This is a genomic window from Metabacillus lacus, assembly GCF_009674805.1.
GTDB lineage: Bacteria > Bacillota > Bacilli > Bacillales > Bacillaceae > Metabacillus_C > Metabacillus_C lacus.
This window is the reverse complement of record NZ_WKKI01000005.1, coordinates 1-57,671: the sequence shown is the minus strand read 5'-3', so window position 1 is coordinate 57,671 and position 57,671 is coordinate 1. Positions and strand designations below refer to the sequence as shown.

The following is a 57,671-nucleotide window of genomic DNA, read 5'->3' as shown; positions in this document are numbered from 1 at the left end:
GGAAACCAGCTCTGAAAAAAAGTGCTTCTTGTTAAGCTGAAGTGGTTCAATAAAGGCATAGACGGGAAGAGCCTCATAAAATGTCAGCAGCCTTTTTTGCTGAAGAACAGGCACGGTTTTTCTGAAAATCTCTGTCTCGCTTTTCACTTTAAAGTGCAGCGAGGGATCATACTTATGCAGCTGTCCCGCCTGGATAGCCGGTTCTATGTAAAAATCAGAGGTAATGGTTTCAATTAGCTGAATCAATGTGCTGTGGTCAAAAACCGGCTCTGGGTGCTCTTCAATGATGATGGCAGAGCAAGGATTTTTCCAGATGATCAGGGCATGCAGGAGGGTGGCTTTAATAGCTTCTTCCACCAGGTAGATATCCTCTGCCGGCTGCTTTGTCTGATAATAATAAAACCGCACAGTATCTGAATTGAAAGACGGAAGTTCTCCTCCTTCCAATAAATAGCTGTGCCACTCCTGTTCTCTTGTTCCCATCGTAATCAGCGGCTCGCTGCTCCATGTCTGTTCCTCGAACAGTGAGGTCAGCAAGTTCAGCTCTGCAGAAGAAAGTCTGGTTCTTCTAATTCCGAAAACCTCTCCTGCATCACTTGTAAAATAGATGAACGCATCATGGGGAGCAGCAATATTTGTTGTAAAATCATCTTTATAATTCTTTCTGAGTTTTTCAATCATGAGTGTGTACTCCTTTAGCATTCTTGAATAAGAGGAAATAAAAGTTTGAGACAAGCTGCCATATCCCCATTATACAGAAAGAAACTGCCCCTATGAAAGTCACAGGTAATAGGCTGAGCAGACACTGTCACTTAGAGTTTATTAGATGTGACTGAAAACAATCAAAAAAAGATGCCGGAAATAAATCTAACTCCAGGATTCGAGTTTGTCTGAGATCTATTTTGTTCAAAAATATAGATAGAATTTCCCGGCCGGGGTAGAGCCGCTTCTCTGGCTGCGCTCAGTCCAGGTCTCGACTATCCTGCTTTTCCTGCAGAAGTCGCCACCCTCCGTTGCAGTCAACTTCATACACTAAAACAATCTTATGTATCTAGTGGTAACCTGACCAACCATGATGACAATAAATCAGTTTGAACGCTAACAAATTGAAGTGGTAGCGGTTGATCAATAAGTACCACAAGATCATTCCTTTTTCGTGTCATAAATTTAAAGAAATTGGCAACTTGGACTCTGCAAGGTGCTTGATCTTAACTTTAAGTCAATTTGAGTCAAAGTACTAAGCATATAACTGCTGATTGGAGCGGAGCGTGTTTGACTCCTGGGGGATTAGGGGGAGGGGTCAGACCCAACAGGAGCATCAGCGGCGAGGTGCTCGCCGCCCGCACCTCAGTAAGCAAGCACCCGGAGCGGAAATCAGCTTTTTCCCCACCTTTCCTAAAAAAATAAAGGCAGCGAGAAGGATTCTCACTACCTTTTGTCTGAAGCCGGAAATAAATACAGGCTTCTATCAGTCATATACATGAAAAAGCATCAATTCGTGGATCTGGGATGCAATCACATCTTCCTGTTCTGACGGGGGCATAACGGTACCCCATTCAATCTGGCCGTTTTTGTGATAAATTCCCTCATAGCGGGAACCGTTGAAATGAAAGGAAATTCTCCATCCCGGCAGTGTTGACTGCTTAAACAGCGGCCTCCATTGGAAATGAGTGATCATATGCTCACGCCCTTTCTCAAAATCTCTTCCTGTTATGTAATTAATACACCATAAAAAGAAAAAGTCCTTTGAGAAATTTCTGGATTTATTATAGAGGTGAGGCGAAGTGTTTAAACAACTTGGCGAGAAGCCTGTTTCTTCTGTTCTGAATATGGGCTTCGTCAAACTTCATAGGCTTGGAGTTTACCTCCAGCAGATGCAGGGTTCCCTCAGGACTGCGGCAGACATCCATTGAAAATTCTGCAAGCTGTCCATAAGCATCACTGAGGGTGCTGCCAGCTTCATCAGCCAGCCAGTTTAAAATGGTGTCTTCCTGCTTGATATTGGCTTCAGAAAGCGGCGCGGCTTCTCCCCCTCTTGGCACATGTGTTGTGATGCCTTCAGCTGAAGCTTTGCGCACCCCTATTCCAGCTATTGTATAGATGTTTGTATGGGGATCAAATACGGCAGAAATCCGGAAATCAAATTTTACATTTCCAATGGTGTCCGATTGAATTTCCTCCTGCATGATATAGGGCTGCTCTTCTGTCACAATTTTCATTTTCCCCCATAGGGCTTCAGGAGAGGGAACAGTGGCATCTTCTTCAATCGTTGAAAGCCGGAATACGCCCTCAGGCTTTACGGAGACTTTCATAATTCCTTCCCCCTGGCTTCCGGCAGTTCTCTTAATATATAAGCTGCGTTTTTCATTTAAAAATGCTAAAAAGCTGCCAAAGTCATCAAGTGCCTTGGTTTCCGGAAGAAAAGGACTCAGCTCGTTATTTTGTGACAGCAGCTGATACACATCCCATTTATCAAAAAAGGAGGGATTCAATAAGAGTGTGGATTTTTCCTCCAATAGCTGCAAACTTCTCTTAATTTCCGGAGATTGTTCTTCCAGGACAGTGGGAACACGGTTGAATACGACAGAAGGGTAGGGCATTTTCTTTTTAATCCACTCTTTGGCAGAAAAAGAATAAATGTAACCGGCGATATACTGTTCTGACATATCCTTCGCTGTGAAAACAAAGGGAATCACTCCTTCGCGTGAAATGGCAGACATCAGCCCTTTTAAAAACGAAGAATCTGCTCTGAAAGAAGCAGATTTTCTAGCTGTGCCAACTAATATCCCGACTGTACAGAAATCCTCCTTTGTCTTCATAGAGGAAGGTCCTCAGGGTTTTTAATCGCTCTTTCAGCAAGGTAAAGCGCGTAATCGACTGTGTGTCTGCGCGCATTTATATCAGCAGTTTTCAGCTTCGGATGATCAAAAATTGATCTGCCGGGCTTGGAGTTTGCTTCAAACATCCATACCCTGCCATTGTTATCAATGCCGAGATCAAAGCCGATCTCACCGATCATTCCGTCTATAGATCCATCAATCGATCGGCTGAGACAGATGGCGGCAGATGTTAATTCATCCAGGGCAAGCAGCCTGTCTTTTGGTTCGCTGTAGAGCTCTTCTAAGGTTTTTACGATGCCTCCATTATTCAGGTGGGTCGTTGCACTGCCCCTTCCTGAGATTTTTGCGGCAATTGCTGTCACCTTCCACTCATTGGTTCTGTCTTTATTCGTATGCACTCTAAAATCAATCGGGCATTGCTGAAACTTTTCCAGTTTGATTCCCTGCTGTGCAAGATAATTTTCAAGATGCTTTCCCTGAAAGGAGTGCTTGAAAAAATGCTCCAGAGCAGGATATTTGCGAAGCTTGTTTTCCCCGCTGTCAGGATCTCTGTGCCGCGAATAATACATAGCATCTTCTCTGGAATACATAAGCTGAAAAATGCCGTTGCCCAATGATCCGTTTACAGGCTTCAGATACACACTTCTATAATCACTCAACAGCTGTTCCAGCTGCGAAAGGGAAGGGTGCAAAATTGTTTCCGGGAGGTATCTGCGTGCGGTGCTGTCTTTTATCAGCAGCTGATGTATTTCCCATTTATTAAAAAAGCCGGGATTGTACCAGGGGATGGCATATTCCTTTGTTAACCGTGCTTTGACCAGCTTGAGGGCCCGATGGTTTTCAAGTCTGCGGTTTGGCAGCCTGTCGTAAACAACGCTTGGCAGCGGCAGGTGTCTTTGTTCCCAGCCATCCTTGCCATAAATAAAGCCGTTGACAATGCCCTTTTCCCAGTTGATATGATGTGCCCCAAATAAAAAGGACGGCATGCCTGCAGCGGAATCAATTGACAGGAGCTTCGCAAAAAACAAGGAACGTTCACCTGCCGGCCTTAAAATGGAATCAGTAAAACCTGCAGTAAAGATGCCGAACAGGGGTCCAAGATGGATGGTCCCTTCGTGCAGCAGGATGTTTGTTTTCTGCACAGGAAAAAAGTGAAGCAGCTCTGCAAGCCCTTTTGACATTTTCATTGCATCCTGCGGCTGATCATGAAAGGCTACTGTGCAGGGAGCCTCAATTGTTCCAAAAGCCGCCTTGCCTGCTCCCTCCATTGAAGCTTCCAGCGGCAGTGATAAATGGGGGGAAGGATTATCTGTCAGAATCACTTTGTATAAGAAGTGTTTCATTATTATCTTCAGCTCCTTGCTTTGTCGAAAAGAGATACTTGCAATAGATAGCTGGTGCATGGTAAAGATCCTCTGCCATATCGGGAAGTGTTTCAAGGATTGCTTTTCTTCCCGGTTTGGAATTAATGTCCAGTATCCACATGGATTGATTGGCAGCAATGCCTATATCAATCCCTGCTTCAAACAATGGGGAATGTTTTTCATCCAGTGTCTTTGTTAAAGACTGAAGAATCGTCTTCAAATCATCTTCAATCAAATAACGCTGGTTGGCAGAGTAGGAGGAGATCCACTCTTGATAGGAGACAGGTTCTCCTCCCGCATAAAGATTGGAAAGATATGAATGCTGATAGCCTCTTCTTACGCTGATTCCGCGCTGTACCCACCCGCCTGTTCCGTCTTTTTGAAGAAGAATTCTTACGTCAAAAGGATATCCTCTCCTGTCACTGAGGTTCAGCAGGGGCTGGAGAAGATAGGGGGAGCTGGAGGAAGAAAGAATGGCGGACAGCCACTTTTCAAATTCCTCAAGGCTTCTGAATGATTTCACCTTTTTTTCTTTGCCGGCATGATACGAAACAGAAATACTTTTTCGGTCCAGCGATACAGCCATCACGCCTTGTCCCCGGGAACCATGCTGGGGTTTGAGGAGGCAGCTTCGTTCTTTTAATAAAAAAGGAGTCACGTCGCTGCTTCTTTTTACCTCTGCAGTGTAAGGAAGATAGGGAGCAAGATCTCTATCCTGCTTCAAACTGCTGTATACTTCAAATTTATTGGGCAGCCCCTTACCAAGAAAAGTGATACCCGGCTTATTTTTCAGCCATTCCACAATGGGCTTTGCTTTTTTCGAGCAGCTATCCCGCTTGTAGAAACACCGGTCATAAATATAAGGCGGAATGGGGAAAGAGGAAGAAGTCCAAACCGCCTCCTCTGCATTATATTCTTCTCCATTTACAAGGTGGCTGTCGGGCTGGATGCCCTCAGGACAGAATCGTACCAGTTTTACTCCATGACTGTTTGCTCTTTTTGCAATCTCAGCCGCATGAATTCTTTCATGGTCAGGATGAACCGTCATAAAACCCAGCACTATCTTCATTCTTTTCACTCCTCATAGTCAAAAAAACGGCTTAAATATAAACAAAAGTCAATAATGCCCGCTGCAGATGGCCTTGCTTTAAGCGGGTTGAGGCCGGGGTCGCTTTTGGAAGGTTTGGTATTCACTTCAATGATCCATGGATTTCCCAAACAGTCCAGAGCAAGATCAATTCCAAATTCGCCAAAAATTCCTCCCGCTTCAGCGCTGACCACTTCGGAAACTTCAATAGAGAGCTCGTTTAAAAGCTTTCTGAGATGATAAGCCTTGTTACGGTCATACAGTTGTGACAGTATTTCCCGGGGCTGAAACAGCTCTCCGCCCTGGGCGATATTGGAAACAAACTGATTGCTGCCTGATACCCTGGCAACTGCTGAGGAAACTTTCCAGGTATAGTCGCTCTTTTGATGGCAGAGTATACGAAAATCCATTGCCGAACCCCTGTATGATAAAAGGTCAATGCCTTTCTGAATAAGATAAGAAGACTGTTTCAAGTGTGGATATAAATGGGAATATAAATCCTTGAAGGTTGAATGTTCTCTGATAAATTCGCCAGAAAAAGTGGTATGATCGGCTAGATAGCCGCTTTCACTGCGGATGATTCTAAGAATCCTCCTTCCCTGGCTGCCGTGAACAGGTTTGATAAAAGTTGTATCTTCTGCGGTGATAAAGTCCTGCAGCCCTGCTTTGGTACTCAGCAGTTCAGTTCTCGGAAGGTAGGGCCTTAAATAGTCATTTGCATACAGAATTTGATGCGTTTCCCACTTGTCTAAAAATCTGTCGTTAAAGTAAGGAACCATATGCAGATTCAAGTCAGCGGAGAGTTCTGTAAAAGCAGCTGATTTCTCACTTCTTCTGGAATGAAGCCTGTTATGGACCACATCCGGATAGGGCATGTCTGCCTTCAGCCATTTTCCGTCAGAGTAATAATAGCCGGACATACTTCCATTCTTGTAATCATGAAGAGAGAAAACGTAGAAAAAACATCCCCTGATCGTACAAATGGATTGCAGTTCTTCGCAATACTCATGAATGCTGCCGAAATGAACATCTCCCCCGGCGCTTTTTGCTTCAGTTAATACTGCAGCAACCGGACCGAGAATCAATTCGCCATTTTGGTATTTCGCATGAAGCATGTGTTCAGCAGCAGGAATGCGGAGTTCACTGAAAGCTGATTGGGGCGCTCTGATAACAAAGCTTTCTTCATCTATAATTACGAAGGGGAGGCAGGTCCTATTCCTTCCCAGGGAAAGATTCGCGATGGTGCTTTGATCATGCAGCCCGAAAACGTCTGTAAGGGCCTTGCTGATGAATAAGCAATCTTCTTCGGCACCGGCCGGCGTCAGCATGATAAGTCTGTGAGTCATAATACAAACCCCTCATTTGCTCCCATTCAATACAAACACTATAATGTGTGTATTGGGCATTTATCATGACATATGTTATTCAGCATCATTGAAATCGGTGAGACAGATCAGAAAGGCAGATGGAGATGAACGGAATTATTTTGTTTTCATTCATGGTCATAATTGGTGCAGCCATTGGGGGTGTCACAAACTCCCTGGCAATTAAAATGCTGTTCCGACCTTATAAACCGCTGTATGTATTTGGGAAAAGAGTTCCTTTCACACCTGGGCTGATTCCGAAAAGACGGCCTGAGCTTGCTGAACAGCTTGGCAAAATGGTTGTGAACCACCTTTTGACAGCAGAAGGCATGAAAAAGAAAATTGCCGGAGAAGCTTTTCAGCGCCAGGCAGGAGCCTGGGTGTCAGATGAGGTCAGCAAGCTTTTCAGGGAAAGAAAGACGCTGAATGAGCTGGCTGAGAATTTTGGAATAGAGTCGCTGGATGAAAAAATAAAAGCAGGTCTTCATGGGCTGGCAGAAGACAAATTCACGGCATTTTTTCAGAAAAATGCCAGCAGTGATCTGGATGAGGTTATACCCCAAGCTCTACTTCAATCAGCAGATAAAAAAATTCCCGAACTGTCAGGGTATATCGTACAAGGCGGTATTCAGTACTTTGACAGCCTGGAAGGAAAGCAAAGATTGAGCAAAATGATCGACGATTTTCTTGCAACCAGAGGGATGCTCGGCAATATGGTCCAAATGTTTCTGGGTAATGCAAGCCTCTCAGATAAGGTTCAGCCGGAAGTGATAAAATTCCTGAGAAATCCGGAAACAGAGCTGCTCATCAGATCTCTGATTGAAAAAGAGTGGAACAAGCTGAAGGAGAAAAGTGTTGCGGAAATCGAGATCATGCTAGACAAAGAGAAACTCCTGCATTTAATAAAAGAGGGAATATCAAAGCATTCCGGCATTACCGAGATGTTGAATGAGCCTGTTTCTTCAAGTGTGATCCGGAAGCTGGAAGAGCCTGTGTTAACACAGGTTGTGCCTGCTGCAATACGAAAAACAAGCCAGTATCTACAAAAAAATCTGGATGTCCTGATGGCTAGGATGAATCTTGATGAAATTGTCAAGGAGCAGGTGGATTCTTTTGCAGTAGAACGGCTGGAAGATATGGTTCTGTCTATTTCCCGAAAAGAATTTAAGATGATTACGTACCTTGGCGCCCTGCTTGGAGGCCTGATAGGAGGAGTCCAGGCGCTTGTTGTATTTATGCTGTAGGGGCCAGGTCCATGCAAAAGGAAGAATTGTTTGTTATAGTTGGTAGGTAGGATTGCATAGTGTAATTTGAAAGGAGTGTTTCACATGGCAGTCAATATTTATGATGCTGCATACGATCTTGAAAAAGCCCTCCGGAACAGTGAGGAATATAAAGGTCTTAGAGCGCTGTATGATGAAGTAAATGCAGACGAGTCTGCAAAGAGAATGTTTGACAATTTCAGGGATATTCAGCTGAGACTTCAGCAAAAGCAAATGGCAGGCGAGGATATTTCCCAGGAGGAAATTGAACAGGCTCAAAAGACCGTTGCCCTTGTACAGCAGCACGATAAGATTTCAAAGCTGATGCAGGCTGAACAGCGAATGAGCATGGTTATTGCTGATTTGAATAAATTAATCATGAAGCCTTTGGAAGAGCTTTACGGCAGTGCAGCAGAATAATAAAACAGAAGCCCCTTATGCAGTGTAGGTGAAAAGGGGCTTTTTTTATTTTCAATATACAGGTAAAGGTTAAAATACCAAAGGAAGAAGAATGCTTTTGGAAGTAGAACTTGCCAAACTGTCTCTTCGCTGTAATAATAGTGTAAGTGCTTACAAAATTAAATTAATTAATGTTCTAAAAAATCATTTATAACTCTGTTGATTTATTGATAGATCATTAAAGGTTCTGGCAAATTCTATTAAAAAATGAGCAGAATTTATAAAATGCTAGTATGATGAACAGGGAAATCAAAGCATAAAGGACAGGCAGGTGAATGAAAAGTGGCAAATGGACATGTAATAGGGAGCTTTCAATTAATGAAGTCTCTAAACCGCTCATTAATTCTTAATTTGATTCGTTCTAAAGGTACCATTTCTAGAGCGGAAATAGCGAAACAAACAAAGCTTACTCCTCCAACAGTCACAAATATTGTCAATGAACTGCTGGTTGAGGGTTTGGTAGAGGAGGGACATGCAGGGCCTTCAAACGGCGGCAGAAAACCTATTATGCTAAGAATTAATACAGCAAACTTTTTTGTCATTGGAATTGATGTAGGAGAAAAAAAAATCCGCTTTGCTGTAACAGATTTAAATGCGAATATCATCGGCAGGCAGACAGTTCGGCTGGCAGAAGCAGTTACAAAAGATCAGTTAGTGCAAACAATAATGAAACAGATTTATATGTTAGTTGATGAAAGTGCAATTTCTTTTGCAAAGATTCTCGGTATTGGTATTGGTATGCATGGAATTGTTGATCATGAGAAAGGAATAGCAGTGTTTGCACCCAACCTAAATATGAAAAATATACCTCTGAAAGAACTGCTGGAGAAAGAGTTTCATATCCCGGTAAAAGTTGAGAATGATGTAAGGGCGATGGCGCTTGGAGAATCCTGGTTCGGGAATGGAGCCGATTACGAAGATATCGTCTGTATTAATGTGGGTTATGGAATCGGAGCGGGAATCATTATGAAAAACCGTCTATTTAGAGGTCAGCATGGGGTTGCCGGAGAAATTGGCCACACCGTAATTGATTTGAACGGTCCTGCATGCAGCTGCGGCAATTACGGATGCCTTCAAGCGATTGCAGCAAACGACGGAATGAAAGCGTATGTGATCAAGCAGATGGCATTGGGAAGAAATACGATTATTTCAAGTTTAGTAAACGGAAATTTAGAAAAAGTTAGCGGAAAGGTCATTCATCAGGCTGCATTAGCAGGTGACGCACTTGCCATGGAGGTACTGGAAAACAGCGGCAGATATTTGGGTGCCAGCATCGCAAATCTTATTAATGTATTAAACCCGGAAAGAATTATTATTGGCGGAGGCATATCCAGGGCAGGCGCTTATATATTAGATCCAATCATAAAAGTAGTGGAACAAAGAGCTTTGAACGCAGAAGCGAAAAAGACTAGTATTGTTCAATCTAAATTAAAGGATAAAGCCACCCTTATTGGTGCTGTTACACTTGTTCTTGCAGATTTATTTTCTATTAACTATGAAAGTCCAAAACAAGTAATTTAATAATCTCTAAAAGAAAACCCTTTCATTTTTTAAAATAATATGATAATTTACTAGTAGTTAGTTATTTTAATTAAGTAATGAAGGTTTCCGCTTTTATTTTTAGAAAAAATGTAAGCGGATACAAAAACAAGGGGGAAATATTATGAAGAAATTCCTTGCCATTTTTCTTACCTTAGTTCTTGCGATAGGTGTGCTTGCAGGTTGTTCTGGAAGCGGTGCATCTAGCGGAGCTGACGGGGAAGTAACTGGGGAGATAACAGTATGGGGCTGGAACGTAGCTGCAGAAGCCATGGAGCTTGCAGTTCCGGAATTCAAAAAGAAATATCCTGATGTTGAGGTAAAGCTTGTTGATATAGGAAGACTTGATCTTTATGACAAACTTACCGTAGGCCTGGCGGCAAACGGGGCAGGGCTTCCGGATGTTATCTTAGTAGAAAGTGACCGCTTGGACAACTATAAAAAAGAATTTCCAAATGGGTTTTTAAACTTGTCGGAGATGGGCTATGACGCATACGATGATAAGTTTGGCCCTTCAAAAATGTCGGCAGTAAAGAACGAGGATGGGGAATTTGTGGCTATGCCATGGGACATTGGACCAACAGGGGTTTTTTATAGAGTAGATCTTTTTGAACAAGCAGGGGTAGACCCAGCTTCCATTGAAACGTGGGATGATTTTATTGAGGCAGGGAAAAAAATTAAGGACACAACGGGTGCTCAAATGGTTCCGGTTGATGTTGCAAAGGATGACGCACTGTTCAGAATGATGCTGAACCAGCAAGGTGCATTTTACTATGACGAAGAAGGGAACATTGATTTTACATCTCAAGAGGCTGTAAACGCTATGACAAAAATCCAAGAGCTTCACCAAAATGGACTTGTAGCAAATGTTGATGGCTGGGATGGCACTGTAACTGCTACTGTTAACGGAACGGTTGCAACTGTACCTTTTGGAGTTTGGTATTCAGGAACTATTATGGATCAAGCAAAAGAACTGGAAGGAAAGTGGGATGTTATTGAGCTTCCTGCATTTGAAGAAGGTGGAAACCGTGCGGCTAACTTGGGTGGCTCAGATATAGCAATTCCTTCTGCTTCTAAGAATAAAGAGGCGGCTTATGCATTTGCTGAATTTTTTACAACTGATAAAAATATTCAGGTAGCTGCTTTAAAAGAAAAGGGAATCTTTCCTTCATTGCTTGAAACTTATGAAGATCCCTATTTTGATGAAGAAGTACCATTCTTTAACAACAAACCCGTTTACCGGAAATTTGCAGATCAAGTAAAAGATATCCCTCCTGCCAACTATACAAATGATTATCCGAGGGGATTAAAATATGCAGCAGACGCACAGGCATCTGCCCTGCTGGACAAGCAAGAGCCTGCAGCAGCATTGGAGACTGCAGCAAAGCAACTAGCAAATGAAACAAAACGTGAGATTAATAACTGAACAGTTTGTCTGAGCAGCTTGGCCATGGGCCAAGCTCTTTCTTGCAACACTTACTAAAGTAATTTAACAAACACGTAGCCATGAGAGGAGGAGAATACATGTCGCAGCATTATACAAGGAGAAACTGGATTACACCTAAGACAGTGCCATATATCTTTATTGCGCCTGCCGTCATCTTGTTCTCAATTTTCACTTTATATCCTGTTATTTCTTCATTTATCCTCAGCTTTCAAACGAGGGAAGCAGGAGAGTATGTATTTGCCGGGCTTGATAACTATATCCGTTTGTTTAATGATCCCCTATTTTTTACAGCGCTTAAGAATACCTTTATCATTCTAATTGTACAAGTTCCAATTCAGCTTTTTTTGGCCCTGGTACTCGCTTCTGCCCTAAATTCAAAGCTTGTCAAAATGAAAGCATTTTTTCGTATATCTTACTTTATGCCAGCCATTACAGCACTGGTGGCCTATTCCATAGTATTCATGATTATGCTTGATGAAAACTACGGGATTGTTAACTACTTTCTCTCTTTCCTCGGAGTTGATCATATAGGCTGGCTCACGAGCACCACTTGGTCTAAGATAGCCCTGATGATTGCAATTACTTGGAGATGGACTGGATACAATATGGTTATTTACCTGGCCGGACTGCAGAATGTGCCGGACTCACTATACGAGGCTGCAAGTATAGATGGGGCTGGTAAGATTCGTCAGTTTTTTTATATCACTATTCCTCAGTTGAGGCCAATTATTCTGTTTACATTTGTATTATCAACAATTGGGACACTACAGTTGTTTGATGAGCCGTACATCCTTACGGAAGGCGGACCAAACAATTCTACTCTCACTATATCGCTCTACTTATATATGAATGGCTTTAGGTATTTTGACTTTGGATATGCTTCAGCTATTGCATACGTTTTAGTTATCATGATTGCACTGCTGTCATGGGTGCAAATGAAAGTTGTAGGTGATCGTGACTGATGGATGCACAAAAGAAACTCATGAAAATAATACTCTATACCACTTTAATAGTCGGCGTTATGCTATCAATTGGTCCGTTTTACTGGATGGTAATTGGAGCTTCCAATACAAGCGGAGAAATATTCAGAGTTCCGCCAAACTTTCTGCCGGGTGATAACTTTGTTCAAAATTTTAAGAATTTGAACGAGTCAATTGGTATATTGAAGGTTCTTTCTAACTCCCTGATCATTACGTTGATTTATACGGGCCTTGCTTTAATAATTTGTACCTTTGCAGGCTATGCATTTGCTAAGTTCCGCTTTAAAGGCCGGGATACCATCTTTTTTATGCTGCTGCTTGCTATTATGATTCCATATCATGTTACTTTGATACCGCTATTTAATTTGATGGCAAGACTTGAATGGATTAACACGTATCAGGCGGTCATTCTCCCTCATTTAGCCTACCCTTTTGCTATTTTTCTAATGAGACAAAATATGAAGGCACTGCCAGATTCTCTTTTAGAAGCTGCAAGAGTAGACGGAGCAGGAGAATTTAAAATTTTCTTCCGTATTGTACTGCCGACAATGAAGCCATCGCTGGCAGCCGTGGCGATCTTCCTGTTTATGTTCCAATGGAATAACTTCCTTTGGCCATTGGTTATTTTGAATACACAAGACATGTATACCCTTCCTGTCGCTTTATCCAGTTTAGTCGGTTTATCCAGGGTGGATTATGGACAATTGATGATGGGAACAGTCATATCCACCTTCCCGATCATAATTTTTTTCCTAATTCTTCAGCGTCAGTTTATTTCAGGTATGCTTGGCAGTTCAGTAAAAGAATAGAAAAGATCTCCGGTGCAAGTCTGCCAGGGATCTTTATTGAAAAGGCAGGGATAGCACTTCTATAGTTCATATGTTGTGTGCAGATCAAAAGGTTAAAATAAATGGAAGTTGATGAATGTTTATTCTAAGGAAAGAATCAATGCTAGCTTATTTCATGAAAACCTTCAGCAGTAAAGATGTGACGTTATGTATGATGAATAATATGCAGGGTTCTAATCATTCCTTCAAGGACATAACGTACTATTAAGGAATGACATCTCAGAAAAAGGGGGAGCCCTGCATGAACTACAGGTTATTGGCATTAAATATAGATGGAACTTTGCTGCATTCCAATGGACGCCTGCACCAGTCAGCGAGGGATGCTATTTATTTTGTTCAGCAAAAGGGAGTTTATATTACGCTCATTACAAACCGCCACTTTCAATCTGCAAAAAAACTGGCAAAGTCATTAAAGCTGGAGTCTTTTTTAATCACTTCCGGAGGGGCGTTCATTGCAAATAAACAGGATGAGCCGATATTTGATCATAAGATTTCAGAAGACAAAACCTTCAACTTAATTCAGGTACTTGAGAACTTTGACTGCAGCATAAAAATTGTGAATGAAAAACTTACAATAGGCAATAAGAAGAAGGTTTCTTCCAATCTTCTTGGTAAAGCAGTCGTACAGCCTCAGGAACCATTGTTTTATCCAGTTCAATTTGTCGACTCGCTTGCAGATACATTGATGGATGATCCTGTGAGTGCTTCAAAAATAGATGTTGTCTTTTCAAATGAGCAGGCCTTAACAGAGGTGTATGAGATAATCAAGAATGCTTTTGAAGGAATTGATCTTCACTCGCATGAGAGAGGCACACTGAGAATCTCCTCTAAAGGTGTTAACAAAGCTGCGGGGTTAAGAATTCTTGCCGGTAAGCTGGGCATTCCGCTGAGCCAGACAGTCGCAATAGGTGATTCTCTTGATGATCTTGAAATGATATCTATTGCAGGTCTTGGGGTTGCCATGGGCCAGGCGCCGTTTGAAGTGAAGCATGCTGCAGACTGGCTGACCAGATCTAATGATGATAATGGCCTGGCATATATGATTAAAGAGCATTTCAGAATGCAGCAGCGGAGCGAATTTTTAAATAAACTGAAAATCAAACGCTGACACAGGGACGGGATTCCGTCCTTTTTCATTGGGAAAAACAGATAAACGTCATAAACTGTTCCTGTCTGAAGGCCGGCTGCTCAACCTGGCTGTTAAACCGGCTTATTGACCTTACAGCTTTGCTTTTGTAAACTTAGGATGGCTTTGAAACTATTTGAAATAAAGGTGAATATATGCATATTACAATAAAAGGAATTGAAGATGAACGATACTATCGGAATTTGGAAAACATCTCAAACCTCTTTTTTGAAGAAACACAGATTGTCTTTGAAGATCAAAAGCAGGAAACTGGAGCAGCCGTCACACTGCATATTACCGAAACAGAAGAGAGTGTACTTGTTACCGGCGATATAGATATGGAGGGGAAAAGAGCCCAGGCTTCGCGAACAGGGACGTTTTCTCAAGAAATGACACCAAAAGAGCGGCTGAAGCAAGTGAAAACTTCTCTTTCATACGTCTATCTGATGCTGCTGCAGGAAGTGACAGGCATTCAGCAAAAGTGGGGTATCTTGACAGGTGTGCGCCCTACCAAGCTGCTTCATAAGATGCTGAGAAGCGGTACAGCTAAGGAAGAAGCACATCGGCAGTTGAAGGAGCAGTATTGTATTACAGATGAGAAAATTAATCTTATGCAGGAGATTGTCGACCGTCAGCTTCAGGCGGTGCCGGATTTATATGACTTGTCAAAAGAGGTTAGCATATATATAGGCATTCCTTTTTGTCCAACAAAATGTGCTTACTGTACATTCCCCGCATATGCGATAAACGGACGGCAGGGCTCTGTTCATTCTTTTCTCGGAGGCCTTCATTATGAAATGAAGAAGATGGGAGAGTGGCTGAGAGAACAGGGCATCAAAATTACAACTGTCTATTATGGCGGCGGTACGCCAACGAGCATTACTGCAGAAGAAATGGACATGCTCTATGAAGAAATGTATCAATCTTTTCCTGATGCAGAAAACATCCGGGAAATTACGGTGGAAGCAGGCCGACCTGATACCATTCAACCTGACAAACTGAATGTCCTAAAAAAGTGGAACATCGACCGCATCAGCATTAACCCGCAGTCTTACATTGGAGCTACATTAAAAGCGATCGGCAGACATCATACCGTTGAAGAAACGATTGAAAAATTCCATATGGCCAGAAGCATGGGAATGAACAATATCAATATGGATTTAATCATCGGACTTCCAGGGGAAGCACTTCCTGAGTTTCAGTACACGCTTGCCGAAACAGAAAAGCTGATGCCTGAATCTTTGACTGTTCATACACTTTCCTTTAAAAGAGCATCAGAAATGACAAGAAACAAAAATAGATACAAAGTCTCTCCTCGTGAAGAAATCAGCAGAATGATGGATGCGGCGGTGAAGTGGACGAGAGAGCATCAATATACTCCTTACTATCTTTACCGGCAGAAAAACATCCTGGGCAACCTTGAAAATGTTGGCTATGCACGTGAAGGCCAGGACAGCATTTACAACATCATGATTATGGAAGAACAGCAAACCATTATAGGACTGGGGTGCGGTGCTGCAAGTAAATTTATTCACCCTGAAACAGGGGTAATTACTCACTTTGCAAACCCTAAAGACCCTAAGTCTTATAATGATGGTTTTCAGCACTACACGCATGAAAAAATCAGGATCTTGGGGGAACTGTTCTCCTGAGTTGAATTCCCCTTCTCCTCGTCTAAGGAGAGGGGTTTTTTCATGAATAGACCTCTTAAATTAATGAATAAGACAAGTGACTTACACGGCAGCCGGGACACTTATATCTTTCACATTGAAGTTATTGTTCCATCTGCCTATCTTTCTGTAGGAGTAAGTATTCAATTTCAGATTACTCTGACATTTCATTTGCTGTCTCAAAGCTCTTTCTCTATTCTAGTAGATGTAAGAATATAGAAAAGGAGAGGATGAAATGAAGCAGAGCTTTACCAGAGCAATTGCAGTACTATTTAGTTTGATTCTCATTCTTGGTACTTTCCCTCTAGTTGGGGAAGCAAAAAAACCGTCTGTTGATTATAGCAAGTACAAGCAGGTAGATGTGGGCAGAGACGGCATGGTTGCTACAGCACATCCGCTGGCTTCAGAAATTGGTGCAGAGGTCCTGCGCAATGGCGGAAACGCAGTTGATGCTGCTGTAGCCATTCAGTTTGCTTTAAACGTGACAGAGCCAATGATGTCAGGTATTGGCGGCGGCGGCTTTATGATGATGTATGATGGTAAAACGAAAGACACTACTATTATTAACAGCAGGGAAAGGGCGCCTCAGGGGGCAGCACCTGATATGTTTCTTGATGCAAACGGCACTCCCATCCCTTTTGATGAAAGGCATACAAACGGGGTTGCTGTTGGAGTTCCGGGAACCTTAAAAGGGCTTGAGGCTGCTTTGGATACGTGGGGCACGAAGTCTATGAAAGAACTGATCAATCCATCTATTAGTCTTGCGCAAAAAGGATTTCCGATAGATTCAGTGTTGGCGGATGCTATTAAAGACAATCAATGGAAGCTGGAGAAATCAGCAGCTAAGAATGTATTCCTGCCTAAAGGAAAGCCGTTAAAAGAAGGTGACATTCTTGTTCAAAAAGATTTGGCTAAAACGCTGAAGCTGATCAGGGCGCAAGGAACAGATGTGTTTTACAGCGGAAAAATCGGTGATGAAATTGCAAAAGTTGTTCAGCAGTATGGAGGCTCCATGACGAAGAATGACTTGAAAAAATATGATGTAACTGTGGACAAGCCAATCTGGGGAGAGTATCAGGGCTACGACATTGCGAGCATGCCGCCGCCAAGTTCCGGAGGAGTTTTTCTGCTGCAAATGCTCAAACTATTAGATGATTACAATCTATCTCAATATGATGTTCGTTCGTGGGAGAAATATCATCTCCTGGCTGAGGCCATGCACCTTGCCTATGCAGACAGGGCCGCTTATGCGGGAGACCCTGAATTTGTGGAAGTTCCGCTAAAGGGCCTTTTGCATCCGGATTATATAAAAGAACGCCAAAAGGAAATCAGCCTGGAGAGAGTAAACAACAATGTGAAAGCAGGAGATCCTTGGAAGTATGAAGTGGGTACTGCAGGATACGACTCAGTCAAACAGCCTCAGCAGAATCAGTATGGAGAAACCACACACTTTACTGTAGCAGACCGTTTCGGTAATGTTGTCTCTTACACGACGACAATTGAAATGCTGTTTGGCTCCGGTATTATGGTGCCTGGATATGGGATTGTCCTGAACAATGAACTGACAGACTTTGATGCAGTGCCTGGCGGAGCCAATGAAGTTCAGCCGAATAAACGCCCGTTAAGCAGCATGACGCCGACGATTGTTTTTAAAGACGGTAAGCCTGTGTTAACTGTAGGCTCGCCAGGGGGACCGACCATTATTACGTCAGTTCTTCAAACGATCATTCATACCATTGAATATGATATGGAGCTGAAGGCTGCGATTGAAGAACCGAGAATATATACAAACAATCTCACTTCTTACAGATGGGAACAAGGAATTTCTTCTTCAGTAATCCAAAAATTGAACAGTATGGGCCACAAATTTGGTGCTGCTCCTGTCACAATTGGAAATGTCCAGAGTATCCTGATTGACCATAAAAAGGGAGAATTCAAAGGAGTAGCAGATTCGAGCAGAAACGGGGCAGCTATAGGAGTTACTTTAGCTAAGAAACCGAAAAAAGGAAAAAATAAATAGTGAGGTAATCAAAATGCCTGCTGCTGCAGGCATTTTTTTACATGAAGAAAGGGCAGATGGTGATGGTAAATAAAAAAGCTTTCACAGTCTTCCTTCCGTCAAAGAAATACAGGAAGGGTTTTTAGAACTTTTGCGGAACATAGATAGATGTACAGAAAAAACAAAGGGGAGAAGTGGGTTAGGTGGGGAGACATGTAGTAATTGTACAAGGTGTAAGAACAGCAGTTGGAAAAAGGAACGGCGTTTTCCGGGAAGTGCATCCTGTCCATCTGGGAGCGGCAGTGTTGAACGAAGTGGTTCAGCGTGCGGGAATCACGAAAAATTCCGTTGAGGATATCGTGATGGGATGTGTGTCGCCCGTAGCTGAGCAAGGGCTGAATATTGGAAGACTGTCTGCTTTGCAAGCTGACTTTCCTCCTGAGGTGCCTGCGGTGCAGATTAACAGGATGTGCGGTTCAGGACAGCAGGCCATTCATTTTGCCTGTCAGGCAATACGTTCCGGGGATATTGACATCGCAATTGCTGCAGGAACAGAGAGTATGACAAAAGTTCCTATTCTGAGTGATGGCAATGAGAGAACGATACCGGAGTCTCTTCATCAAAAGTATGAATTTATTCACCAGGGGCATGCAGCAGAAAGAATTGCTGCAAAATACGGGCTGTCGAGAAGGCAGCTTGACGAGTATGCGCTTTCAAGCCATCAGCGGGCATTGAAAGCACAGGAGCAAGGCATTTTTAATGAGGAAATTCTGCCGCTGCAAGGGCTTGATAAAGATGGGAACAGCATTTTGGTTTCTCAGGATGAAGGACCTCGGGTCTCTAGTTCTATTGAATCCCTTAGTGCACTGAAGCCGGTCTTTCAGGAGGAAGGCATGATTACGGCCGGAAGCTCCAGCCAAATGAGCGACGGTGCTGCTGCCATGCTGTTGATGGAAGAGGGAGTTGCCATGGAGCTTGAAGTGAAGCCGAAAGCAAGGATACTTCATCAAGTGGCAGTGGGTTCTGATCCTGTTTTCATGCTTGACGGCGTGATTCCGGCTACAAAAAAAGTGCTGAAAAAAGCAGGATTATCCATCGATGAGATAGATGTATTTGAGATCAACGAGGCATTTGCACCTGTTGTTCTCGCGTGGCAGAAGGAAACAGGGGCTAGTCTTCAGAAAACAAATGTGAACGGAGGGGCCATTGCTTTGGGGCATCCGCTTGGTGCGACAGGGGTAAAGCTGATGACGTCTCTTGTGAACGAACTGCACCGCCGCCAGGGAAGGTACGGGCTGCTTACAATCTGTATCGGCCATGGCATGGCTACAGCAGCCATTATTGAGAGAGTATGATAAGGGGGAGAAAAAAATGGGAACGGTAAACTTAACAATACAAGAAAGAACAGCCCGCCTGGAATTAAACAGGCCTGAGGTACTGAATGCAATGGACGAAAATATGCTCAGGGAACTGAAAAAAGCACTGGATGAAATTAACGGAAGCTCTGCTGAAGTTGTTATCATTTCAGGAAGCGGAAGGGGATTTAGTGCAGGCGGAGATATTAAAACGATGCTTTCATCCGCAGATGAAGGTGCTTTCTTTGAAATCATGGATGTAATTTCAGATATAATTCTTACACTATATACAATGCCTAAGCTGGTCATTAGCGCTATTCATGGTCCGGCAGCCGGTCTTGGACTAAGCTTTGCGCTAGCTGCTGATTATATTGCAGCTCATGAACAGTCAGTGCTTGCGATGAATTTTATTGGAATCGGCCTGATCCCTGACGGAGGAGGACATTATTTCCTGGAAAAAAGAGCGGGAGAAGCCAGAGCAAAGCAGCTGATCTGGAGTGGTGAAAAGCTTGATGCGGCAGGTGCGAAGCATGCCGGGCTGATAGACGAGATAGTGCAGGGTGACATGGTTTCAGCCATTGAAGACCTTGCAGGGAGCTGGCTGAAGAAACCCGTAAAAGCAATGATAGAAACAAAGTCCATCTACACGGCTGCAAATAAAGAAAGACTGCTGGATATGTTGGCCAGAGAAAAGGAAGGTCAGTACAAGATGAGACAAACCCTTGATCATCAAGAAGGAATTTCATCTTTTATAGAAAAAAGGCAGCCGGTATTTACAGGAAAATGATATCCAAAAAATAGCGAACAATGTATAGAGGCACCCGCCTTTCCAGCGGGTGCCTCAGACTGTAGACAAACCGAAATTTAAAATGGAGCTTGTTTACAGTTTCTTTAGTTTTGCGTTTGGCTGTGAGCCTCTCCGTCTGATTCCGCAGAAGTCAGCGTGCATTCCACCCGAATTCAACAGTAGTCTATTATCTTTATATAGCTCGAAGTGAATAAATATATTCTTCACCAACTTCTTCTATCTTTCAAACAGAATTAATTTTCCTGAGGAAGAAACGCAGCGATGTGTTTTTTTAAGATAATCTTTTTCCTCCAGTTTTTGCTGGCCAATCTCTTTTGCTTCGTCCTCTGTTGCTGCAGTAAAGCTCTCATCAAGCAGCTTGTTCCCGTCTTTTTCAAATACAGTGAGAAAATATTGTGCCATCCGTATTGCTCCTTTCATGAATAAACTTGGTGTTCAATTATTATATTCGCAAAAAATATTCAGACTCCTGCCAAAAAAATGAAACAAAACACCCCCTTTATTCGTACCAATATATGAGAGAAAAGGAGGATGCTTTATGACCTTGAAATTGGACGGAGTAACAAAGAACTTTGGCAGGTTTACTGCTGTGGATTCGCTTTCTATTGAAATTCCGGAAGGAGAGATTTTTGGTTTTCTTGGAGCCAACGGTGCCGGGAAAACAACAACCTTCCGAATGATCCTTGGTCTTTTAAACCCTTCAAAGGGGGACATAACCTGGAACGGAAAGAAAGTAGATTACAGCACGAGTGATCAGATCGGCTACTTGCCGGAGGAACGGGGGCTGTATCCAAAGCTGAAGGTGAAGGATCAGCTGATTTATTTAGGAAGATTAAAAGGAATGAAGAAAGACGATATTTTGAAAGAAATAGAGTACTGGCTCAATCATTTTAAAGTGCCTGAATATGCCGGGAAAAAAGTAGAGGAGCTTTCAAAGGGGAATCAACAGAAAATTCAATTTATTGCAGCTGTGCTGCATAAACCAAGGCTGCTGATTCTAGATGAGCCATTCAGCGGACTGGACCCTGTTAATGTTGAACTTTTAAAGCAGTCTGTTCTATCATTGAGAAACCAGGGAACCTCCATCGTGTTCTCCAGTCATCGCATGGAGCATGTTGAAGAGCTGTGCCAGCATCTCTGCATTATGCACAAGGGCAGCCCTGTAGTTCATGGAGGGCTGAAAGAAATCAAACGCTCTTTCGGGAAAAAGAACGTACTCGTTCATGCAGATTTTCCACTCACCTTTTTGAAGGATGCAGAGGGAGTGACCAAATATCAGGAAACCTCAGAGGGGGCCGTGCTGCAAATATCGAGTGAAGAAGCATCTCAAACCATTTTCAATAGCTTGCAGGGAAGAGGCTTCGTGAGGAAATTTGTTCTGGAAGAGCCTTCACTGAATGATATTTTTATTGAAAAGGTGGGTGCAGCATATGAATAAATTTTGGATTATTCTGTTTCATACATATCTCAGCAAATTGAAGACAAAATCCTTTCTCATTACAACAGCAATTACTCTCCTTGTTTTGGTTGGAATGACAAATCTTCAGAACATCATCGAATTTTTCAACAGGGAAGATCAGGTGAAAGAGGTTGCTGTGATAGATCGTTCTGAAGAAATCTATTCCCTTTTCGCAGAGAATGCCAGAGCTGTTAATGGGGATATTCAGCTTAAACTTTCAAGAGACAATGAGGATACACTTCACGAAATGGTGTCCAACGGTGAGCTGGAAGGATATCTGATTCTGGATACGAACGGGAACGGCATCCCGAAAGGCACCTATAAATCTTCTTCTATGGCAAATGTATCAGTGCCGCAGGCTTTGGAACAGGCGCTTCAGCAGACAAAAATACAAACAGGAACCCAGAGACTTGGCCTGCAGCAGGAGCAGCTGGCAGAATTGCTTTCACCGGTCAGCCTTGAAAGGGTAGCATTGCTGGAAAATGCAAAAACAGAGGAAGAGCTCAACCAGGCAAGAGGGCTTGTTTATATCCTGCTGTTTGTCATCTATTTTTCTGTCATTATGTATTCGAGCATGATTGCAATGGAAGTTGCCACCGAAAAGTCATCAAGGGTAATGGAAATTTTGATTTCCAGCGTATCACCCGTAAAGCAGATGTTTGCTAAGATCCTTGGAATCGGACTGCTGAGTCTGACTCAGCTGGCTGTCATTCTAGTGACGGGCTATCTTTCAATGCGGTCGAATTTGGCTGAAGGAGCTGCGGCTGCAGGAGGTATGTTCAATTTTACAAGCATTCCAACAGCTACTTTCTTGTATGCAGGCCTGTTTTTTCTGCTGGGCTACTTCCTTTTTGCAACGCTTGCGGCATTTCTCGGCTCCCTTGTGGCAAGAATTGAAGATGTACAGCAGATGATTGGGCCGATGACATTCATCATTGTTGCGGCTTTTATTATAGCGATGTTTGGCCTTGGCAATCCGGAAGCGCCTTTCATCACAGCCACTTCCTATATCCCTTTCTTTGCACCAATGATTATGTTCCTGAGGGTGGGAATGCTGAGCGTTCCATTCTGGGAAATAGCCCTATCGGTTGGATTGCTGCTGCTTACTATTTCCGTCCTGGCAGTTTTCGGTGCCAGAGTATATAAAGGCGGCGTGTTAATGTATGGTAAGTCTTCCTCATTAAAGGACCTAAGAAAGGCACTGCAGATAAGCAAAAAAGATGGATAAAGCAAGACAGGGAGCTGGGGATAGTAATGGGCTCGGTTTTGAAGTGCAAAATATGAATGCTCGGAGCCATTATGCTCTGAGCTTTTTTAGTAGCACGTTCTTGAAAATTAAAGTGCATTTGTTCACAATCTTTCCGTATTGTGCAATAACAGTTTAAAAAGTCGAAGTTTTATCATTTTACAAAAGGAGGGTGCAATGAAACCTAGAGTATTTGCTATTACTTTAATACTTGTTGGCATATTAATCGGTGCTATTGGATACTTTTTATTTATGAAGTTTTACATCCCGAATTTGCTTGGTTAGCCTCAGACTTTCTGAGGTTTTTTTTCACAATTTAAGTCTAATAGTCAATAAAGTTTTTTTCTTCTTTTACTTAACTCCCTCAAAAAATGAAGCGAATACTCGCGATTACTTCATTTTCCTAAGATTCATAGTGCTGCTTCGTTTATAGATTTAAAAAAACCGTCAAGCCTTGTTAGCGGATATTAAACAAACAACTAATATTACAATAAAACATCACCCGGAGATGCAAGAAATTGAAGTGTTCAAGCCTGCGGTAAAGATGGAGTGGTTTGAGTCTCGTAGAGTGTCTGTATTAATAAAAACAGTAAAAATTCCCATATATATTATTGTAATTAATGTAAAACTACTATAATATGGAAGGGGAACAAATCTATGAAAATGAAAAAGCTTCTGCCGAGTTTCGTTCTTGTTTGTGGATTCTTTGGGACAATGTCCTACTCAGTTTCTGCACAAGATTTAGGGGGATGGAGTGAAGATACAGGCTATTTTACATACCCTACTTCTTCTGTGAGTGCATTAGCTGCTTCTAGTCCTTCACATAGGGCCTGGAAAAATTATAGAGCAGGTGGATCTCAACCATATGAACGGGTAAATGGAGAAACTACTTGGTCCGGTACATATCATTATTCAAGAGCAAGATATGAGTGGTTGGTGACTGGTAGTGTGGAGAGTGACAGTGGCCGAGTATGGGGAACAGGTTATACTCTAGCTACTAGCTGGAGATTTTGTTACAGCCAGCACATATTATGGTAATTAAGGAGATAACAAGAGATAATCACTGATTATCTCTTGTTTTGAAATTATGAGATATATCCGTCCTAAACATGATTTTAGCTTCTATGTATTTTTCTTTTTTCTTAATTTAGTATGTGTTTGTATTTTTGTGGCCATGTCTTATATTGATACTATAAATATGATTAACAATGGATTTGTGAATAAAAATGCAATTGAGTTTAAAATAGAAAAATTAGAAAAACCATTAACTAAGGGGAAAGATCAGTTTATCTTGTTTCAATTTGACCCTAACTTTCCCCAAGTTAAATATGTGTGGCTTAATGGGGAAGTCAAACTACCACCAATTAAGATGAACAGTAAGGTCAATAACTTTAATTCCAAGGAAAATATAGCAATAATAGGTACAAATGTTGATGTAAAAAGTGTTCCTCCTGAATTTAAGTTAATAGGATATTTCAATACGCCGAATTCATATAAATTAAATTCGGAATTATGGCTTATACCTAGTAAATTTAATATCGATCTAAAAAGCGGTACTAATTTTATTATAAATACACCGAACAATAAGGAAAGCTCTGTATTAGAAAAAATTATAGAACAAAATCCAATTAAGAACATAGACGCAGAAAGTTATGGATCATATGCTTTAAATTCAAATAAACTATTAAATATGGGAATAAAAATCAGCCTGATATTTGTTGTAATTATATTCATGATAACAGGAACAGTTTGGATATCTAAGGAAAAGTCCTTGATTAGAATATTATTTTTATCTGGTCTTTCAATATATAGGATATTTATAAACATAGTTAGATATAAGATCCTGCCATACATACTGTTCTCCATATTAGTAATTTCTATTTCAATAGCTATTCAAGACTTTACTTGTTCATTATGGTCAAATAGATGGATTCTGTATTCGTTTTATATGTATGTTGTATTTTGCGTATATCTATTATTATTTTGTTACACCGTAATCTTATATACGGTTGGAAAAGGTGGCAAGCAATTTTGAAAGTTATATGGACTCTTTTTAAACAAAATAAATTCTTTAACTTATTAAACATAACTGGTTCAGCTGTTCTCTTTTTCCTATTACTAGTTTTAGTAGTAAATATAGAACATTCAAGTATTGAAACAGACGCAGTACAAAATTTTAAAGATAAAAATTTATATCAAATTTCGGATCGCTTGTATGCTGAAAAGGAAAATGATTTTTTTTTCAAAAAAAGTAATTATGACATATTAAATCAATTCGCAAACAATTTGGCTGAGTCTCGTGAATTTGAGTATTATAATGCAATATGGCAACCTATTGGGGTTTTAGATTTTAAAGGAGATACTTTCTTTGATGCATATTACGAAATCGGTAATAATCAACCTCCGTATACATTGAATAATAAATCCTATAGAACAATAAAATCTATGCAGTTGAATAGTGCCGTATTTGAATTAAATAACCTTCAATTAGAATCAGGAAGAACCTTTGATGGTGATGAATATATATTTGAACAGAAGGAGAATACTATGCCCATTATTCTTGGGTCCGATTTTTCTAGCGTATATCAACTAGGGGATACTATTGAAATTGATTATTATCAAAAACAATTTAAGGGAACCGTAATAGGTTTTTTCAGTCCCCTTCAAAAAATCGTAACGGCTACTCAGCCTGAGATAATATTGGATAGGTATTTAATTATTCCTGCTATGTACTTTAGTGAACCTCCTTCTCGTATGGTTAATAATAGTCTGGACAATGAACTTTTCTTTAAGGCTTCATTACTAAGCAGATCCAATGGATTAATAATTACGGAATTTTCTCCTTTAGAAATAAGGAAAACCATTAATAATATTGGATTAAAAGTTGGATTTTTAGACTTTGAAATTATAGGTGCAAATAATTTAGCAACAAATTCATTGGTAAAAATGACCGAAACGAACCGGAATATTCTTTACATTGCTACATTATTGATATTTATTATTAACCTCACAATATTTCTATTTACATTAACTATAAAAATCAAAAAAAATATGGATACATTTTTAGTTTTATTGATCAGTGGAGCTAACTTAAATCATATTTATAAATTTGTTAGGTACGAATTTATAATAATCAACTTATTCGCATGCAGTATTCCAACAGTTATAATGTTAGTGTTATTCCACAGTTTTTACTTAATTGCAAATTACCTATTTATAGTAGCTATATTTATTTTCATTATGACGCTGATAAGTAAAACTCTTATTAAGAGGACTTTTAATAATATCGACTTGGCTCAAAAATTAAAAGGGTGATATAAATGTCTACCGTTATTTTAAAAAATATTAAAAAGGAATTTAAAGGCTCTACGGTCTTTGATAGCGTTAACTTAACAGCGAGAAGTGGTAAAGTAATAGCTATAAAAGGAAAAAGTGGTGTTGGAAAAAGTACTTTATTAAACATAATCGCTGGATTAGAATACTCATCTGCGGGACATTATTATTTCAATAACATAAACATGAGTGAAAAGAACTTTAATGATTTAACCAGCATTCGTGGCGAGAGTATAGGTTATATTTCGCAACACAGTCCAATGATTCCAAAATTAAGTGCATTTGAAAATATCTGTGTACCCCTATGGTTCAAAAAAGAAGAAAAGAAAATAATGAATACAAAGCTCAAACGAATTGATAAGTTGAGTGAGTTATTTGAAGTCCAATCTCAGCTTTCTAAAAAGATAGAAATGTTATCAGGTGGAGAGATACAAAGAGTAGGCGTTATTCGGTCTCTTATTAATAATCCACAACTCGTCGTTGCAGATGAGCCAACAGGTGCACTAGACGACGAAACTGCTTTGAAAGTTCTAAGTTGTTTCCATACATTGAAAGCGGAGGGTGTTACAATTATATTAGCGACTCACAGTGGTATCGTTGCAGAGCAATGTGATGAAGTATATCACTTAACAAAAGATGGGTTATTTTTAGAGACTGTCTAATAATTAATTTTTGTCACAAGCAAGACTAGGTGGATTTGAAGCTTTTTAAGCCTCAACCCACTTCCATTTTATTGATTCGGGCAGCTGAAATCACTAAGTGGTTATCATTAACGGGCTTCCGTTCATTCTCTGCGACATTCCTACAAGACAAAAAACAACCAAAACGGCGTTTTACAAGGAACAGGGAATCATTTGAATGCCTGTGAATTATGTCGGTTCAAAACACTCAACATCATGCTGGGTGTTTATTTTTTTGTGATACATTCATTTTCACCAGTATTGCTAAGAGTGTGGTATGAAAGTGACGTTTTTAACCACGGCGGAAAGACAATTTCAATTTGATGAATTTCGCAAGGAAATCACCGATTATTCGGTAAGAATACTCACCGAAGTTTGGAATTTTCACTTGATAAGAACGTGCATTCGCTTTCTACAGATGCTAAAATAGAAGAAAAAACGCTGGCAAGAAAGGGAATACATTATGCAAACAATTCAATTCATACATGCAGCGGATCTTCACCTGGATAGTCCGTTTAAGGGTTTGCAGAGCTTGCCTCCGCATTTGTTTCAAACTGTAAAGGAAAGTACATTCTCTGCTTTCACGAACCTGGTAGATCTGGCGATTGAAAAGCAGGTGGACTTTATGCTGTTGGCCGGAGATTTATATGATGGAGAAATGAGAAGTCTGAAGGCGCAGATCCGGCTGAGAAATGAGTTTATGAGACTCGGAGAAGCATCTATTCCGGTGTATGTTCTTCACGGAAACCATGACCATACAGGCGGGAGCTGGATTGACCTCAGCTGGCCTGCACATGTTCACTTTTTTTCTGATTCAGAAGTAGAATGCAAAACCTTTATAAAAAACGGAGAAGTTGCTGCTCATATATACGGATTCAGTTACCCTTCGAGGGCGGTTACAGCAAATATGGCTGAAATGTACCAAAAACAGGGAGACTCCTCCGTCTATCATATTGGCATGCTGCACGGTTCTCTAGAGGGAAATGCAGAACATGATCCATACTGCCCCTTCACCCTCACTCAGCTGTTTGAGAAGGATTTTAATTACTGGGCGCTCGGCCACATACATAAACGGCAGCATTGGGAAAAGGATGGAACTGTCATTGCCTATTCCGGAAATATTCAGGGTCGCCACAGAAAAGAAAAAGGAGAAAAAGGGTGTTATCTGGTGGAGCTTTCAGAAGCAGGAGCAGATCACGTCTTTTGTCCAGTCAGCGAACTGCTGTGGGAAGAGGCGGAAGTCAGAGTGGAAAATGCAAAAACCTTTGACGATCTGATGCGTACTTGTGAACAAACAGCCCAAGCATATCTGGGAAAAAGTCCCAGAACTTTTCTGTCTCTCATCCTGAAGGGTGAAGGCGAAGTAACAGGCATACTGAACGATTCCCTGCTGCTGGATCTTCAGGAGCTGCTGAACGAGAATGCAGCGGATGAGGAAAGCTTTGTCTACATTACAACTGTTGAAAACCAGGCCTTTCAACCTTTTTCAGAACGTGATTTTATTGAAAAGTCTCCCTTCTTGAGGGATATACTGTATGCTGCTGAAGAGCCTGATTTTGCAGGCAGCTCATTGAAAGATCTTCAACAGCATCCCTTATTTAGAAAGTTTGTCGGCATATTTACCCAAGAGGAGCAAAAACAGCTCCTGGCTGAGGCAAAAACATATCTGGTTTCCGAGCTTGCTAAGGAAGACAGGGGGTAGAGCATTGAAAATACTTGAAATAGACATATACGGCTACGGAAAATTTGAAAATAAGACTTTCACTCTGGATCCCGGCAGTATCAATATCTTTTTAGGACATAATGAAGCTGGAAAATCCACGATTCAATCTTTTATCGGGAGTATGCTTTTTGGCTTTCCGGCAAAAAACTCTGCAGAAAAAAGATATGAACCAAAGCAGGGAGGAAAATACGGCGGCGCACTTGTCATTCAGCATGAAAAAATAGGCAGAGTCCGTATTGAAAGAATTGCAGGAAAAGCCTCGGGAGATGTTACAGTCTATTATGAAGACGGAAGCAAGGGCAGTGAAGAGGATGTAAGAAAACTTCTGGCCGGTGTGGACAAACAGCGCTTTAAGGCAATTTATTCATTTGATGTGCATGGACTGCAGGGTGTACACCATGTGAACAGCGAAAGCATTGGAAGGTTTCTCTTTTTATCAAGCATGTTTGGGTCTGATGCTGTTTTTAAGCTGCAAAGCATGCTTGAAAGAGAGCGGGAGCAAATTTTTAAGCCTTCAGGTAAGAAGCCGCCGTTAAATGCAGCGCTGCAAAAGCTAAAAGAGACAAATGGGGCCCTTTCAGAGGCTAAGAAAGTAAGCTCGCAATACGGAAATCTTCTCAACACCAGGAAAATACTGGAGGATCAGCATACTGCTATTTCGACCAGGGAATCCAAGCTGGGTGAAAACCGAAGGACCCTTGAACGCCTTCTCTCCATCCAGCCGCTGGCAAGAGAGGAACAATATTGCTTGTCGGCAATAGATCAAACAGAGTCTCCTGTCTCCTTTCCTCAGGACGGGCTCATCAGGATGGAAAGAATCCTTAATGAGCTGAAGCCGCTTAAATCTCAGTTATCTGCTGTTCAAAAACAGGAAGCAGTCTTGCAGGAAGAGCTGGAAGAGCTGCAGTACAGACCAGAGGTATTGGAAAAAGAAGAAGTAGTAAAAGCGCTCACCCAAAGCTTCTCATTATACGTTGCAAATTTAGATGAGCATAGCAGGCAAGCTGCTGAAGCTAAGGGCATACAGGACGCGGTATTGCAGCAGCTATCTGAACATTTTCCTGCTTTGAGCCCCAAAAAGCTTCTGGAAATGGATACATCTTATCCTGCAAGGGAAAAAGCCAAAAATACAGCTGATGAATTTCAGCAGATGCTGCAAGAAAAACGGTATTTGGATGAGCAGTTTGAGCGTTCCCGGGAAGCACTTGAGGAAAGAGAGGGAAAGGTAAAAGATTATGAGGATCAGCTTCTTTCCCCAGAGAAAAGGCAGGAGATGAAGACTCAATTAAAAAAATTGGAATCAATCAATACACATGCCCTTCAAGCGGAATATGAAGAAAATGAACATATGCTTTCTGCCTTGAAAGCTGACCGGGAGAAGAGTGTGAAAAAAGCAAGAACCGTCAATGGACTGATGATCCTGGGAGGGATGATAGGTTCAATTCTGTTTTTGCTTTGGGATCAGTATATTCCGGCAGCGGCACTGCTGATTTCTCTGTTACTAGCTTCCTTTGTTATCAACCAGCTGATAAAGAAAGAAAATCCTTACTACGATATGCTGAAAAAGAAGCAGGAAGCGCTGAAGAATACATTCATGCTGCATCCCGGGGAGCAGAGTGGAACTGAAAAACTGCAAGAGCTGGAAAGCCTGCTCTGGAAGGACGAGCAGATGAACCAGCTGCTGGGCATCGAAAAGTCTGCCTGCAATCAGGCTGAAAAAACATATGAACGCATTCTAAAAAAATATGAAGAGTGGGAGCAGGCCCAATTTCAGGAGGAAGAAAAAGCGGAAAAGGTGAAAGCTGAGCTGTACCTTCCAGCTGATTTTCCTGCTGGATCAATAGGAGACGCATTTGACCTGATTGCGAAGCTGAAGGAACAGGTTCTTTTCTTGAAAAGTAAAAAGGAGACAATTCTGAGCTTACAGCAGCAGATCGATAAGTATGAGAAAGAAGTATCGGTCCTTGCCGGAGAGCTTGGTTTAAAAACGATCAATACAGAAGCAGCACTTCAGGAAGTGCAAGGATTAGTTGAATACCAGAAGAAACAGAAGCAGCAAAGAGGGCATATACAGGAACGGCTGAATGAGTGCAAAGAGGATATTCAGAAACTTTCGGAAAGAATATGCAGTCTTGAGGAAGACATGGATACATTGTATACAGCAGCTGACGCAGAAGGTGAAGAACAATTTCGTGCAAGGGCTGAGCAGCATGCCAAAAGAAAAGAGCTGCAGCAGCGGCTGGAATGGATTCAGCAGCAGCTTTCACAAAAGGGCGTACAGCAGGAAGAAAAGCAGCTTTCGTCTTCCATGGTTCATATTGAAGAAACTCTGAAGGATACAGAAGAAGAGCTTCTCTCCACACGCAGGGAAGCACAGTCATTGACCAGGGAGCTGGCTGCAGCCTCCCACACTATTAAAGAACTTGAAAAATCAGGAACCTATTCAGAGTGGATGCATCAGGCAGAGCTGGAACGTGAAGAAGCAAAGGAGCTGGCAAGGAAATGGGCTGTAAAAACGTTGGCTGGTGACTTGCTGCACTCCGCCATCTCATACAACCGTAATGTCAGGCTGCCCTCTCTCATCGCCAGAGCAGAGAATTACTTTCTTGAATTAACCGGCGGTGAATATACTGCTCTTTATCTTCCGGAAGAAGAGGATACATTTCTTGTGGAACGGAGGGACAATCTTAGGTTTTTTCCAAACGAACTCAGTCAGGCTACTTCTGAGCAGCTGTATGTATCCTTAAGGCTTGCTCTTGCAGCAGCATTGCAGGATTCCTCTAATATACCACTGCTCATTGATGACAGTTTTGTTCATTTTGACAGGGGAAGAAGCGGAAAAATGGCCGTGATACTCGAGGAAATCAGCAAAGAACATCAAGTCATTTTTTTCACCTGCCATGAAAGCCAGGCAGACAGATTTAAAAGCGGCAGGCGCATTTTCATGGAAAACACGGCAGTCAGCAGTACGTAAAACCCCGTGGTCCAGGTCTGACGGGGAGAAGTCAGGTTATGCAGGATACATACAAGCCTGCAAAGGGATGTCAGGCAGAACATAGGCCGCACAGCCAGCGGAGTCTGCTCCAAATATCATGATATGTTATAATTTACGTAACCATAATGAGGGGGAAATGCAATGGCAAAAGGTATTATTCAACATGATCCCGGAGAACAGGTGGATCTGTTTTTATTGATCAAATCGTCCGTTCGGGGGCTGGCCAGCAATGGAAAGCCGTTTTTAACCTTAATTTTGCAGGATCAATCAGGAGAAATTGAGGCAAAGCTTTGGGATGTCAAGCAGGATGACGAGGCTGTTTACAGTCCGCAAAGCATTGTAAGAATTGCCGGGGAGGTTCACCTCTACAGGGGCCGAAATCAGTTGAAGATCAGAAATATTCGATCTGCACAGCCGCATGAAAATGTATCTGTAGGAGACTTCCTTGAAACAGCTCCATTAGAAAAAGATGTGATGATGGATAAGCTGACACAGTATATATTTGAAATGAAAAACTCCAATATTCAAAGAATCACCAGATTTCTGGTGAAGAAACATGCCGATGCATTTATGGAATATCCGGCAGCGACAAAAAATCATCATGAATTCGTTTCAGGACTTGCCTATCATGTGGTGTCCATGCTTGATTTGGCTAAGAGTATATCTGCTCAATATCCAAGCCTTGATAGTGATCTTCTCTATTCAGGAGTCATTCTCCATGATCTGGGCAAGGTCATAGAATTGTCAGGGCCTGTAGCTACTACTTATACAGTGGAAGGAAATTTGCTGGGGCACATTACGATTATGGTGAACGAAATCGCCAAGGCAGCAGAAGAACTGGATATACATGGAGAAGAAGTAGTCATCCTGCAGCATATGGTGCTCAGTCATCATGGAAAGGCAGAATGGGGGAGCCCGAAGCCGCCAATGATTAAAGAAGCGGAAATCCTCCATTACATTGATAACCTGGACGCAAAAATGAATATGCTGGATCGTGCAATGGAAAGGGTCAAGCCCGGAGAATTTTCCGAAAGAATTTTTGCACTTGAAAATCGATCCTTCTATAAACCTTCTTTTTAGCATAACTTGTCCTCTTCCCTCATACATATCAGTAAAACGTATGGTGAAGGAGGAAACGGCATGCTAATGTTTCCATGGTGGATTTATCTTTGTATTCTCGGTATTTTGTTCAGCGGATATATGGTACTAAAGTCAGCGAAAGAAGAAAAGCTGATTGATGAAGAATACATTGAAAAAGAAGGCCGTGTGTTTATGGAAAAAATAGAGCAGGATAGAGAAAGGCGAAATGCCTTGAGGGAAGAAGCAGCTGAATGAATAGAAAAAGAGCGTGCCATTGAAATACAATGGCACGCTCTTTTTCTTTATCAGATGCAAAGCACCCGAATTTTCTTTACGGTTACTGACCTTCTTCAGTCTGTTCAGCAGGTTGCTCAGCAGGCTGTTCAGGAGCAGTAAATGTATCTTCAAGTTCTTTGTCTCTTACTTTTACATCTGCATTTTTAATTGCATCATCAAGTGCAGACTGCATGGTTTGAGGATCTTGTGTTTTTTGTCTCTTCACATCTTCCTCAAGCTCTTCTTTCATTTCTTCATATGGTTTAACAGTTTCTGTAACCTGAATAATATGGAAACCAAATTCAGATTTTACAGGAGCACTGATTTCTCCTTCTTTCAAGCTGAATGCAGCATCCTCAAATTCTTTTACCATACGATCTTTGCCAAACCAGCCAAGGTCTCCGCCGTTTTGTGCAGAACCGTCTTTAGAATATTCTTGTGCAAGCTCAGCGAAGTCTCCGCCATCATCAAGCTTCTGCTTCACTTCATTTGCTGTTTCTTCGTCGTCCACTAAAATGTGGCTCGCGCGGATTTGTCCTTTTAGAGACTCATATTGTTCTTTCAGGTCATCTTCAGTTACTTCTACTTGTTCCTCTGCTGCTTTACGGCGAAGCAAATCTACTTTCACCATTTCCTTCACTACGTTTTCACCTTGCTGCGCAATAACCATTTCAAATTGAGGGCCGTATTGATCTTTGAGGTTTTGAATCTCTGCATCAACCTCGCTATCTGAAATTTCATAGTTCTCGCTCAGCACTTTTTCATGTACAAGTTCCGTAAGTACATCTTTACCAAAGCGGTTTTTCATTGCTTCGTAAAGCTCATCTTTTGTTATATTTCCTGCTTTTGTCTCTGCTACAACTTCTGAGTTATCAGCAGCATTATTATCGCAGGCTCCTAATGCAAATAAGCTCGTAGCAGTGATAGCTGCGATCGCTAATTTTTTCATGTAGAATACAACTCCTATTTTGATAGTTATTTTCAATCATACCAATTACTATAACATATTGTGTCCGTAAGTAAAATCTTTTTGGGACCTAATAATGGATAACATATCCATTGGTTCACAATAAATTCACGAAGGGAGAAAAGGCTTTCTAATGAAAAGAAATCATATAGGGCAGGCAATAACTCATTCTATCTCTTCATATGATACCTTACAGAAGATCATCTGAGGTGTCAATAAGCCAGGCGGCGGAACTTCAGGCGGGACGCGGGGGACTTCCCGGCGGGACGCGGGGACGGTTCCGTTGTCCCAGGAGGTGTTGCAGGGGACGCGGGGACGGTTCTGTTGTCCCAGGAGGTGTTGCATACGGGAACGGCCACTTATTTACTGGCCAAAGCGGCTCTATCTGGCACTCCAACTGGTGAGGGGGTCCACTGAATATACCCAAACTCATTACCTTGTATAGGGAACACACCCAGAGAAAAATAAGCGGACATATTCCGGTTAACACAATCACATCACTTATTTTCGGCTATATAAGGGAAGGAATTCCGGCTACCCCTTTAAAAGTCCTCCATTTTGAGCTTTTTCAGAACGATAAACGGAATTCCTCCGTCTATGAAGAGCAATTTTAATCAATTCTTCAGAATAAGGGAAATTCTTCCGCTTATTTACTGGCCAAAGCGGGACTCCCTATCTGATTTCTTTGGTGGAGAGAAACCACCGAATATCTTACTTTGTATAGGGAACACACCCAGAGAAAAATAAGCGGACATATTCCGGTTAACACAATCAAATCATTTATTTTCGGCTATATAAGGGAAGGAATTCCGGTTATCTACCTAAAAGCCCTCCATTTTGAGCTTTTTAAGAACGATAAACGGAATTCCTCCGTCTATGAAGAGCACTTTTAATCAGTTTTTCATAATAAGGGAAATTCTTCCGTTTATTTACTGGCTAAAGCCGCTCAACTTGTTACCTATCAGGTTTTTATGGTTGAAGGCAACTATATAGGATCTAACTGGTGTCCTTGTTTGAAAGGATCCTCTGCCTTTGTATTAGATTTCTCAGTAGGTGAGTGGTGCACTCAACAGGAAAGAGTACTGTCCAGCTTTATTCAAATATCATAGATAAAAAAGACAGACCAATAAACTGCTGATTGGTCTGTCTTTTAACTGTTTATCTTCTTGCTGATGTGTTATGTAAGCAGGATTTCCACATAAGAAGAAATCAATAGTATGGTGATCAGTATATTAATGGTTCTGAAAACGCCTGGCTGCCTTTCTTCAGGAATTTCTCTTACGAGGCAGAGGGCGTTTGTCAGTTTATTAATATAGAATATAATAAATACTGCCAACAATATAAAGTAGTAGACGATCATCAGAGATCTCCCTTCCCTCACTGATACTCTTATAACATTACCAAATAATGAATCAAAAAGATAGAAACAAGGTTTAGCATATACTGGATATGAAAATATTACCATTTTATTGAGATAAACAAAGCATCCTAAAAGGATGCTTCTGTTCAATTTTATGGATTTGTATCTATTAATATTTCAAAATCATCATTGTATTCCTCAATAATACATGATTTGGGTGCGATGACTAGCTGACGGATATACAGGAAGTCTGGTACACACCAGCCGATATGAAAGGCAGCAATCATACTAAAATAGTGCAGGTATTGAGGAAGCTGCATGGATGCTGAAATCATCATGCTTGTCACAAGCAGAAAAGGTGTCAAAAGCGATATCAGCATAAGTTTTTTATGAACACCACTGTACGGCGTAAAATGAAGAAAGCTGTAAAAGGCCCGTTTTTTAAGCTTTATAGAAATTCTTCTACCACATAAAAGCAGCGGCAAAACATGCAGACATTTATGAATGGGAACAGTCAGGCATATTAGTGCGAGAAAAAACAAAAATTTGTCACTTTTCAGGACTGTTTCGCCGTGTATCATGTTCAAAGGAAGATAGAGCATAATAAACGAAAAAATAGATAGTAAGACAGAGATAAATACAATCCGGTGAAGTCCGTAATCTTTTGATAGATTAACCGTCTTCCAGCAATACAAAGAAATCACCTTCCAAAAAAATTTGACCTTATTTTTACCACTCACATACTTTACGACGCTGATTAAAAAAAATCAATAGGTTCTTTAAAACTGTAAGCGGTTTTATACAATTTTTACAAAAATAATGGATTTGGCTTTCCTTCAAAACTTTGTTTGGATAAAATGATGAACAGATACTATTAAAATTGAGATAGGAAGATGGGATATGAGATCTCTGGAAAAAAGGCTGGAAAAACTTGAATTTTACTTCAAGCTTGCAATAGAAATGGGAAACAGGGATGCCTACCCTTTCTACGGCCTCATTATGGACAGGGAGCTTGGAGAAGGAGATGTGCAGAGAGTAACAGCCCTGTGCGATGAACTTAGTGAACTGCTGCAAAAGCAAAAAGCGCAAGGCCTTGTTCTCCATGAGAACCTCCTTACGCAGTTTGCGGGACAGCTGACCACTAAGCTGCCTGTTAATGACACAATACATGCACTATACAAGCAAGGGCTTTATACAGAATTGATGAAGGAATTTATCGTCATCCTTCAGCATGGAAAATAAGAACGTCTTATGCTTCTGCCTTATTTTCTATTTGTTCATTCTTCTTTAGTTTTCCGTTGTCTTCTATAAATTCTTCTTCAATATTCTGAAAAGAGCGTTCAAAGATTTCCATAAAATCATCGCCGTATATATTGCGGATAATTGACATCATTTCGATGATTTCAGGGAATTTGCCGTAGAGCTGCTGCAGCGGAAGAGCTCCTTTAAATACAGCGTTTCTGGACGGATCATAATCCTCCAGAAGGGCAAGCAGCGTTTCCTCTCCCTTTTCTGTCAATTGAATATAAGTATTTCGTTTGTCGTTTTCCTTTTTTGAAAAAACGAGGTAACCTCTTTCTTCCAGCTTTTTTGAAAAATTAAATGCTGTGCTAACATGCATAACGCCAAATTTAGCAATCTCTGAGATAGAAGCACCCTTCAAGTGATAAGCAATCCATAAAATATGATGTTCGTTTATATTCAGGTCATAGGGTTTAATCCATTGCTGCCAGTCTTTTTCAATAGACTTCCATAATGCTTTGCTGAGCTGTGCGATCCGCTGGCTGAATAGAAGAGCCTCTTTGATGGTGTAATCCTTTTCATTTCTCTTCATCACAATCACCTACTTTTTTTCTCTAAACTCATACTTCTATTATGCCAATAAAATAAAGATTAATAAAGATGAAAATTTGTGAATTTTTAAAAAATCTTTATAATAACTGCTATTACAGGGATTTTAGATGATAAAAGCTGCCCATGTAAAGCAGGCAGCTTACTCAATTACTTTCATATGAAACTATTCTACTGCTTGACAGTTGTTTCCAATTCCTTAATCTTGTCTTCAATTTCACTTAATTCTTTTTGCAGATCCTCTTTGTTTGGTTCAATGTCAACCTGCCATTCCTGAACAGATTGTTTCAGTTCCGCAGACACTTCCTTCAGCACATCTGCGCTATCTTTAGAAGCGTTGGTAATTGTTTGCTTAAGAACCCGAATTTCACTTTTCATCTGGTTCACGGAATCTGTCATTTTTTCTTTGTTGTTTCTTATTTGCTGGCGCACCTGTTTTCCTGAGGAAGGTGAAGTCAGCAGGGTAGCTGCACCTCCAACGACTGTACCAACGAGGAGACCAAGTAAAATAGACTTGCTTCTAGCCATTGAAATCACTCCAATAATACATTTTATTTTGGATGTCACCGTGTAAAAAGTCCCTTTACCCAACACTACCCTTTGAGACATGCTTTTACACATAAAAGCTTTGTCCCTGGCATAGATATATATGTAAAAGGGGGGAGGAAGAATTGGCAGGGATAATTTTCTTGTTTTTTGTAATTGGTTTTCTGCTGTATGTAGGGGCATTTCATTATTTTAAGCTTTTCCAGTCATCGGCGTCCTATCCGCCCAAAAGGACGTTGAAGGATAAAGTATTTGTATTGGTAAGCGGAGGCAGTATTTCACTGTTAATCAGTTTTATGCTGTACTGGCTTCAGTAGTATGAAAGCTGAATAAAAAAATAAACCCGATCCTTCAACAGGATCGGGTTGCTGATTATTCATTCACACTGACTAAGTTTGAACGTTTCATAATTGACTGTACAATAGGGTAAATCAGCGCCATGGCAATTGTATTCAATCCAGTTGCCGGAAGAACGACTGCAATAAACAATGCAGCAAATCCTGCACCGCCCGGCAATCCAACTATCGTGAGCGCTGCGCCCAGGAAAACAGCTCCTGAAACCAGTGTCCCCACCGCTGTAAGAATACCTGCGGTGATTGTAGACCCAGCAAACTTTTTGACTGCAACAAGCATAAAGAAGAATACAAATGCTGTAATAGGCTTATCAATGACATTCGGAATCAGTCCGCCTGGAAAACTTGTCGTGAGCCCTGACAGAATTCCTGTCACAAGCCCGAGCAGCAGTGTATTTTTAGCGCTTGGGAACAGCAGTATGCCAAGAAACATCATGGTCAGCATCATATCAGGCTTCATTCCATTAAAAACAGGTGGAACTATTCCGTGAAGTGCTGCACCGATTCCTACCAAAAGTGACATTGTTACTAGTTGACGTGTATTCATTTCTCAACTCTCCTCTGCTAAACTTTTCTTTGGCTCCCCGCTGGTGAACTGTTTTCCCAGCGCAGAAGTCCTTATGGGGTATTATAGCAGAAGTTGAGACATTTGTGGTAGGATTAATTCTTTTTTCTGAATTTTTCCATATATTCAGCAAGCGCCTCGCAATGAGTGATTGGAACAGCATTATAGATGGAGGCTCTGCAGCCGCCAACAGACCTGTGTCCAGGCAGTCCGACCATTCCTTCAGCTGCAGCTCCCTTCAGAAATTCCGCTGTCAAATCTTCGGACGGCAGGCGGAATGTTACATTCATTTGTGATCTGCTGCCTTTTTCTGCATGTCCTTCATAAAAACCTTCACTTGAGTCAATCTCATGATAAAGCAGCTGCGCCTTTTCATTGTTTGCTTTTTCAATTGCATGGATGCCGCCTCTTTCCAGTGTCCATTCCAAGACAAGCGCCAGCATATAAATTGAGAATGTTGGCGGTGTATTATAGAGCGAATTTGAATCTGAGAAAGTTTTGTATTGAAGAATTTTAGGCTGTTCTCTCTGTGCTGTTCCTAAAAAATCCTTGTCAGCAATCACAACAGTTACTCCGGAAGGCCCGAGATTTTTTTGTGCCCCGGCGTAAATAAGTGAAAACTTTGAAACGTCTATTTTCCTGCTCATAATATCACTGGACATATCGGCAATCAGCCTGTCCTCTACTTCGGGGAATGACTGCCATTGTGTACCGTAAATCGTGTTGTTGGAAGTAATATGTGTGTAAGCGGAGTGTAACGGCTTTTTTGATAACTCTGCAGGAACTGAGCGGTAGCCGGTTTCTTTTGTACTGGCCAGCACGTCAACTGACCCAAGAGAAGCAGCCTCCTGTAAAGCTTTTTCAGCCCATGTCCCTGTCAGGATATAGTGGGCCGTTTGTCCGGGATGCAGGAAGTTCATTGGCACCATTGCAAATTGATGGCTGGCTCCCCCTTGCATAAAAAGGACTTCATGTGTATCGGGAATGTCCATAATTTCTCTCAGCATTGACTGTGCATGAACGTGAACAGCATGGAATTCTTTGCTCCTATGGCTCATCTCCATAATGGACATTCCTGTTCCATGATAGTCAAACAGCTCTTCCTGTGCTTTTAAAATGACTTCCTGTGGCAATGCCGCAGGGCCGGCATTAAAGTTAATTGAACGGAACATCATGATCCCACCTTTTACGCTTTACTAGGTTAAATAATGCCTTTATGCTATCATGAAAAACTTTGAGGTGAAAGAGGGAATAATGAAAATTTTGCGAAAATTTATTTACCGAAAGCAAAAAGCCCGCTTCTTCGAAAGAGGCGGGCACAACTACAGACTGTGATTCCTTACAGATTGCTTTCGATGGAATGCGCAATTTCTCTTAAATCTTCCGGCGAATATTCTTCTGCATGGGTTTTCCAAACAGCACCGAAACCATCTCCCTTACCGTAGCGGGGGATCAGGTGTACATGATAATGAAAAACAGATTGGCCGGCCTGTTCGCCATTATTATTTAAAAGATTCATACCGACCGGGTTAAACTGCCTGTTAATGGCGGAGGCAATCTTAGGAACAACTTCAAACAAATTTCTGGAAATCTCCGGAGTCAGCTCATAAATGTTTTCTTTATGAATCTTTGGAATAACCAGTGTATGCCCTTTTGTTACCTGACTAATATCAAGGAAAGCCAGCACATGTTCATTTTCAAAAACCTTGGCACCTGGAATGTCTCCGTTCACAATACGGCAGAAAATACAATCGCTCATCCTGTCACCCTTTCTTTGCAGATTATATCTAGTATGTACAACATCTTACCATATTTCCCCTGGCTTCATAAAGAAACAGGGCAATCAGCTGATTGCCCTGTTTTGAAGGAAGAAGGGAGTATAACACTGGGTCTTAAGAAGTTACTGTCTTTGACAAACACCCCATTCACAATGATATGAAAAGTGTATGGCTTTCAACCTGGCTTCGTCTTTGACAAACACCCCATCTGCAAAATGATCCAGCTAACGAGCGTCTGATACACGTATCTTCCGGCCCGCAAACACCTCATTTCGAAATGATTTTATGCCTGCAACAATGCTTATGATGCATTGTTAAAGACGATCATCCCCTTTATAGAAAAGTGGAACATAGCAGGAAAAGAAAACTGTCTTTGACAAACACCCTCTTTTTCCAATGGAATATGTTATCCCTTCTTCTCTTTTAGCATGTCCAGAAACACAATGAATATGTATGTGTAACAAATCGCGCCGAGAAGAATGAGACAAGCCGGCAGACATTTTGTTAAGATAAAGAAAAGACTCTCTAATCAAGGAAGGAAATGAACATGACGCTATTAAAAGTGGAACAGCTGACAGGAGGATATACAAGAAACCCCGTCCTCAGGAATGTTTCTTTTGAAGTTGATAAAGGCAGCATTGTTGGTTTAATAGGCTTGAACGGAGCAGGAAAAAGTACCAGCATTAAACATATCATCGGAACAATGGAGCCTCGGGAAGGAAACATTAAAATAAATGGAAAAACATTCGGTGAGGATCCTTCCGGTTACCGTCAGGAATTTACTTTTATACCGGAAACACCAATTTTATATGAAGAATTGACACTGTTTGAACATCTAGAGTTGACTGCGATGGCATACGGTCTCAGCAAGGAACAATTTCAGGAACGGCTGCACCCGCTGTTAAAAGAATTCCGAATGGAGAAGCGTTTAAAGTGGTTTCCCGCTCACTTCTCTAAAGGAATGAAACAAAAGGTAATGATCATGTGCGCTTTTCTAATAGAACCTTCGCTTTACATCATTGATGAACCGTTTGTAGGCCTTGATCCGCTGGCAATCAATTCTTTGCTTGAGATGATGGATGGAGCCAAAAAAAGAGGTGCCGGAATCCTGATGTCCACACATATCCTGGCTACTGCTGAACGTTATTGCGATTCATTTATCATTCTCCATAATGGAAAAGTAAAAGCAAAAGGAACGCTCGCTCAGCTGAGAGAAGCCTTTGGTATGCCTCATGCAGCGCTTGACGACCTTTATATTCAGCTTACAAAGGAAGACGAAGATGAAGAACATTCATGATATTTGGACGACACGACTCCATGCACATGTAACTGAAGTCAGAGCATATTTAAGATATATGATGAATGACCACCTGCTGTTTGTTCTGATTTTTCTTGGAGCAGGGGGAGCTCTTTGGTATCAGGACTGGCTCAGCACTTTAGATGAATCCTTTCCGGCGGTTTGGATCATGACCTTTGTTTTTGCGGCCGTCACTGTAAAAGCTGCGGTCAGAACATTGCTGAAAGAACCCGACTTGGTTTTTTTGCTCCCGCTTGAGATGAAAATGGATGAATATTTTAAAAAGGCGAAGGTGTACAGCTTTTTCAGCGGTCTGTATCCGCTTCTGCTCCTTGGAGCAGGGCTTGCTCCTTTATATTTTGCTGTGACTGATGCTACAGGAATTCAATATTTGCTGATATTTCTTCAGCTGCTGGCTATTAGAAGCTGGAATATGATGCTGAGCTGGAAAATAAGTTTTCTACAGGAGCCTTTTACAGGCCTTTTCAGCACCGCTGTCCGATTTGCTCTGAATGCTGCAGTGATTTATTTTATTCTGCAGAACGCATATTTGTTTGCTCTGGCAGTGTACCTGATCATGCTTCTTTTGTATCTGTATATTTCCCTGCAGGCTAAAGGGAAAGGAATCAAATGGGATTATTTAATACGCCAGGAGTATTTGCGTAAGCAGGCATTTTATAGACTTGCCAACTTGTTTACAGATGTACCGAAGCTTAGAAAACAAGCAAAAAGAAGGGCGTATCTTGATCCTGTGCTCAGATTGATTTCCTACAACAGAGAAAATGTTTATCAATATCTTTACGCCCGGGCCTTTCTCAGGTCCAGTGACTATTTTGGGGTGTTTGCGAGACTGACAGTGATATTTGCAGTATTAATTGTGTCTTTGTCGCCTGGAGAGATAGCTGCTCCTATTTTCTCCCTTGCAGTCATTTATATAACCGGAATCCAGCTGATCGGGTTATATCAGCATTTTGATATGCTGACACTGCCGGATTTGTATCCAGCGGCACTGGCTCATCGAAAGCCGAAGTTTCTTCAGGTTCTTCTGTTCGTATTGAGTGTTCAGGCTGTACTTCTGTCAATTGCTGTTCTGGTTGCTGCAGGTGTTACTGCCTTTTTATTCAGCTTGCTCGGAGGAATGCTTTTTGCTTTTGTTTTTGTAAGAATCTATGTGGCCAAACGGCTTAAACGCTTTGGCGTACAGTAATGTCTGAAGCAGCCTGCAGTTCCGGGTTTTTCTGACCTGGCTGTCCATCACCTGTGGGAGACGGCATAAGCAGGAGCCTTAAGAATGGAGGGATTCCCGGAATGTACGAGACAGCTGTGAAAAATGAAATAAACTTATGGAAGCTTCGCATGCTGCGAAAGGGTTCTCGATTTCAGCGGATGTCAAAGGCGTTTCAAAATAAAGTAAATGACAAGCTGCCGGAAAAGCTTCATCAGGCGGTAACGGCCAGTATCAGAAAAATGGTTGAGGCTACAGTTATTGGTTCCCATGCAACAACCTATCAGAAAGATACAAGCTCTCTTACGCTTCAGCAAAGGGACGGGCTGGCAGCTGATGTCATTTCGAAATATCAAAAAGCAGCTGCTCTTGAAGGGGCAGGTACCGGAGCGGGGGGAATTCTCCTTGGGATGGCAGATTTTCCTCTTTTATTAAGTATAAAAATGAAATGCCTGTTCGAGCTGTCTGGTGTTTATGGGTTTCATACAGGGAAGAAGGAGGAAAGATACTTTCTTCTTTATATTTTTCAGCTTGCCTTTTCGAGAGAAGATAAACGCGCAGAACTGTTTGACATCATTGAAAACTGGGATCAAGGGGATCGGGACAAGTACTTGTTAAACTGGCAGGATCTGCAGCAGGAATACCGTGACCACATTGATTTAGTGAAAATGCTTCAAGTGCTGCCGGGAGTTGGTGCAGTCGTTGGGGGAACAGCAAATTATCAGCTGATTGCCCATTTGGGAGAATGCGCAGTAAATTGCTTCCGCATCAGGCTGTTAAAAGGCAGTGAGGGCTTTTCCGCTGAGAATTGAATATAAGAAAAAACTGCAGACATTGTATAGGCTGCAGTCAGAAATCCGCAGAGTATCTGCGGATTTTGTTTTAATCTTCACTTTGGTAATCAGCAGCTGCCCGGTACAATGTTTTAGCAGCAAGCAGCATGGCCCGCTCGTCAAAATCAAAGCGCGGATGATGGTGAGGGGGTGCAGGTTCAGTTCCGTTCGGGTTCGCTCCGGTAAAGAAAAAGGTTCCTTTCACATGCTGAAGGTAATAGGAAAAATCCTCTCCTCCCATCTGCAGCTCACTTTCCTCAACAGATGAAACGCCGTCAACTTTTTCTGCAGCTTTTTTAAAATAACTTGTGATTTCAGGATCATTGACTACCGCGGGATAGCCTCTGTCAAAATTGTATTCATACTCGGCATCCCACATGGAACAAACGCCCGCAACCACTTTTCTAATTTCTTCTTCAATCTGGCTTCTAACATCCTCTTGAAAGGTCCGGACCGTTCCAACCAGCTCTGCTGTATCACCAATCACATTAAAAGCATTTTCAGCTTTGAAGGAGCCGACAGTCACAACAGCCGGATGGACAGGGTCCACTCTTCTGCTGACAACCTGCTGCAAATTAACAACAATTTGCGAAGCAATTACCACGGAATCTTTTGTTTTATGAGGCTGTGCTCCGTGCCCGCCTTTGCCTTGAATGGAGATTGTAAAGCGATCAGCAGCAGCCATCATAGGGCCTTCCTTGTATTGAATTTTCCCGAGGGGTTCACTTGCCCATAAATGTGTACCGAAAATGACATCTACACCTTTCAGACAGCCCCCTTCAATCATGGATTTTGCTCCGCCCGGTGCATATTCTTCCGCATGCTGATGAATACATACAATTTTCCCCTTCAATTGAGCCCTGTTGGTATGGAGGGTTTTCGCCAGAACAAGCAGTGCAGCCGTATGGCCGTCATGGCCGCATGCATGCATCACGCCTGGTACAGTTGATCGGTAGGGTACATCCTTTTCGTCTTGGATCGGAAGGGCATCAAAGTCAGCCCTTAATGCAACAGTTTTTCCGGGGAGCCCTCCATGAATGGTGGCGACAACCCCGTTTCCTCCCACATTTTCCTCTACTTCAATTCCAAGGTCTCGGTAATAGCCGGCAATATAAGCGGCTGTTTTTACCTCCTGAAAAGAAAGCTCAGGGTGCATGTGCAAATGCCTGCGAATCTCAACCATTTCCGGGTAGGAATGGCCAAGTTCTTCTTCAATTCTATGCTGCAAGATAATCCTCCTCAAAAGTCTGAATAGTTAACAGTATGAAATAGATAGTAAATTAGAAATAATTTTATAAGAATTCAGAAATGTTTACAAACAAAACAGCTTCGCTAGAGCAATAAACTTCGACAGTGGTGAATACCGCAGAAATAAAATGTATGGTAGAATGCAAAAGATTAAGAAGGGTGCAGAGGAAACAAAAAAACCCTTGCAATGAGCAAGAGTTAATTTTCTTCTTCTGGAGCGTAGTAGGTTGTTACATAGGAAGGTCTTGAAAAAATCTGCTGCTGGCTGATTCCTTCAGAGCTTCCGCGCTTTTCATGTGCTTTTTCATAAGCTTTGGACTCCTGCCAGTTCTTAAAGGATTTCTCAGAATCCCAGAGCGTCAGGATTACATACACATCACTGTTTAGAGGGCGGAGCACCCTGATTGCCTGAAAACCAGGTTCATTTTCGATCAGCCTGGCTCTTGCCTTGAATCTGTTTTCAAAAAGGGGACGGCCTTCTTCTGTTACAGGGATGTTATTTAATACTGCGAATTTGGCGTTAACTATGTCACCTGCAGAGTCTACAATCTCATATTTTTTTGGTTCGCTAAACAGCGACTTTCCTGAAGTTTCATGCAGGAGAACAGCTTGTTCACTGTTGTGCAAAAACTGAATTTGTGCATCTTCATGCTTTTTTTGTAACGAAGATAGATAGGAAAACGTCCCATATGTTATATAGAAATTCAATACCATACACCCCGCTTTATAAAATGCATTTTTCTAATGCCATTATATCAACTGAACTTTAGAAATGCTATTTTGAGAATTTTGCACATATACCCGCCAATAAATAACAATAATACATGTAACAGACTAGTGAGGTGAGCAATGAATGAGAAAAAGTTTATTTCGACTGGTTACCCTCATGCTGGTAACCTTTGTCATAGCTCTGGCTGGTTACCTAATGATTCTTTTAATGGGGAATTATGTAATAGATGAAAAAAAGCTCGTGTTTGAATCTGCCTCTGTACTGGCTGACAGCAACGGAGAGGAATTAACAAAGCTGTTTACGAAAAACAGGAAGCTCATAGGAATTGAAGAGATACCGCAGCATGTACAGGAAGCATTTGTTGCAGTGGAAGATAAGCGTTTTTATGAACATCATGGTATTGACTTCAGGGCGATAGGAAGAGCACTTTATAAGGATATTCTCGCTGGCAGCAAGGTGGAAGGCGGGAGTACAATTACACAGCAGCTCGCCAAAAATATATTTTTGTCTCATGAAAAATCCATGCTCAGAAAAACCAAAGAAGCTGTGATTGCCATCAATTTGGAGCGTGAATACAGCAAGCAAAAGCTTCTGGAAATGTACCTGAATCAGGTTTACTTTGGACATGGCGCATATGGAATCGAGGCTGCTGCAAAATTCTATTTTAATAAACAGGCTTCACAACTGACGCTGGAGGAAGGTGCACTGCTCGCCGGGCTTCCAAAGGCACCAAACAGCTATTCACCGGTCAATCACCTTGAAAAAAGCAAAGGGAGGCGTGACCTGGTGCTTTCGCTTATGCAGCAGGAAGGCTATATTACATCAGAGGAAGCAGTGCGCACCCAAGGTAAAACGGTGCAGCTGTCCCTTTCTGAAAAAACGGAAAAACCTTGGCTAGATTCTTATATCGACCTTGTGATGGACGAAGCTGAACGGAAATATGGCATATCTAATGAGGAGCTTCTGAGGGGCGGATATAAAATCTACGTACCAATGAATCAGGACATTCAGCAGCAAGCTTTTGAAAAATTTGCAGATGCTTCTTATTTTCCCGGAACGGACAACGGGGCACAAGGTTCGTTTGTGCTGCTTGATAATAAAACGGGCGGAGTCCTTTCGGCTATAGGAGGAAGAAATTATACGCCGAAAGGCTTTAACAGAGTCAAAAGCAAGCGCCAGCCCGGATCTGCCTTTAAGCCTCTGGCTGTGTACGGCCCTGCAATAGACAGCGGAGAATTTCACCCCTATTCTCTTCTGGACGATAATGAACAAACCTTTGGTGACTACGCGCCTAAAAATCATACAGGGGAGTATGGAGGAGAAGTCACCATGTATGATGCATTAATTGCATCGAAAAACATTCCGGCTGTATGGACATTGAATGAAATAGGTGTAAAAGAAGGGAAAACCTATCTTGCTCAGATGGGTATGCCGATTAAGGACAACGGTCTTGCCATTGCCCTTGGAGGTCTGAATGAAGGGGTAAGCCCGCTTCAGCTTGCAGGGGCATACCGGACATTTCCCCGGAACGGTGTATACAGCGAACCGTTTTTTATAGAAAAGCTTGAAGATCAGCATGGGAAAGAGATTGAGGCACCTGAAGAGGAAGAAAAGCGGATCTTCTCTCAGCAGACGGCATGGTATATGACTAAAATGCTCGAAAAAGTGGTTGACGAAGGAACTGCAAGAACCGGCAGCTATCAGGGCACGCTGGCAGGTAAAACCGGGACAACCTCTTATCCAGGTAAAAAAGGTGCGGTGATGGATGCATGGTTTGCCGGATATACCCCTGAAGTAACGGGTGTCATCTGGATGGGGTATGATCAGACAGATGAGCAGCACTATCTTACCCAGGGAAGCGCAGCTCCAACTAAATTATTTAAAGAAATAGCCGCTCAATCTCCTATTAAAAAGGATCTTGCTTTTATCAAGCCGGGCAAAGCAAATGAGCTTGAAGATCCAATCCGCCTGGCGGAGCTGGAAGACATTGAAATAGGCTACACCTTTAAAACATTCGGACTCGTAACTGTCAGAATTAACTGGACGCCGCAAAATGATGAAAGAGTAGAGTACAGGGTATATGAAAAACCGAAAAACGGCGAAGAACGAATGGTTGGCTCTGTCACAGGTGAAGGCTCTTTTGATGTGCCTTATGCCAACATTTTCTCAGATACATCCTATAAAGTGGTTCCCTACAATACACAAACAAAGAAAGAAGGAGCAGGTTCGGCATTTGTTGAGCCAACTCTTTTTACCTCAAGAAAATAAAATAAGATATCAGCCCGCTTGAAGAAGCGGGCTTTTCTCTTTGGAAGTATACAAAAAAGCCCGCAGTGAAAATCATCTGCAAGCTTTTTGAATCTATCTAAACTCAGCTCTTTCTGCAAAAGCCATTTCTGTTTTCATCTTAATTCGCACTGAACCCTGCAGGTTACCTGGATGTTTTGGGCGGCTGACATACATCACACTTCTGCTGCTGATTATTCTTAAATTTTGTGAACGTCTTTTCAAACCTGTTTCCACATGCACATTGAAATTCTAACTTCTGAGAAAAACCGTGATATTCTGTGGAAAGAAGTTTGCTATCAGAGTTTTTCTCAACAAACTCTCTAATTTTATGAATGGTCCATCGTTTATTCATCTACTTATACCTCCAAATGATATTGAACTGTGTAGGCTCCTGCGAGCTTCCGTTCAATATTCTAAGCAATTTATTATAACACGAGCTGTGCAGTAGTTGAACAGGGTGGGAAAAGAATTACTAGCACAGTATAGGAAAAGCTATTCGCATTTATTATTCCGGTTGGGATTTCTAGAAAAGCACTTGGGCTACTAGGAACTATTCCGCTTGGTTCTCTCATACTAGGAAATGAGTTGCGGTTGGAGCACTTCGTTCGGCCAGCAAATAAGCGTAGAAATTCCGCTTAACCGTAAAATTCCATGGAAACAGCCTTTCATAGACGGAGGAATTCCGTCTATGCACCTGAAAAAGCTCAAATTGGATATCTTTTAAGGGAATAACCGGAAATCCTTCCCTTATATAGCCGGAAATAAGTGAATTTTTGGCGTTAACTGGAATTTGTCCGCTTATTTTTTCCTTGGTGGCTGCCTTCATTCAAGGATACAAGTTAAGTCCCTTTCGATCGCAGCCCTCAAATAAGGATAAAAGCAAGCACATGGTCAAAGAACAACCTTCATTCCAGCTTGTCTTATGCTTGTCGGGCCTGGCAAGCTGCCTGCGCTTTTCTACATTGTCCAGCTCCAGGCGCCAGCGGCTCGAGGTCATAAGCCAATCATCTCAAAAAGGCAAAGAGCGCCTTTTAGTTATGCTTGTCTTTATGCTTGTCGGGCCTGGCAAGCTGCCTGCGCTTTTCTACATTGTCCAGCTCCACCGGCCAGCCGCTCGAGGTCATAAGCTGTCTCGGCCATAAGGGCAAAAAGCGCCCTTACGTCCAAGCCATCTTATGCTTGTCGAAGGCCGACACGACGTCGGACAGTCATGCGTTGCCACAGGACGTGGCGCTCTTAGCATGACTTCCTTTATCTAAGGTTCCGCTTTTCTACATTGTCCAGCTCCAGGCGCCAGCGGCTCGAGGTCATAAGCCAATCATCTCAAAAAGGCAAAGAGCGCCTTTTAGATATGCTTGTCTTATGCTTGTCGCCGCTGAACAGGCGCCTTCCGCTTTTCTACATTGTCCAGCTCCGGCAGCTAGGCCCTCGAGGTCATAAGCCATCTTGGCCAAAAGGTCAAAGAGCGACCTTCCATCCAAGCTGTCTTATGCTTGTCGGGCCTGGCAAGCTGCCTGCGCTTTTCTTCATTGTCCAGCTCCACCGGCCAGCCGCTCGAGGTCATAAGCTGTCTCGGCCATAAGGGCAAAAAGCGCCCTTACGTCCAAGCCATCTTATGCTTGTCGCGGCTGAGCAGGCCGGTTCCGCTTTTCTTGTTTCCCCAGTCCACTTTAGGGTACATTAAGGGAGGTCAGGGTGAATTGGTTTGGGTTTGCGGGGTTGTTGTTTTAGACAATTTATCGACATTTGCTGCCCCTGCCTGTACATCAACTTTGGAAACGGTTATATTGTAAAGAGCAAATATAGGATAAAAGAGGGTTTTTTATACATAGAGAGGTGGATTTTCCATGACAACAAAAGCATTTAACGATACTTTCCTGAGAGCTGCCAGAGGCGAAGAGACCGGGCACGTGCCGGTTTGGTATATGCGGCAGGCTGGACGTTCACAGCCCGAGTATCGAGCTTTGAAAGAAAAATACAGCTTGTTTGAGATTACGCACCAGCCAGAGCTGTGTGCTTATGTGACGCGGCTTCCTGTTGAGCAGTATGACGTGGATGCAGCAATTTTATATAAAGATATTATGACTCCGCTGCCTGCAATTGGCGTGGACGTCGAGATTAAAACGGGCATTGGGCCAGTGATCAGCAACCCGATTCGTTCGGTGGAAGATATAGAAAAGCTTGGAGAGATACACCCTGAAGAAGATGTACCTTACGTTCTTGATACAATCAAGCTGCTGACAACAGAGCAGCTGAACGTGCCGCTTATCGGATTTGCCGGGGCGCCTTTTACCCTTGCCAGCTATATGATAGAAGGCGGTCCCAGCAAGAATTATAATAAAACAAAGGCATTTATGTATGCTGAGCCGAAAGCTTGGTTTGCTTTAATGGACAAGCTTGCAGATACAACAATTGTGTATGTGAAATCCCAGATCAAAGCAGGCGCAAAGGCAATCCAGATTTTTGATTCCTGGGTTGGAGCCCTGAATGTGGCTGATTACCGCTACTTTATAAAACCGGTTATGGAACGGATTTTCTCTGAGCTGCGAGAAGAAGGTGTTCCGCTGATTATGTTTGGTGTTGGAGCGAGCCATTTAGCAAAGGAATGGCATGATCTTCCTATTGATGTTGTTGGTCTTGACTGGAGGATGCAGGTTTCAGAGGCACGGGAGCTGGGGCTGACGAAAACGCTTCAGGGAAATCTTGATCCTGCCATCCTGCTTGCACCTTGGGAAGTGATTGAAGAAAAAACAAAGCACATTCTGGATCAGGGCATGCAGAGCAGCGGCTACTTGTTTAACCTAGGCCATGGAGTCTTTCCGGAGGTAAAGCCGGAAACGCTCAAAAAGCTGACAAGTTTCATTCATGAGTACTCCTCCTCAGTAAAACAGTCCCGCTGAGCATCCTTTTTGGCTTTTTGGGATTCGTAATGTAAAAATAGAGAAATAGCTTAACATTACTTATTTTGATAAAAGAGGTGTTGAAAGTGGCAAGAAAGAAAATGGGCCTTCTTGTTATGGCTTACGGGACTCCATATAAAGAAGAAGATATTGAAAGATACTATACGCATATCAGGCACGGGCGGAAGCCGAGTGAGGAAAGCCTTCAGGATTTAAAAGACCGCTATGAAGCAATCGGCGGAATCTCTCCGCTTGCCAAAATCACTCTGGAACAAGCGGAAAAGCTTGAGGCACATCTTAACAGCATTCAGGAAGATATTGAATTTCACATGTATCTTGGCTTAAAACACATTGAGCCATTTGTGGAAGATGCTGTTCAGAACATGAAAAGAGATGGAATTGAAGAAGCGGTAAGCATTGTTCTTGCGCCTCATTTTTCTACCTTCAGTGTAAAATCATATAACGGCCGTGCAAAAGAGGAAGCGGAACGGATTGGCGGACTCAGCATCACTTCGGTTGAAAGCTGGTATGAAGAGCCTAAGTTTATTGATTACTGGGTGAAACAAGTGTCGGACACTTATGCTTCCATGACGCAACAAGAACGGGAAAAGGCGGTCCTGATTGTATCAGCGCACAGCCTTCCTGAAAAAATCATTTCAGCTGGAGATCCATATCCGCAGCAATTAGAAGAAACGGCTAAATTGATTGCAGAGGGAGCAGGAATTCAAAACTACGAAGTTGGCTGGCAAAGTGCAGGAAATACTCCTGAACCATGGCTGGGGCCGGATGTGCAGGATTTAACAAGGGATCTGCATAACGAAAAAGGATACACCGCTTTTGTTTATATCCCTGTAGGATTTGTGGCTGACCACCTTGAAGTGCTTTATGACAATGATTATGAGTGCAAGGTAGTAACCGATGAAATTGGTGCTTCTTACTACCGGCCGGAAATGCCGAATGCAAAGCCCGAGTTTATTGACACATTGGCTGCTGTTGTAATGAAGCAGCTGAATAAATAATCTGTTTGTTAAATGGCTGCTGCATCTTTGTTGCATGGCAGGAAAGATGTATAGAGTGACTTCTGACCTAAATAAAGCGGCTGATCACAACAGAACCAGAAAAAGAAGGCGATCACCTTGAGTAAAAAGATAGTGATAATTGGCGGAGGACTGACTGGCCTTGCAGCAGCATACTATTTGCAGAAAGAAAAAGCAGAGCAGAATCTTTCTTTGGATATTACGCTGCTGGAGGCTGGTCCAAAGCTTGGCGGCAAAATACAGACTGTTTACCGGGATGGGTTTATTATTGAACGCGGACCGGATTCTTTTCTGGAGCGGAAAGCAAGTGCTCCCAACCTGGCCAAAGAGCTGGGCCTTGGCAGTGAACTGGTTAATAACGCTACCGGAAGATCCTTTGTTCTCGTGAAAGGCGGATTGCATCCGATTCCGGAAGGAGCAGTGATGGGGATACCGACGAAGGTAAAGCCTTTTGTTGCAAACTCCATGTTCAGCCTTACAGGAAAAGCAAGAGCAGCAGCTGATTTTGTTATGCCGGCAAAAAAGGTGGCGGGAGATCAGTCACTTGGCCATTTCTTTAGAAGAAGACTTGGAAATGAGGTAGTAGAAAATCTCATAGAGCCTCTGCTTTCAGGTATATATGCCGGAGATATAGATCAGCTCAGCCTGATGTCAACTTTTCCTCAATTTTATGAAGTTGAGCAAAAGCACGGAAGCCTGATACTGGGAATGAAAAAAAGCACCCCTTCATCCAATCAAAAGCATTCTGTGAAAAAGGGGATATTCCAAACGTTTAAGAGCGGGCTTCAAACGCTTGTAAAAACAATGGAGGAGCATCTGACAGATACGGAGATTCGGAAAGGAATCAGAGTGGTGTCCATTCAAAAGGAAGAGCACGCGTACAGTCTTCAGTTAAATAATGGAGAAAGCATCGCTGCTGATTCAGTCATTGTGACTTCACCGCATCTGTCCGTTCCAGCCATGTTCGGAGAGGATCCTGCTTTTGACTATTTAAAGAGCATGAAAGCTACATCTGTAGCAACAGTAGCTATGGCGTTTCCAAAGGAAGCTGTCAGCATGGACAAGGAAGGTACCGGCTTTGTGGTTTCCAGGAACAGTGATTACACTATCACTGCCTGTACATGGACTGACAAAAAGTGGCCTCATACTGCGCCGGAAGGCAAGGTCCTCCTGCGCGCTTATGTTGGAAAGGCAGGAGAAGAGGCGATTGTAGATCAGCCGGATGATGTCATTGTAAAAGCTGTTCTGGAGGATTTGCAAAGAATTATCCATATAGAAGGAGAGCCTGACTTTTACTATGTATCAAGATGGAAGCAGGCAATGCCTCAATACGGCCTTGGCCATAAAGAAAGAATCACGGAAATAAAGGAAGCAATGACACAGCAATATCCTGGTGTTTTCCTTGCCGGTTCTTCCTATGAGGGAATTGGCCTTCCGGACTGTATAGATCAAGGCATAGCGGCAGTAAAGCAGACGGTTTTCTTTTTGAGCAAGAAATAAATACATTCAGCAAGAAAACCTTTCTCAAGCGGGAAAGGTTTTTCTTGCTTACATTCAGTGAAGTGTGTTAAATTTATTTTTGACCAGAATTCACATTCGGTCATTTCGTCAGGGGGTTGAAAGATTGAGTGTAGACCGCAAGCAGCTGATCTTGGAGGCGGCCGCAAATTCATTTGCGCAGTATGGCTATAAAGCCACAACAATGGAACAGGTTGCCAGATTGGCAAATGTAGGGAAAGGAACAATATATACCTTTTTTAAAAACAAAGAAGAATTGTTCGATGAGATTGTGTCATCACTCCTGAAAGAAATGCGGGATGAAGCAGATAAAGCAATAGACCAGAACAGCTCTTTTTTTGAAAATGTTCACCGTGCTTTGTACAGAATTTTGGAATACCGAAGAAAGCACCAGCTCACCATTAAAATATTTCAGGAAAGCGCGGAGCTGGGGACACCTGCGGTACAGGAGGTTGTACAGCGTCTTGAAAAGATGATCATTGATCATATTAAGTCAAGAATTTCTGTTGCAATTCAAAAAGGAGAACTGCAGGACTGTGATCCTGAATTGACTGCCTTTGTGATGCTGAAATTGTATATATCGCTGATTTTTGATTGGGAAAAGCAGCACGCTCCTCTTGAGAAGGAACAAATAGCGAAATATTTTGAGCTTTACCTGCTGAAAGGATTATCAAAATAGATGATCCTTGATTTTTGAAGAAAAATGACCAAATGAACAATATGGTCAATTAGTAATTGGAGGAGAAAAGATGTCAATGTTGCTGAAAGAATGGAAAGCACTTTTAACAAATAGGAAAGTGCTGATTCCCGTTATTGCTGTCTTGTTTATACCTGTTTTGTACAGCGGAATGTTTCTCTGGGCTTTCTGGGATCCCTACAGCCAGCTGAGTGAACTTCCGGTAGCGGTTGTGAATGAGGACAGTGGTGCTCAACTTCAGGGGAAGAATGTACAAGTAGGAAGCGATTTGGTTGAAAAGCTGAAGGAGAACGACCAGTTTCAGTGGAAGTTTGTAGACCGCCAAAAGGGAGAACAGGGTCTGAAAAATCAGGAATATTATATGTTGATTGAAATCCCTGAAGATGCATCCAGCAATGCTGTGACGCTTCTGAATGAGCACCCTGAAAAAATTGAGCTGGTATATACGCCGAACGAAGGGTTTAATTTTCTTTCCGCCCAGATTGGCGAAACAGCAGTTGACCGCATAAAAGGTGAAGTTTCGGCAGAGTTAACTAAAACGTATGCTGAGGGCATATTTGCCAATATTGAGAAGCTGGGAGACGGCTTATGGCAGGCAAGTGAAGGGGCTGAAAGACTTTCGGAAGGTTCTTCTGAGGTTGAAAACGGCACAAGAGCAATCAAAGAAAACCTTCAATTGCTTGCTGAAAGCTCAATTACCTTTAAAGACGGCCTTGCTGCTGCTTCCGGCGGAGCAGAAGATGTCACAGAGGGCGTAACGTCTTTGGAACAAGGGCTTGGGCAGCTTCAGGAAGGGCAGAGAAAGCTTTCTCTGGGAACGGAACAGGCAGCAGAAGGATCTGCACAGCTTAGCGGAGGGCTTGCAAGCTCTCTCAGCGGGCTGAAAGAAATGCAGGAAAAAAGCCCTGCACTAACAGAGGGATCAAGCCGGCTTTACAGCGGGCTGAATGCCTCTTTGGCCGGAATGAAAGAAATGGAGGCTAAGGTACCTGCACTGACTGAAGGAACAGGCTCCCTTGCCGACGGTTTGTCTCAGTCGCTTTCAGGCTTGAGAGAAATGGAGAAGAACGCCCCTCTTCTGACAGAAGGTACGAAAAACATCAGCGGGGGTGCAGACAGGCTTTCTTCTGAACTGCAAAAGGCATCAGAAGGAAATAAGCAGGCTCAGCAGGGGGCAAAAGAAATAGCGGAAGGGCTGGAGCAGTTATCTTCCAGCTTGCAGGCGCTGATGCCTGCCCTTGATTCTCTTCCAGAAACTCAGAGGCAGGAGCTGTCTGCTTCTCTCAAAGCGTTAACAGAAGGCAGCAGGTCTTTGGAAGGAAACCTTGGGAAACTTGCCCAAGGAACTGAGCAGCTGAGCGGGGGAGCAGGTGAGCTGTCTGCTAAAATGCTGGAGCTGCAGCAAGGACAGTCAGCCCTTGCAGAAGGACTTAGCAGGGCTGCAGCCGGACAGGAATCACTTTATAAGGGAGCGAAGGAGCTTCAGAACGGGCAGGCTGCTCTTCAGGAAGGAATTGCAAAAGCGGCTGAGGGTCAGGAAAGGCTTGCTGCGGGAGCTGCACAGCTGAGTAAAGGCAGCGAAGCTCTTAGTAACGGAATTGACAGGGTAACAGCCGGACAAGAGCAGCTGTATGCAGGGGCTTCGGGACTACAGTCCGGCCTTGGGGAACTTTCAGATGGCCATATGACACTTTCTGAAAAGCTTGCAGAAGCAAAAGCAGGCTCTGGCATGCTTGCAGGAGGAAGCAGAGAGCTTTCATCCGGAATCAGCAGGCTTGCAGAAGGATCCAATGAGCTTCAAAAAGGATCCTCACAGCTGGCAGATGGCGCCGGTGCTTTGAATGATGGTGCCGCTCAACTGGCAGAAGGGACTGGTGAATTGTCAGGAAAACTGGCAGATGCTGCAAAAGCAACCAGCGAAGTGAATGGTTCCGAAGATTTGTACAGCATGGTATCTAAACCTGTTGAGATAAAAAATGAAAGGATCAATGCTGTTCCTAACTACGGTACCGGCTTTGCCCCTTATTTCATTTCTCTCGGCCTGTTTGTCGGAGCTCTTCTACTTTCTATTGTATTTCCTTTAAGGGAACCGGCAGGAACTCCCTCATCAGGTTTTGGATGGTTCCTAAGCAAGTTCGGTATTCTGGCAGTGGTTGGTGTGATACAGGCTTTAATTGCGGACGCCATCTTATTGTTCGGCCTGGGTATTGAGGTGCAGCATACGGGATTATTTATCCTGTTCAGTATAATCACAAGCATCACATTTATAGCTCTAATCCAATTTCTTGTCACTTCTTTGGGAGATCCCGGCCGCTTTGCTGCAATCCTGATTTTAATACTTCAGCTGACAACGAGTGCCGGAACTTTTCCTTTGGAATTGATACCTTTACCACTGCAGTCATTTCATGAATGGCTGCCAATGACCTACTCAGTTGCAGGGTTTAAAGCGGTTATTTCAACCGGTGATCATGGTTTTATGTGGTCACAGGCATGGATATTGCTAAGCTTCGCATCAGCATGTATGCTTGGAACATTTTTGTATTTTACTGCGGTATTGCGTAAAAGAAAGAATGCACAACAAGAGGTCGTAAAGCTGGATCCTGTTGCTGAATAAGCAATAGAAGAGATAGATGAAGAGCAGGGGTTTCCTGCGGGTAACGGGTTCGTTACTTATCGCAAACATTAAAAAATGCTTATCAATTTGTTACTAGAATTGATAAGCATTTTTTTTGTTATATAAGGTACTACTGATTTATTGATTTATTTATACCTCATTTCTTCATAATATTGTCGACGATCAGCAGGTATTGATGGTCTGCAAATTGAACTGCATGTAATTTGCGGAAGCAAAATAAGCGGAGCCTTTCCGGTTAAATGTGAAAGGGTGCTTGCTTTAGTGAAAATAAGGGTAGCTTTTCCGGTTATGCTCCTAAAAACCCTTATTTTATGCTGCTTTGAGATCCATAGACGGAATACCTCCGGTTATACAGGGCTTTTTTTATGCTATTTATCCAATAAGCGGAAATGTTACGGCTATTTAGCAGACCAGGGTCATCATGGATATAAGTAATGATGACAAAAGTTTAAAATCAATAGAAATCTATTAAACAATGGATTAAGTCTGTATAATTGTGTAAAAAGGAAGAGTCCTATTATTCACTCTTGCGCAACATTGTTTTCAGCTACTGAATAATCGTTCTAAAGAAATCGGTTATGAATTCTAAATCCACAAGACGCCATATCCCAACAAAGAAAAAATAAGCGTAAGAATTCCGGTTACATTTCAAAATAGGGCATTTCAAAGGGGAAATAAGGGAATGAATTCCGCTTAAGCTGCTGAAAATCATCCATTTAGCAGTTTTCTAGGTGTATAGGCTGAATTTTTCCACTATCATTGCATATGTATCCACAGGCCAAAAGATCAATTTAATTACCCTCTATTAATTGAAATTATAGGGGGATTTTTTATGGACGAATGCAAAAAAATCTCCTAAACTAGAAGCTAAACCCACGTTATCCGTGACTTCTAATAAAGGA

51 protein-coding genes (1 of these 51 running past the window's edge) are annotated in these 57,671 nt (G+C 42.2%); 33 read left to right on the top strand and 18 right to left on the bottom strand.

The genetic code is table 11. The features are described from left to right. The 6 genes from GJU40_RS04875 to GJU40_RS04850 form a co-directional block, all read right to left on the bottom strand. Positions 1-681 carry the 5' portion of a helix-turn-helix domain-containing protein gene (locus GJU40_RS04875; protein ID WP_170289331.1) on the bottom strand. Its footprint begins 225 nt before the window's first position, so 681 of the gene's 906 nt are visible here — the first part of the coding sequence; its start codon is at positions 679-681; the stop codon falls past the left edge of the window. Positions 682-1,468: 787 nt separating this feature from the next. Further along, entirely contained in the window at positions 1,469-1,678 is a 210-nt protein-coding gene (locus tag GJU40_RS04870) for a YheE family protein (RefSeq protein WP_154306629.1), read from the bottom strand. Between the two features lie 88 nt (positions 1,679-1,766). Further along, a complete protein-coding gene (locus GJU40_RS04865) occupies positions 1,767-2,819 on the bottom strand; it encodes a YheC/YheD family endospore coat-associated protein (protein ID WP_154306628.1) in 1,053 nt (350 codons plus the stop codon). After that, positions 2,816-4,183, bottom strand: coding sequence for a YheC/YheD family endospore coat-associated protein (locus tag GJU40_RS04860; RefSeq protein ID WP_170289330.1), 1,368 nt, complete (start codon positions 4,181-4,183; stop codon positions 2,816-2,818). The genes GJU40_RS04865 and GJU40_RS04860 overlap by 4 nt, the downstream gene beginning before the upstream one ends. Next, on the bottom strand, positions 4,146-5,273 hold the full coding sequence (locus tag GJU40_RS04855) for a YheC/YheD family endospore coat-associated protein (RefSeq protein WP_154306626.1): 1,128 nt from the start codon (positions 5,271-5,273) through the stop codon (positions 4,146-4,148). Before GJU40_RS04855 ends, GJU40_RS04860 begins: the two co-directional genes overlap by 38 nt. Before the next feature lie 5 nt (positions 5,274-5,278). Then, positions 5,279-6,637 carry a YheC/YheD family endospore coat-associated protein gene (locus tag GJU40_RS04850; protein ID WP_154306625.1) on the bottom strand — a complete coding sequence of 453 codons (1,359 nt, stop codon included), beginning with the start codon at positions 6,635-6,637 and terminating at the stop codon, positions 5,279-5,281. 125 nt (positions 6,638-6,762) lie between these two features. Here GJU40_RS04850 and GJU40_RS04845 point away from each other — a divergent pair, with 125 nt between their 5' ends. The 12 genes from GJU40_RS04845 (at position 6,763) to GJU40_RS04790 (ending at position 20,127) form a co-directional block, all read left to right on the top strand. Further along, positions 6,763-7,899, top strand: coding sequence for a DUF445 domain-containing protein (locus GJU40_RS04845; protein ID WP_170289329.1), 1,137 nt, complete (start codon positions 6,763-6,765; stop codon positions 7,897-7,899). Between the two features lie 84 nt (positions 7,900-7,983). Beyond that, positions 7,984-8,337 (top strand): YlbF/YmcA family competence regulator, encoded by a 354-nt coding sequence (locus tag GJU40_RS04840; RefSeq protein ID WP_154306623.1) that lies wholly within the window; start codon positions 7,984-7,986, stop codon positions 8,335-8,337. A gap of 321 nt (positions 8,338-8,658) precedes the next feature. Beyond that, the gene (locus GJU40_RS04835) at positions 8,659-9,897 is read left to right on the top strand and encodes an ROK family transcriptional regulator (protein WP_343031405.1); all 1,239 of its coding nucleotides are present in this window, start codon (positions 8,659-8,661) and stop codon (positions 9,895-9,897) included. Between the two features lie 142 nt (positions 9,898-10,039). Then, entirely contained in the window at positions 10,040-11,341 is a 1,302-nt protein-coding gene (locus tag GJU40_RS04830) for an ABC transporter substrate-binding protein (protein ID WP_154306622.1), read from the top strand. A gap of 98 nt (positions 11,342-11,439) precedes the next feature. After that, positions 11,440-12,324, top strand: coding sequence for a carbohydrate ABC transporter permease (locus GJU40_RS04825; protein WP_154306621.1), 885 nt, complete (start codon positions 11,440-11,442; stop codon positions 12,322-12,324). Continuing rightward, the gene (locus GJU40_RS04820) at positions 12,324-13,151 is read left to right on the top strand and encodes a carbohydrate ABC transporter permease (RefSeq protein ID WP_154306620.1); all 828 of its coding nucleotides are present in this window, start codon (positions 12,324-12,326) and stop codon (positions 13,149-13,151) included. Before GJU40_RS04825 ends, GJU40_RS04820 begins: the two co-directional genes overlap by 1 nt. Positions 13,152-13,431: 280 nt before the next feature. Next, positions 13,432-14,298 carry a Cof-type HAD-IIB family hydrolase gene (locus GJU40_RS04815; protein ID WP_154306619.1) on the top strand — a complete coding sequence of 289 codons (867 nt, stop codon included), beginning with the start codon at positions 13,432-13,434 and terminating at the stop codon, positions 14,296-14,298. Positions 14,299-14,471: 173 nt separating this feature from the next. Continuing rightward, positions 14,472-15,968, top strand: coding sequence for a coproporphyrinogen III oxidase (locus GJU40_RS04810; RefSeq protein WP_154306618.1), 1,497 nt, complete (start codon positions 14,472-14,474; stop codon positions 15,966-15,968). A gap of 42 nt (positions 15,969-16,010) precedes the next feature. Continuing rightward, positions 16,011-16,205, top strand: coding sequence for a hypothetical protein (locus GJU40_RS04805; protein WP_154306617.1), 195 nt, complete (start codon positions 16,011-16,013; stop codon positions 16,203-16,205). A gap of 16 nt (positions 16,206-16,221) precedes the next feature. Further along, complete coding sequence (gene ggt, locus GJU40_RS04800) at positions 16,222-18,006, top strand: gamma-glutamyltransferase (RefSeq protein ID WP_154306616.1); 1,785 nt, start codon at positions 16,222-16,224, stop codon at positions 18,004-18,006. A gap of 182 nt (positions 18,007-18,188) precedes the next feature. Continuing rightward, entirely contained in the window at positions 18,189-19,340 is a 1,152-nt protein-coding gene (locus GJU40_RS04795; RefSeq protein ID WP_343031402.1) for a thiolase family protein, read from the top strand. Further along, positions 19,303-20,127 carry an enoyl-CoA hydratase gene (locus tag GJU40_RS04790; protein WP_425481196.1) on the top strand — a complete coding sequence of 275 codons (825 nt, stop codon included), beginning with the start codon at positions 19,303-19,305 and terminating at the stop codon, positions 20,125-20,127. Before GJU40_RS04795 ends, GJU40_RS04790 begins: the two co-directional genes overlap by 38 nt. Before the next feature lie 237 nt (positions 20,128-20,364). Here the strand turns inward: GJU40_RS04790 and GJU40_RS04785 are convergent, their stop codons facing one another. Next, on the bottom strand, positions 20,365-20,550 hold the full coding sequence (locus GJU40_RS04785) for a YhzD family protein (protein ID WP_154306614.1): 186 nt from the start codon (positions 20,548-20,550) through the stop codon (positions 20,365-20,367). Between the two features lie 136 nt (positions 20,551-20,686). Here GJU40_RS04785 and GJU40_RS04780 point away from each other — a divergent pair, with 136 nt between their 5' ends. The 10 genes from GJU40_RS04780 (at position 20,687) to GJU40_RS04735 (ending at position 32,919) form a co-directional block, all read left to right on the top strand. After that, the gene (locus GJU40_RS04780; RefSeq protein ID WP_154306613.1) at positions 20,687-21,586 is read left to right on the top strand and encodes an ABC transporter ATP-binding protein; all 900 of its coding nucleotides are present in this window, start codon (positions 20,687-20,689) and stop codon (positions 21,584-21,586) included. Then, the gene (locus GJU40_RS04775; RefSeq protein ID WP_154306612.1) at positions 21,579-22,835 is read left to right on the top strand and encodes an ABC transporter permease; all 1,257 of its coding nucleotides are present in this window, start codon (positions 21,579-21,581) and stop codon (positions 22,833-22,835) included. Before GJU40_RS04780 ends, GJU40_RS04775 begins: the two co-directional genes overlap by 8 nt. A gap of 675 nt (positions 22,836-23,510) precedes the next feature. Beyond that, entirely contained in the window at positions 23,511-23,891 is a 381-nt protein-coding gene (locus GJU40_RS04770) for a hypothetical protein (protein ID WP_212029794.1), read from the top strand. 160 nt (positions 23,892-24,051) lie between these two features. Beyond that, a complete protein-coding gene (locus tag GJU40_RS04765) occupies positions 24,052-24,888 on the top strand; it encodes a hypothetical protein (protein ID WP_154306611.1) in 837 nt (278 codons plus the stop codon). Then, the gene (locus GJU40_RS04760) at positions 24,885-26,168 is read left to right on the top strand and encodes an ABC transporter ATP-binding protein (RefSeq protein ID WP_154306610.1); all 1,284 of its coding nucleotides are present in this window, start codon (positions 24,885-24,887) and stop codon (positions 26,166-26,168) included. Before GJU40_RS04765 ends, GJU40_RS04760 begins: the two co-directional genes overlap by 4 nt. A 5-nt stretch (positions 26,169-26,173) precedes the next feature. Beyond that, positions 26,174-26,848, top strand: coding sequence for an ABC transporter ATP-binding protein (locus GJU40_RS04755; protein WP_154306609.1), 675 nt, complete (start codon positions 26,174-26,176; stop codon positions 26,846-26,848). 481 nt (positions 26,849-27,329) lie between these two features. Next, positions 27,330-28,568 (top strand): metallophosphoesterase family protein, encoded by a 1,239-nt coding sequence (locus tag GJU40_RS04750; RefSeq protein ID WP_154306608.1) that lies wholly within the window; start codon positions 27,330-27,332, stop codon positions 28,566-28,568. Between the two features lie 4 nt (positions 28,569-28,572). Then, positions 28,573-31,563 (top strand): ATP-binding protein, encoded by a 2,991-nt coding sequence (locus tag GJU40_RS04745; RefSeq protein WP_170289328.1) that lies wholly within the window; start codon positions 28,573-28,575, stop codon positions 31,561-31,563. A 162-nt stretch (positions 31,564-31,725) separates the two neighbouring features. Continuing rightward, on the top strand, positions 31,726-32,664 hold the full coding sequence (gene yhaM / locus GJU40_RS04740; protein WP_154306606.1) for a 3'-5' exoribonuclease YhaM: 939 nt from the start codon (positions 31,726-31,728) through the stop codon (positions 32,662-32,664). 60 nt (positions 32,665-32,724) lie between these two features. Next, positions 32,725-32,919 (top strand): sporulation YhaL family protein, encoded by a 195-nt coding sequence (locus GJU40_RS04735; RefSeq protein ID WP_154306605.1) that lies wholly within the window; start codon positions 32,725-32,727, stop codon positions 32,917-32,919. Positions 32,920-33,001: 82 nt separating this feature from the next. Here the strand turns inward: GJU40_RS04735 and GJU40_RS04730 are convergent, their stop codons facing one another. The 3 genes from GJU40_RS04730 to GJU40_RS04720 all read right to left on the bottom strand — a co-directional run bounded on the left by GJU40_RS04730 (position 33,002) and on the right by GJU40_RS04720 (position 35,962). After that, positions 33,002-33,889: a peptidylprolyl isomerase gene (locus tag GJU40_RS04730; RefSeq protein WP_154306604.1), complete on the bottom strand. Its 888-nt coding sequence runs from the start codon at positions 33,887-33,889 to the stop codon at positions 33,002-33,004. A 1,195-nt stretch (positions 33,890-35,084) separates the two neighbouring features. After that, positions 35,085-35,267 (bottom strand): hypothetical protein, encoded by a 183-nt coding sequence (locus GJU40_RS04725; protein WP_154306603.1) that lies wholly within the window; start codon positions 35,265-35,267, stop codon positions 35,085-35,087. Positions 35,268-35,419: 152 nt separating this feature from the next. Then, positions 35,420-35,962: a DUF3267 domain-containing protein gene (locus GJU40_RS04720; RefSeq protein ID WP_154306602.1), complete on the bottom strand. Its 543-nt coding sequence runs from the start codon at positions 35,960-35,962 to the stop codon at positions 35,420-35,422. A gap of 205 nt (positions 35,963-36,167) precedes the next feature. Between GJU40_RS04720 and GJU40_RS04715 the strand changes: the two genes are divergently transcribed. Continuing rightward, positions 36,168-36,509: a DUF1878 family protein gene (locus tag GJU40_RS04715; RefSeq protein WP_154306601.1), complete on the top strand. Its 342-nt coding sequence runs from the start codon at positions 36,168-36,170 to the stop codon at positions 36,507-36,509. A gap of 7 nt (positions 36,510-36,516) precedes the next feature. Here the strand turns inward: GJU40_RS04715 and GJU40_RS04710 are convergent, their stop codons facing one another. Then, positions 36,517-37,101: an HTH-type transcriptional regulator Hpr gene (locus GJU40_RS04710; protein WP_154306600.1), complete on the bottom strand. Its 585-nt coding sequence runs from the start codon at positions 37,099-37,101 to the stop codon at positions 36,517-36,519. Positions 37,102-37,289: 188 nt separating this feature from the next. Continuing rightward, entirely contained in the window at positions 37,290-37,646 is a 357-nt protein-coding gene (locus GJU40_RS20675; protein WP_170289327.1) for a YtxH domain-containing protein, read from the bottom strand. Between the two features lie 143 nt (positions 37,647-37,789). Between GJU40_RS20675 and yhzF the strand changes: the two genes are divergently transcribed. After that, positions 37,790-37,981: a membrane protein YhzF gene (gene yhzF, locus GJU40_RS20670; RefSeq protein WP_170289326.1), complete on the top strand. Its 192-nt coding sequence runs from the start codon at positions 37,790-37,792 to the stop codon at positions 37,979-37,981. Between the two features lie 55 nt (positions 37,982-38,036). Here yhzF and GJU40_RS04700 read toward each other — a convergent pair whose 3' ends face one another. From GJU40_RS04700 to GJU40_RS04690, 3 genes are all read right to left on the bottom strand, one after another. Beyond that, positions 38,037-38,564: a tryptophan transporter gene (locus tag GJU40_RS04700; RefSeq protein WP_154306598.1), complete on the bottom strand. Its 528-nt coding sequence runs from the start codon at positions 38,562-38,564 to the stop codon at positions 38,037-38,039. A gap of 113 nt (positions 38,565-38,677) precedes the next feature. Continuing rightward, a complete protein-coding gene (gene serC / locus GJU40_RS04695) occupies positions 38,678-39,754 on the bottom strand; it encodes a 3-phosphoserine/phosphohydroxythreonine transaminase (RefSeq protein ID WP_154306701.1) in 1,077 nt (358 codons plus the stop codon). Positions 39,755-39,921: 167 nt separating this feature from the next. Further along, the gene (locus GJU40_RS04690; RefSeq protein WP_154306597.1) at positions 39,922-40,341 is read right to left on the bottom strand and encodes an HIT family protein; all 420 of its coding nucleotides are present in this window, start codon (positions 40,339-40,341) and stop codon (positions 39,922-39,924) included. A gap of 566 nt (positions 40,342-40,907) precedes the next feature. Here GJU40_RS04690 and GJU40_RS04685 point away from each other — a divergent pair. The 3 genes from GJU40_RS04685 to GJU40_RS04675 all read left to right on the top strand — a co-directional run bounded on the left by GJU40_RS04685 (position 40,908) and on the right by GJU40_RS04675 (position 43,694). After that, positions 40,908-41,657 (top strand): ABC transporter ATP-binding protein, encoded by a 750-nt coding sequence (locus tag GJU40_RS04685; protein ID WP_154306596.1) that lies wholly within the window; start codon positions 40,908-40,910, stop codon positions 41,655-41,657. After that, positions 41,641-42,864, top strand: coding sequence for an ABC transporter permease (locus tag GJU40_RS04680; RefSeq protein ID WP_170289325.1), 1,224 nt, complete (start codon positions 41,641-41,643; stop codon positions 42,862-42,864). Before GJU40_RS04685 ends, GJU40_RS04680 begins: the two co-directional genes overlap by 17 nt. A gap of 101 nt (positions 42,865-42,965) precedes the next feature. Further along, complete coding sequence (locus GJU40_RS04675) at positions 42,966-43,694, top strand: EcsC family protein (RefSeq protein WP_154306594.1); 729 nt, start codon at positions 42,966-42,968, stop codon at positions 43,692-43,694. Between the two features lie 70 nt (positions 43,695-43,764). Here GJU40_RS04675 and GJU40_RS04670 read toward each other — a convergent pair whose 3' ends face one another. Together GJU40_RS04670 and GJU40_RS04665 are read right to left on the bottom strand one after the other, a co-directional pair. Next, positions 43,765-44,943, bottom strand: coding sequence for a M20 family metallopeptidase (locus GJU40_RS04670; protein WP_425481195.1), 1,179 nt, complete (start codon positions 44,941-44,943; stop codon positions 43,765-43,767). A 218-nt stretch (positions 44,944-45,161) separates the two neighbouring features. Further along, positions 45,162-45,671: an antibiotic biosynthesis monooxygenase family protein gene (locus GJU40_RS04665; RefSeq protein ID WP_154306593.1), complete on the bottom strand. Its 510-nt coding sequence runs from the start codon at positions 45,669-45,671 to the stop codon at positions 45,162-45,164. A 145-nt stretch (positions 45,672-45,816) separates the two neighbouring features. Between GJU40_RS04665 and GJU40_RS04660 the strand changes: the two genes are divergently transcribed. Continuing rightward, positions 45,817-47,961, top strand: a complete 2,145-nt coding sequence (locus GJU40_RS04660) for a transglycosylase domain-containing protein (RefSeq protein WP_154306592.1) — start codon at positions 45,817-45,819, stop codon at positions 47,959-47,961. A gap of 163 nt (positions 47,962-48,124) precedes the next feature. Here GJU40_RS04660 and GJU40_RS04655 read toward each other — a convergent pair whose 3' ends face one another. Beyond that, complete coding sequence (locus tag GJU40_RS04655) at positions 48,125-48,334, bottom strand: hypothetical protein (RefSeq protein WP_154306591.1); 210 nt, start codon at positions 48,332-48,334, stop codon at positions 48,125-48,127. 1,495 nt (positions 48,335-49,829) lie between these two features. Here GJU40_RS04655 and hemE point away from each other — a divergent pair. From hemE to GJU40_RS04615, 5 genes are all read left to right on the top strand, one after another. Continuing rightward, positions 49,830-50,882, top strand: a complete 1,053-nt coding sequence (gene hemE / locus GJU40_RS04635) for a uroporphyrinogen decarboxylase (protein WP_154306587.1) — start codon at positions 49,830-49,832, stop codon at positions 50,880-50,882. An 86-nt stretch (positions 50,883-50,968) separates the two neighbouring features. After that, a complete protein-coding gene (gene hemH, locus GJU40_RS04630; protein ID WP_343031400.1) occupies positions 50,969-51,901 on the top strand; it encodes a ferrochelatase in 933 nt (310 codons plus the stop codon). 111 nt (positions 51,902-52,012) lie between these two features. After that, the gene (gene hemY, locus GJU40_RS04625) at positions 52,013-53,419 is read left to right on the top strand and encodes a protoporphyrinogen oxidase (RefSeq protein WP_343031411.1); all 1,407 of its coding nucleotides are present in this window, start codon (positions 52,013-52,015) and stop codon (positions 53,417-53,419) included. A gap of 124 nt (positions 53,420-53,543) precedes the next feature. Next, positions 53,544-54,116 carry a TetR/AcrR family transcriptional regulator gene (locus GJU40_RS04620; RefSeq protein ID WP_154306585.1) on the top strand — a complete coding sequence of 191 codons (573 nt, stop codon included), beginning with the start codon at positions 53,544-53,546 and terminating at the stop codon, positions 54,114-54,116. A 70-nt stretch (positions 54,117-54,186) separates the two neighbouring features. After that, the gene (locus tag GJU40_RS04615; RefSeq protein ID WP_154306584.1) at positions 54,187-56,748 is read left to right on the top strand and encodes a YhgE/Pip domain-containing protein; all 2,562 of its coding nucleotides are present in this window, start codon (positions 54,187-54,189) and stop codon (positions 56,746-56,748) included. Positions 56,749-57,671: the final 923 nt, after the last annotated feature.

Coding starts and splice junctions, on each gene's coding strand:
- GJU40_RS04870 (WP_154306629.1), bottom strand. CDS start 1,678: ATGATCACTCATTTCCAATGGAGGCCGCTGTTTAAGCAGTCAACACTG.
- GJU40_RS04865 (WP_154306628.1), bottom strand. CDS start 2,819: ATGAAGACAAAGGAGGATTTCTGTACAGTCGGGATATTAGTTGGCACA.
- GJU40_RS04860 (WP_170289330.1), bottom strand. CDS start 4,183: ATGAAACACTTCTTATACAAAGTGATTCTGACAGATAATCCTTCCCCC.
- GJU40_RS04855 (WP_154306626.1), bottom strand. CDS start 5,273: ATGAAGATAGTGCTGGGTTTTATGACGGTTCATCCTGACCATGAAAGA.
- GJU40_RS04850 (WP_154306625.1), bottom strand. CDS start 6,637: ATGACTCACAGACTTATCATGCTGACGCCGGCCGGTGCCGAAGAAGAT.
- GJU40_RS04845 (WP_170289329.1), top strand. CDS start 6,763: ATGAACGGAATTATTTTGTTTTCATTCATGGTCATAATTGGTGCAGCC.
- GJU40_RS04840 (WP_154306623.1), top strand. CDS start 7,984: ATGGCAGTCAATATTTATGATGCTGCATACGATCTTGAAAAAGCCCTC.
- GJU40_RS04830 (WP_154306622.1), top strand. CDS start 10,040: ATGAAGAAATTCCTTGCCATTTTTCTTACCTTAGTTCTTGCGATAGGT.
- GJU40_RS04825 (WP_154306621.1), top strand. CDS start 11,440: ATGTCGCAGCATTATACAAGGAGAAACTGGATTACACCTAAGACAGTG.
- GJU40_RS04820 (WP_154306620.1), top strand. CDS start 12,324: ATGGATGCACAAAAGAAACTCATGAAAATAATACTCTATACCACTTTA.
- GJU40_RS04815 (WP_154306619.1), top strand. CDS start 13,432: ATGAACTACAGGTTATTGGCATTAAATATAGATGGAACTTTGCTGCAT.
- GJU40_RS04810 (WP_154306618.1), top strand. CDS start 14,472: ATGCATATTACAATAAAAGGAATTGAAGATGAACGATACTATCGGAAT.
- GJU40_RS04805 (WP_154306617.1), top strand. CDS start 16,011: ATGAATAGACCTCTTAAATTAATGAATAAGACAAGTGACTTACACGGC.
- ggt (WP_154306616.1), top strand. CDS start 16,222: ATGAAGCAGAGCTTTACCAGAGCAATTGCAGTACTATTTAGTTTGATT.
- GJU40_RS04790 (WP_425481196.1), top strand. CDS start 19,303: ATGGCATGGCTACAGCAGCCATTATTGAGAGAGTATGATAAGGGGGAG.
- GJU40_RS04785 (WP_154306614.1), bottom strand. CDS start 20,550: ATGGCACAATATTTTCTCACTGTATTTGAAAAAGACGGGAACAAGCTG.
- GJU40_RS04780 (WP_154306613.1), top strand. CDS start 20,687: ATGACCTTGAAATTGGACGGAGTAACAAAGAACTTTGGCAGGTTTACT.
- GJU40_RS04775 (WP_154306612.1), top strand. CDS start 21,579: ATGAATAAATTTTGGATTATTCTGTTTCATACATATCTCAGCAAATTG.
- GJU40_RS04770 (WP_212029794.1), top strand. CDS start 23,511: ATGAAAATGAAAAAGCTTCTGCCGAGTTTCGTTCTTGTTTGTGGATTC.
- GJU40_RS04765 (WP_154306611.1), top strand. CDS start 24,052: ATGATTAACAATGGATTTGTGAATAAAAATGCAATTGAGTTTAAAATA.
- GJU40_RS04755 (WP_154306609.1), top strand. CDS start 26,174: ATGTCTACCGTTATTTTAAAAAATATTAAAAAGGAATTTAAAGGCTCT.
- GJU40_RS04750 (WP_154306608.1), top strand. CDS start 27,330: ATGCAAACAATTCAATTCATACATGCAGCGGATCTTCACCTGGATAGT.
- yhaM (WP_154306606.1), top strand. CDS start 31,726: ATGGCAAAAGGTATTATTCAACATGATCCCGGAGAACAGGTGGATCTG.
- GJU40_RS04735 (WP_154306605.1), top strand. CDS start 32,725: ATGCTAATGTTTCCATGGTGGATTTATCTTTGTATTCTCGGTATTTTG.
- GJU40_RS04730 (WP_154306604.1), bottom strand. CDS start 33,889: ATGAAAAAATTAGCGATCGCAGCTATCACTGCTACGAGCTTATTTGCA.
- GJU40_RS04725 (WP_154306603.1), bottom strand. CDS start 35,267: ATGATCGTCTACTACTTTATATTGTTGGCAGTATTTATTATATTCTAT.
- GJU40_RS04715 (WP_154306601.1), top strand. CDS start 36,168: ATGAGATCTCTGGAAAAAAGGCTGGAAAAACTTGAATTTTACTTCAAG.
- GJU40_RS04710 (WP_154306600.1), bottom strand. CDS start 37,101: ATGAAGAGAAATGAAAAGGATTACACCATCAAAGAGGCTCTTCTATTC.
- GJU40_RS20675 (WP_170289327.1), bottom strand. CDS start 37,646: ATGGCTAGAAGCAAGTCTATTTTACTTGGTCTCCTCGTTGGTACAGTC.
- GJU40_RS04700 (WP_154306598.1), bottom strand. CDS start 38,564: ATGAATACACGTCAACTAGTAACAATGTCACTTTTGGTAGGAATCGGT.
- serC (WP_154306701.1), bottom strand. CDS start 39,754: ATGTTCCGTTCAATTAACTTTAATGCCGGCCCTGCGGCATTGCCACAG.
- GJU40_RS04690 (WP_154306597.1), bottom strand. CDS start 40,341: ATGAGCGATTGTATTTTCTGCCGTATTGTGAACGGAGACATTCCAGGT.
- GJU40_RS04685 (WP_154306596.1), top strand. CDS start 40,908: ATGACGCTATTAAAAGTGGAACAGCTGACAGGAGGATATACAAGAAAC.
- GJU40_RS04680 (WP_170289325.1), top strand. CDS start 41,641: ATGAAGAACATTCATGATATTTGGACGACACGACTCCATGCACATGTA.
- GJU40_RS04675 (WP_154306594.1), top strand. CDS start 42,966: ATGTACGAGACAGCTGTGAAAAATGAAATAAACTTATGGAAGCTTCGC.
- GJU40_RS04660 (WP_154306592.1), top strand. CDS start 45,817: ATGAGAAAAAGTTTATTTCGACTGGTTACCCTCATGCTGGTAACCTTT.
- GJU40_RS04655 (WP_154306591.1), bottom strand. CDS start 48,334: ATGAATAAACGATGGACCATTCATAAAATTAGAGAGTTTGTTGAGAAA.
- hemE (WP_154306587.1), top strand. CDS start 49,830: ATGACAACAAAAGCATTTAACGATACTTTCCTGAGAGCTGCCAGAGGC.
- GJU40_RS04615 (WP_154306584.1), top strand. CDS start 54,187: ATGTCAATGTTGCTGAAAGAATGGAAAGCACTTTTAACAAATAGGAAA.